Below are 57,671 nucleotides of genomic sequence, written 5' to 3'. Positions count from 1 at the left end.
TTCGGCGACCCAGGTCAGCCAGGTGCAGGACCTGATCACGCAGAACATCGATGCGCTGATCTACATCCCGGCCGGCGCCACCGCCGCCACCGTGCCGACCAAGACGGCCAAGGCGGCCGGCATCCCGGTCATCAATGTCGACCGCAACGCCGATGGTGCGCCCGGCGACACCTTCATCGCCACCAACAGCGTGGCATCGGCCAAGGCGGTGTGCGACTACATCGCCAAGCAGGCCGGCGGCAAAGGCGAGCTGATCATCATCCATGGCCAGAAAGGCACGACCCCCGAGGTCGACCGGTCGAAGGGCTGCGGCGAAGCGCTGAGCGGCTATCCCGACATCAAGGTGGTCGGCGAGCTGTGGAGCGAAGGCTGGCATCAGGACGAAGGCTTCAAGCTGACGCAGGATCTGCTGCAGTCGCATCCCGACGTGTCGATCGTCATCGGCCAGGCCGATGCGCTGGCGCTCGGCGCCGCGCAGGCGGTCAAGGTCGCCAATCCCGGCCATAAGGTCTGGGTTGCCGGCTTCGACGGCGACGTGGCGGCGCTCAAGGCGCTGAAGGGCGGCGTCTTCGACGTAACCGCCACGCAACAGACACAAGGCATGGGCCGGCTTGCCGTCGATGCGGCGATCAAGCTGGTGGCCGGCGAAACCGTTCCCGCAGAACAGCTGCAGGATGCGACGCTGACCACCAAGGACAATGTCGATCAGTTCATCGCCAAGCATCCCTGATCCCAAAGAGTCCGGCAGTTGACGAGCGGAACGATGTCCTTGGATCCCAGCCATACGCAGACCCCGCATCTGGGGCTCTTCGTCAGCGGCCTCTGCAAGAGCTACGGACCGGTGCAGGTCCTGGCCGATGCGAGTTTCGAGGTGCGGCCGGGAGAGGTCGTGGCGCTGCTTGGAGAAAATGGCGCGGGCAAGTCCACCGTTTCGAACATCATCGCCGGGTCGACCAAACCCGATGCCGGCAGCATCACATGGCGGGGGAAACCCTATTCCCCCGCCTCTCCCGCCGCGGCCATCGACGCCGGTGTCGGCATGATCCACCAGGAACTGAAGCTGCTGCCGGATCTTTCGGTCGCCGAGAACGTCTATGTCGGACGCCTGCCGATGCGCGGCGGCCGTATCGACCGCGCGGCTATGAATGCGCGGGCATCGGCCCAACTGAAGCGCCTCGGCCTCGATGTTTCGCCGGATCGCAAGGTGCGCACGCTGCGCGTCGCCGCCCAGCAACAGGTCGAGATCGCCAAGGCACTGACGCTCAATGCCCAGCTTCTGATCTTCGACGAACCGACAGCAGCACTTGGCAGCGAAGAAACGGAACTGCTGTTCCAGCAGATCCGCAAGCTCAAGGCGGAAGGCATGTCCTTCATCTATATCAGCCACCGGCTGGATGAGATCGCTGAGATCGCCGACCGCGTGGTGGTGATGCGCGACGGGCGCATCGTCGCCCGGCACGAGCGCGCCGACATTCCGGTCCGCACCGTGGTCGAGCAGATGGTCGGCCGCAGCGTCGAGCGGATGTTCCCGCCGCTCTCGGAACCGGGCAGCGAGACGTTGCTCGAAGTCGAGAACCTGTCCTCGCCGGAACGCAGTTTTCAGAATGTCAGCTTCTCGGTGCGGACCGGCGAAATCCTTGGCATCGCCGGCCTGATCGGCGCCGGCCGCACCGAGTTGGTGCGGGCGATCGCCGGCGCCGATCCGATTTCATCGGGGTTGGTGCGCGTCGCCGGCAAACCTGTGCATCTCACTGGCCCGGCGGCGGCGATCAAGGCCGGCGTCGTGCTGGTGCCCGAAGACCGCAAGGCGCAAGGCGTGGTGCTCGACCAGACCATCGGCGAGAATCTGGCAATCGGCAATTTCGACCATGTCGCGCCGAATGGCTGGGTGTTTCCGAAGGCGGTGCAGAAATTCGCCGAGGCCGGCATAAGCCGGCTCGGCGTCAAGGGCCGGCCCAACCAGGCGATCAGCAAGCTCTCCGGCGGCAACCAGCAGAAGGTGATTATCGCCAAATGGATTTCACGGCCGCCCAAGGTGTTCATCCTGGACGAGCCGACACGCGGCATCGATGTCGGCGCCCGCGCCGCGATCTACGATGTCATCGCCGACCTCGCCCGCTCCGGAATGGCGGTGGTGGTGGTGAGCTCCGACCTCGAGGAAGTACTCGGCCTATCGCATCGCGTGCTGGTGCTGAGCCGTGGCCGCCAGCGCGGCATTCTCGACCGCAGCGAAGCGAGCAACGTCGCCGTCATGGAGCTCGCCACAAGCTAGGACGTAACCGGCGATCGGGGAATCGGAACAAAGCGCAGCAGGTGGTATTCTCCCAAGCACCGGACCGCGCGGGGTGCCAGCCGAGGCTGGCGCCCCTTCATATCGGAGGGCGGCGGTTGGAGCAGAGGGACCGACGATGAAACTTTTCGATCTTCATGGAGAGGTAGCGTTGGTGACGGGTGCCGGCAGCGGCATCGGCCAAGCGATCGCCATCGGCCTGGCCGAGGCCGGCGCCGACATCGCCTGTTTCGGCCATGCCTCGAAAGGCGGGCTGGACGAGACCGCGCACAGGATTTCGGCTCTCGGCCGCAAGGCACTGGTGCTGACCGGCACGGTGACTTCAGAGACCGATCTCGCGACGGCGATCGAACGCACGGAAAACGAACTCGGCGCGCTGACCATCGCCGTCAACAATGCCGGCGTCGCCGGGGCGGAGCCGGCCGAGACGCTGTCGCTGGAGAAGTGGCAGAAGCTCTACGACGTCAATGTCAGCGGCGTGTTCCTGTGCTGCCAGGCCGAAGCGCGCGCCATGCTGACGCGGCGCAGAGGCTCGATCGTCAACATCGCGTCGATGTCGGGCTCGATCGTCAATCGCGGCCTCACCCAGGCGCATTACAATTCATCCAAAGCCGCCGTCATCCACATGTCGAAGAGCCTCGCCATGGAATGGGCCGATCGAGGCCTGCGCGTCAACGTCGTCAGCCCCGGCTACACGCTGACGCCGATGAACAAGCGGCCGGAGGTCGCCGACCAGGTCAGGATCTTCGAGCGCGATACGCCGATGGGGCGCATGGCGGCGCCGGAAGAGATGGTCGGCCCGACCGTGTTCCTGGCCAGCCGCGCTTCGAGTTTCGTGACCGGCATAGACCTGATCGTCGATGGCGGCTTCGTCTGCTGGTAGGAGAAAAAATGCAGAAGCGATTCCAGGGTAAGACGGCGGTCATCACCGGCGCCAGCGGCGGCATCGGTGCGGCGATGGCCAGGCGCTTTGCGGCGGAAGGTGCTGCGGTCGTCGTCAGCGCCATCGACCCGCGCGTCGACGAGATCGCCGCCGGAATGAAGGCGGAAGGCGCCAGGGTCGCATCGCTGCGCATGGACGTGACCAAGAAGGACGAGGTTGCCGCCCTCTACGATCTGGCCGAGCAGCAGTTCGGCCGTGTCGACATCTCCGTGCAGAATGCCGGCGTCATCACCATCGCCAGGATCGAGGCGATGACCGAGGCCGAATGGGACAAGGTGATGGCGGTCAACACCAAGGGCGTGTTCCTGTGCTGCCAGGAGGCGATCGCGCGCATCCGCAAGCATGGCGACGGTGGCAGGCTGATCAACACCGCATCCGGCCAGGCTCGCCAGGGCTTCATCTACACGCCGCACTACGCCGCCTCGAAATTCGGCGTCGTCGGTATCACCCAGAGCCTCGCCAAGGAAGTGGCGAAGGAGAAGATCACCGTCAACGCGATCTGCCCCGGCATCATCGACACCGACATGTGGGCCTACAACGACGCGGCATGGGGCAGACTGATGGGCGACTACAAGCCCGGCGAGCTGATGGCCGAATGGGTCAGGAATATCCCGATGGGCCGAGCCGGGAGCGGCGAGGATGTTTCCGGGCTGGTCAGCTTTCTGGCCAGCAACGACGCCGCCTACATCACCGGCCAGACCATCAATGTCGATGGCGGCCTGATCATGTCGTGAGGATACTCGGACGACAGCGCCCGTTCGAATTCCACAATTGCTTGAGCATCGGATTATCCGAAAACCGCTTCACACTTTTCGGTCCGATGCTCTGGCCGCATTAGTCGTTGCGCGACATGAACGTTGGTATATATAATTTCATCCCATGAAAATGGCTTCGGTGACTGCCGACAGCCGACACCATGGAACCTTGATGGCTCGCAAGCTTGAGGGCGCCGCAAAACCGGCGATCGATCCGCGGATCACTGCTTCGGCAGCACGGCAGCCATGACGCGACCCCGTCCCGCACGACATCTTCATCGAATTGGGCATCATTGCGTCTGCGCCTACTTAGCGCCGACAGCAATTTGGTGCCAATGGACTTGCGCAACGACCAGCTTTTCCAACACAATCAAAAAAGACGCAAGAAGGGAACGAACGATAACTTCCACCAGAGCTTGACAGGAGAACAGGCATGTCACTGCGGAGTATGATTTCGAGACTATCAATGGGAGCCTTAACACTTGCCGCGGCAAGTGCACTCGCGCCTTCGGCCCAGGCTGCGGCGCCAGAATCCAATGATCCGATCAAGATCGCGCTGTTCGACTGGACCAGCGTCAATCTGAACGCAAAGATCCTCGGCGGCATTCTTGAAAAGCTCGGATATACGGTCGAGTACCCGACCGCCGACTATCTCTCCAGCCTGACCACCGGCCTCACCAATGGCGATCTCGCTGTCGCTCTGGAATTCTGGGACACGACTGCCGGCGAAGCCATGAAGGCCTCGGATGCCACCGGGCAGACCGAACGGCTCGGTAAGCTCGGGCCCAAGGCCAAGGAAGAATGGTGGTATCCCGAATACATGAAGGAGAAATGCCCGGGCCTGCCAAACTGGGAGGCGCTGAAGGACCCGAAATGCGCCGAAGCCTTCTCGACGGCGGAAACGGCGCCGAACGGCCGCTATCTCGGCGGTCCGGTGACATGGGAGGGTTTTGACGACGAGCGTGCCGCGGCGCTGAAGCTGCCCTTCACCGTCATCCATGCCGGCACCGATGCGGCGATGTTCGCCGAACTGGATTCGGCCTACCAGCGCAAGGCGCCGATCATGCTGTGGGTCTATTCGCCACATTGGGCGCCGGCCAAATACAAGGGCGAATGGGTCGAATTCCCCGCCTATACGCCGGAGTGCTACAACGACCCGAAGTGGGGCGTAAACCCTGAAGCGAAATATGACTGCGGCAAGCCGCATGGCGAAATCTGGAAATATTCCTGGGCCGGCATGAAGGACAAATGGCCGGTCGCCTACAAGGTCGCGAAAAACTACACTGTCGACACGGACGAGCTCAACAAGATGAGCGGCGAGATCGATCTCGAAGGCAAGACGCCGGAAGACGTCGCCGCTGCCTGGATCGCCGCCCACGAAGCCGACTGGAAAGCCTGGGCCGAGTGATCGCTCCAACTGGAAACTGCGAGACCCGGTCATTCATGGCCGGGTCTCTATTCCATATTCCAGAAGGACGACTGCATGGCCGATACGACTGAACAGGTGCTACAAGCAGCAGGCACGCCAAACGATGCCCGCCCGATAAAACTTGCCTGCTACAATGTCTGGAAGCTGTTCGGGGCGAACGCGGCCAATTTTATCCGCCAGCGTGACGGCAAGGCCAGCATGGCGGAAGTCGCCGCGGCCGGGCTGGTCGGCGCGGTGCGCGCCGTCGACCTCGAAATCCGCCAGGGCGAGATCTTCATCATCATGGGCCTGTCCGGCTCCGGCAAATCGACGCTGGTGCGCTGCATGTCGCGGCTGGTCGAGCCGACGCATGGCAAGGTCGAATTCGAGGGCAAGAACCTTCTCAAGATTTCCGATGCCGCGCTGATCGAGCTGCGGCGTCACCGCATGGGCATGGTGTTTCAGAATTTTGCCCTGCTGCCGCATCTGAACGTGCTGGAGAACATCGCCTTTCCCCTGGGCATCCAGGGACAGGACCGGCCGACGCGCGAAGCACGTGCACGCGAGGTCATCGAGCTTGTCGGCTTGCGCGGCCGCGAGCATTTCTATCCGCGCGAGCTTTCCGGAGGCCAGCAGCAACGTGTCGGCATCGCCCGCAGCCTCGCCACCAAGCCGGAAATCTGGTTTCTCGACGAGCCGTTCTCAGCGCTCGATCCGCTGATCCGCCGTGAGATGCAGGACGAGCTGGTGCGGCTGCAGACCATGCTGCACAAGACCATCGTCTTCATCACCCATGATTTCGATGAGGCCATCCGGCTGGCCGACCGCATCGCCATAATGAAGGACGGCGAGGTCATCCAGATCGGCACGCCGGAAGAGCTGGTGGTCAATCCGGCGACCGACTATGTCGCCGAATTCACCCGCGACGTCGACCGCGCCAAGGTGATCTCGGCGCGAAGCCTGATGCGCGCCTGCGATGGCACCGAGCATGGCGGCGTGGTCGCGCCGGACGCCAAGATATCCAGTTTTTCGGCAAGCATTGTGTCGGCCGGCAAGCCGTTCGCGGTGGTCAACGGCACCGGCAAGCCGATCGGCGAGGTCACGCCGCAAGCCGTGATCGATCTTCTGGCCGGGATCGAGCGTCGCGGGGCTAGCGCATGACGGTGACGGCAAGCACCCGCGAGGCGAGATCGCGGCCGGTTCAGATCTGGCTGGTGGTCTGGGCCTGCGCCTTTGCCGCCGTGCTTGCCGTGTTCCTGCTACAGGACAGGCTGCCCTGGGCAGTCAACTATCCGGCCGGCGCAGTCCCCGTCGCCGACTGGGTCAGCGCGCTGATGAACCTGATAAAGTCGAACTTCTCCTGGCTGACGCGGTCGATCACCGCGGCACTCGGCGTGCCGCTCGATTTCGCGCTCAATCTGCTTGCCAAGAATTTCAAGATCGGCCGTGGCGCGGATATGGTCGTCCTGCCGCGCCTGTCCTGGGTCGGCGTCTGCATTGCTGCATTCCTGGCCGGCCGCGCCGCCGGCGGCTGGAAGCTCGGCGCGCTGGTCGGCGGCTGTTTCCTCTACATCGCGCTGTTCGGCCAATGGACCAGCGCAATGCTTACGCTCGGGCTGATCGCCATCGCCGTGCCGTTCTGCATCGTCACCGGATTGTTCGTCGGCATCTGGGCGTGGCGCAAGCCATGGGCTGAGAGGCTGTTGATCTCTCCTGCCCTCGATCTGATGCAGACCATCCCAACTTTCGCCTATCTGATCCCGATGCTTCTTTTGTTCGGCAACAGTCCGGTTTCGGCGATGATCGCGACGGCCATTTTCGCGACGCCGCCAATGGTGCGCGCGACGATGCTGGGACTGTCGCGGGTGCCGTCCGAGATCGACGATTTCAGCGAGATGGCCGGCTGCACGGCGCGCCAGAAACTCTGGCGCGTGCTTTTGCCGTCGGCGCGTCCAGCGCTGATGGTCGGCGTCAACCAGGTCATCATGCTGGCGCTCAATATGGTGATTATCGCTTCGATGATCGGCGCCGGCGGCCTCGGCTACGACGTGCTTTTGGCGCTGCGCGCGCTGAAGGTCGGCGAGGCAATGGAAGCCGGCCTTGCCATCGTCGCGCTGGCAATCGCGCTCGACCGGCTGAGCCAGGCGATTGCGCGCAATCACGCGCAAGGCCATGTTTATCAGGAGGTGAGCCCGAGCTTCTGGCGCCGCTACCCCAATCTGACGCTGGCCATCGCCGTCCTTGCCGTCACGACGCTGCTTGGCCTATTTGTGCCGGCCTTCGCGGCGGTGCCGAAAGCGATCACTTTAACCACCGCCCCGATGTGGAAGACAGCGGTGAGCTGGATCACGATCAACTTCTTCGACACGATCGAAGCGTTCCGCGTGGCGCTGATCCTCAATGTGCTGAACCCGGTGCGCGCCTTCTGCGAGGGCTTCCCGTGGCTGGGCGCGGTGTTCCTGCTTGGCCTTGCCGGTTACCAGCTCGGCGGCCTGCGCCTCGCCGTCCTGGTCGCCGCGCTGACCATCTTCTGCGCGGTGACCGGCCTGTGGGAAAAGACCATGGCGACGGTCTACCTGTGCGGCATCTCGGCCTTCATCGCTTGCCTGATCGGCATCCCGATCGGGCTGATGGCTTCGCGCAGCGACCGCGTCGAGAAGGTCGTCACGCCGGTCATCGACACGCTGCAGGTGCTGCCGTCGTTCTGCTTCATCATTCCAGTGGTGATGCTGTTTCGCGTCGGCGACGTGACGGCGATGATCGCCACGGTCGCCTTCGCCGTGGTGCCGGCCATTCGCTACACCAATTACGGCCTCCGGCAGGTGCCGCCGGCACTGATCGAGGCGGCAAAGGTGTCGGGCTGCACCAAGCGCCAGACGTTCCTGCGCGTGCAGCTGCCGCTGGCGCTGCCCGAGATCATGCTTGGCGTCAACCAGACGATCCTGATGGCGCTGGCGATGATCATCATCTGCGCCATGGTCGGCACGCGCGATCTCGGCCAGGAAGTGTTCATTGCGCTGTCCAAGGCCGATTCCGGCCGCGGCATCGTCGCCGGACTGGCCATCGCCTTCATCGGCATCGTCGCCGACCGGCTGTTCAACGCCTGGACGGCGAAGGCACGGGCAAGGCTGGGGTAGCCGGAAAATAGAGGATCTCGCGTCCCACGAAACGGCAGCTTGCACAGAAGCTGTCCTTTGCCAAGCTGATCGCAAAAATGTCTGCATCGGGCCGCAAGCGGACCGGCAGCTTCGGGCTGCGAAACGTCAAGAGCTGACATTCAGGTTGGCGTGGGCATCGTCGCGACCTGACCCTAACCGGTCGTTCCCACCGGGGGAATCGCAGCTCAGAAGCAGACGTACCGCGGAACCGAAAATCATGACCGGCGGCCCCGAGAGGTTCCGCCGTGCGGCCTGGCGGTGCTATGCTACTCGAACCCAAAGCGGAGGGTGTCATGGACATCGCCGGGTGGCTTACGAGCCTTGGGCTGGGCAAATACGCCACAACCTTCGCCAGGAACGAAATCACGCCCGAAGTGCTCCCGCATCTGTCGGATGCGGATCTCAAAGCGCTTGGACTGCCGATGGGACCGAGAAAGCTGGTGTTGGTAGCAATCGCCCAGCTTCGCGAGTCCGAAAACCAGCGCCCTGACCCGTCGGTCGGACCAACGCCCTATCCGCAGGCCGAACGCCGCCAGCTGACGGTGATGTTTGTCGATCTGGCTGGATCGACCGCGTTGTCAGGTCAACTCGACCCCGAAGAGATGGGGGAGGTGATCCGAAAGTACCAGCACGCGGTGGCCGAGGAGATCAGGCGTGTGGATGGCCATGTCGCGAAGTACATGGGCGATGGAGTGCTGGCCTATTTCGGCTGGCCGCGGGCGCACGAAGACGAGGCCGAGCGGGCGGTGCGGGCCGGGCTCGCCATTGCCGCCGCGGTCGCCAACCTGGCGACACCTGCGAAAGAGCCGCTGGGCGCGCGCGTCGGCATTGCCACGGGTCTGGTGGTGGTGGGCGACTTGATCGGCGAAGGTGCAGCGCAGGAGGAGGCGGTGGTCGGCGCGACGCCGAACCTGGCGGCGCGCCTGCAAGCACTTGCCCAGGTTGGCAACGTGGTCGTGGCCGGAACGACCCGGCTGCTGCTTGGCGAGCTCTTCGAGCTGGTTGATCTCGGCACCCACGATCTGAAGGGGTTCGCCCAGCCAGTACAGGCATGGCTGGTCATGGGCGAGAGCCGAACCGAAGGCCGCTTCGAGGCGCTGCACGGGATGCGGCTCTCATCACTCGTCGGCCGCGATCAGGAAATAGCCTTGCTCCTCGACCGCTGGCGGCAGGCCAAGGACGGTAGGGGCCAGGTGGTGCTTCTGTCGGGCGAGCCAGGCATTGGCAAGTCCCGCATCGCGATCGCCCTGCGCGAGCACCTACGCCGCGAGAAATGCTTGTCGCTGCGCTATGACGGTTCGCCGTATCGCGCGAACAGCACGCTGTTCCCGGTGCTGGACCAGCTGCGTCGGGCTGCCGGCTTCGAGCGCGAGGATGCGCCGGAGGTGAAATTGGCCAAGCTGGAGGCATTGCTTGACGCGGCTGAGTCTGATCCGAAATCGGCGATCGCGTTGATCGCTGAGCATTTGGCGATCCCGACAGGCGACCGCTACCCCGTGCCCGAGCTCGCCCCGGAACAGAAAAAAGCGAAGACCATTCAGGCGCTGCTCGCCCAGCTTGAGGGCCTCGCGGCCAAGCAGCCGGTGCTCATGACGGCTGAGGATGCTCATTGGTTCGATCCCACCAGCCTTGAACTGTTCGATCGCATTGTCGATCGGATCGAGCGGCTGCCGGTACTGCTGGTTGTTACCTTCCGGCCCGAGTTCGCGCCACGGTGGACCGGCCGACCGCACGTGACGCCGCTGACGCTCAGTCATCTCCAGATGAACGAAAGCGCAGCACTCATTGACCATCTCACTGGCGGCCGGCCGCTTCCCGCCGAAGTGGAAGTGCATATTCTCGCCAAGACGGGAGGCGTGCCGCTGTTTGTCGAGGAACTGACAAAGACAGTGCTCGAATCCGATCTGCTCCGCGAAGCCGGTGGGCGCTATGAGCTTGCCGGCCCGCTTCCACCCCTCGCCATTCCCTCGACGCTGCAGGACTCGCTCCTGGCTCGCCTCGATCGGTTGTCGCCGGTTAAGGAAGTGGCGCAAATCGGCGCTGTTATCGGCCGCGAGTTCAGTTACGAATTGCTGGAAGCGACGGCACGGATGGACGAGCCGAAGCTCAGGACCGCTCTGGACGAACTTGTCCACGCAGAACTGGCGTTTTGTCGCGGCAACCCTCCGGACGCGATCTACACCTTCAAGCATGCGCTCGTGCGGGATGCCGCCTACGAGTCGCTACTGAAGAGCCGACGCCAGCAACTCCATTGCCGGATCGTCACGCTCCTCCGTGATCGCTTTGCCGAACAAGCAGAGGCGGAACCGGAGGTGCTCGCCCACCATGCTACCGAGGGCGGACTGTTCGATGATGCAGTGTCATCCTGGTACAAGGCGGGCCTCCGCGCCAATCGTCGCTCGGCCCACGATGAAGCCATTGCGCACTTCTCAAAAGGCCTGAAGCTTCTCGCGCAACTCCCGGAGAGCCGGGCCCGCGAGGATCGCGAAATCGACCTGCAGCTCGCTGTCGGAGTTCCCCTGGCCGCCACCAGGGGCTATGGGTCTGCCGCGGCCGCCACCAGCTATATGCGAGCCTACGAGCTATGTGTCAAACTGGGCAGCGAGACCTCCAAATCCTTCCCAGCGCTGCGCGGCTTGTGCACCGGCCACCGGGCCCGGGGAGAGATGCACACTGCCAGCGCCCTCGCTGAGCAACTGATCGGGATCGCCCGGCAATCGGGCGACCCTTCCCTGCTGCTGGAGGCCCACCACGTCAATTGGACGACGCAGCACGCGCTCGGCAAGTGGCGGTCGGTGTACGAGCATACCGATCAAGGTCTCCTCCTCTATCGGCCAGAACACTTCTCGCACGCATTCGTCTATAGCGGCCATGACTCCGGCGTGTGTGCAGCTGCCAAGCAGGGCGTCAGTCTGTGGATGCTTGGCTTTCCGGATCAGGCGTTGGTGCGGGCGCAAGAATCTATTGCCCGGGCCCGCCAGCTGCCTCATCCGCCCAGTATGCAGCACGCTCTCTATTATGCCACCGTGCTGCACTACTACCGCCGCGATGCCACGGCGGCTCGGGAAGTAGCCGCGACAAGGCTTCAATTGGCGCACGAGGGCTTTCCGGCCTGGGTCCCCCATATCAGTCTGCAACTGGCCATGATCCAGGCCCTCGAGAGCGCACAGCAGGTTCCAGCCACCGTCACCGGCGCCCCACCGGCGCTGCCAGACAACATCCTGAATGACGTCGAGGGAAAAGGCTTGGTTCTCTGTCTTTTCGGATCCGTGTGCGAGCTGGCGGGCGAGGTCGACGCCGGCCTGAGCATGCTGCTGCCAGCCATATCCGAGGCGGAGGCTACTGGCGCGCGCCTCTGGGAGTCGGAATTTTGCCGACTCACTGGAAATCTCCTGCTCCTGGCAAAACCCCGTGACTTTCAACAGAGCGAGGCGCATTATCGCCATGCCATCGAGATCGCTCGCGAACAGCAGGCGCGATCACTCGAGCTGCGCGCGTCGACGTCGCTCGCCAGCCTGTGGGCCGACCGCGGCGATCGGCAAGAAGCCTACGACCTGCTCGCGCCGACCTACGCCTGGTTTACGGAAGGCTTCAACACGCGCGACTTGATCGATGCGAAGGCGCTTCTGGACAGCTGTGCATCGTCATGATCGCTGCCGACGTCACAATGGGAGGAAGTCATGACCCTCTACAAGAGTAACGGCGACCGAGTTCCCCATCACATCCGCCAATTGGCGAAGGCCATCAAGGCTGGAAAAATGAGCCGGCGCGAATTCCTCGCCTTGGCCAGCGCCTTTGGGGCCTCGACGGCGATGGCCTACGGCATGATCGGGCTTGCCGCGCCGACCAAAGCGGCCGCTCAGGAGCCCAAGAAGGGCGGCGTCATCAAAGTCGCCATGTCGATCAAGGATCCAAAGGATCCGCGCAGGGCCGACTGGTCCGAAATCACCAACGCGCAGCGTCAGACGCTCGAGCCCCTGGTCAAATACACGCGCGATTTCACCTTTGAGCCCTATCTGCTGGAAAGCTGGGAAGTGAACGACGACGCGACCGAATACACGTTGAAGATCCGTCCGGGCGTGACCTGGAACAATGGCGACACGTTCAACGCCGACGACGTAATCTACAATTTCACTCGCTGGGCCGACAAGTCGGCTGAAGGCAATTCCATGCCCGGCCGCCTCGGCACGCTGGTGGACGACGCTTCAGGCAAGCTGCGCGAGGGGTCGATTACCAAGGTCGACGATATGACGGTGAAGCTGAAGCTAACCAAGCCGGACATTGCGCTTATCCCGAACCTGACCGACTATCCGGGCCTGGTCGTGCACCGCAGCTTTGACGAGACCGGAGCCAATTTCGTCCAGAACCCGATCGGCACCGGTCCGTTCGAGCTTGTCTCCTACGATGTCGGCCAGAAGGTCGTCTACAAGCGCCGCGAGAACGGCGTCTGGTGGGGCGGCGACGTAATGCTCGACGGCGTCGAGCTCATCGACTACGGCACCAACCCTTCAGCCATGGTTTCGGCATTCGAGGCTGGCGAGGTCCACACCAACCACGAGACAACCGCCGACTACGTGTCGATCCTCGATGCGCTCGATCTGGTTAAATCGGAAGTGGTGACAGCTGCTACGATCGTTGCGCGCACCCACGTGGCCAACAAGCCCTATGACGACCAGAAGGTGCGCCAAGCCCTGCAGCTCGCGGTAGACAACGCCGCTGTGCTCCAGCTCGGCTACGGCAATGCCGGCGAAGTCGCCGAAAACCACCATGTCTGCCCGATCCACCCCGAATATGTGGAAATGCCGAAGGTTACCCGCGATATTGAGAAGGCCAAGGCGCTGATGGCGGAAGCCGGCCAGGCCGATTTCGAGCACGACCTGATCACACTCGACGAGGACTGGCTCAGGAACACAGGCGATGCGATCGCCGCCCAGCTGCGCGAGGCCGGCATCAAGGTCAAGCGCACGGTGCTGCCGGGCTCGACCTTCTGGAACGACTGGACAAAATACCCGTACTCGATGACCAACTGGAACATGCGTCCGCTGGGCATCCAGGTCCTCACCATTGCCTACCGCACCGGCGAAGCCTGGAACGAGACGGCCTATTCCAATCCGGACCTCGACGCCAAGATCGGCGAGGCGCTGTCTATTACCGATGCCGAGAAGCGCAAGGTTGTGATGGCCGACATCCAGAAGATCCTGCAGGATTCGGGCATCATCATCCAGCCTTACTGGCGCAAGCTCTACAACCACTCGTCCGCCGCGGTGAAAAACCACGGCATGCACCCGACCTTCGAGCATGACTTCGGCAAGGTTTGGCTGGATGCTTGAGCTGGGGGAACTGGGAGGCTGTCGTCCGGATTCCGCCTTGGCATAGACGCAGCAACTGCTTCTCGTTGCCGGCGATATCGGCTTTCAGGAAGTGGCAAAGCTGACCTCTACGGCCGACATTGGGCGCATAGCAGTCGTTCATCAGATGTGGCGAGAACGACTGGAACGGGTCAGAAACTCCGGTTCGTGGAGCTGCTGATGCTCGAATAGCCGCTGCCTTGCCCCGGACGCCTGCCCTATCCGACTATCTTGTGCGAGGCAGACGTCTTTGCCAGCCCGCGTCACCTTCGTCCTGCCCAAAATGCACCCCAAGCTGGCTTCATGCTGAAGCGCCCCACCGTGATTCTAGCCTTTCTCCTCATGCTTTCCGTCGCTGCTCACGGTGCGGATGGCCTGGAGGAGCGGCTTGAAAAGCTCTTTGATGAGGCCGAGCGCCTGACGCCGCTGCGCACGGTTGCCATCGCGCATGAGGGCGCGGTGGTGGCGGAGCGTGGCTATCGCGGCTACTCTCCGGCACGTCCTGCCAACATAAAATCGGCCTCCAAGTCGATCATCTCCGCGCTCGTCGGCATCGCCATCGACAAGGGCGTGCTCCAAGGCCCTGACCAGAAGATCGCTCCGCTTCTTCAGGGCGACCTGCCCGCCGACGTGGATCCGCGGCTCCAGCAAGTTACGATCGGTCATCTGCTTTCCATGCAGGCAGGGCTGGGTCGGACCTCCGGCCCAAACTACGGGCGCTGGGTGGCAAGCGACAACTGGGTGCGGGCAGCGCTCGCCATGCCCTTCGACGACGAACCGGGCGGTACCATGCTCTATTCCACCGGCTCGACCCATCTCCTTTCGGCGATCCTGACGCGGCGGACCGGCCGCTCAACGCTGGAACTGGCGCGCGAATGGCTAGGGCCGCAGGAGGGCTTTTCCATCGCCGCCTGGGACCGCGACCCACAGGGCATCTATCTCGGCGGCAACCAGATGGCCATGAGCCCGCGCTCGCTGCTCGCCTTTGGCGAGCTCTACCGCAGCGGCGGGATGAGCCGCGGCGGACGGCAGCTCGTTCCGGCCGATTGGATCAAGCTCTCCTGGCATTCACGCACCGCCTCCCGTTTCACCGGTGACGGTTATGGCTATGGTTGGTTCATCCGTCAGATCGCGGGCGAAGCGGTCTTCTACGGGTGGGGGTATGGCGGGCAGATGGTCTACGTTGTGCCCGGGCGCGCGTTGACCGTGGTCATGACATCCGATGAAAACGGCCCTGCCGGCCGCAGCGGCCACCGCGACGATCTCCATGCTCTGCTCGAGCGGATCATTGAGGCGATGAAACACGTGCGCGAGGCTCGTAGCAACTAGTGGGTGACATGCCCGTTGCCCTGATCGCGCCACCCCTGATCGCGCCATGGGTGAGCAATTGACCCGGCGGCCCGCCCAGCTATAGTTCGGCTGACAACATCCGCGCGCAGTGATGCAAAAGCGGAGATCCAAAATCGCGCCGACAAGGCGTTTCGGAGGCGTTTCGGGAGGAAACAATGCCAAATATTCGGAAGTCATTTTTGACAGTGTTTGCCTGCAGCCTTGGCTGGCTACTTCCATTTGCCGTCGGCTCGCCCGCAGCTGCCCAGATCAAGCTGGTCGGCGCCAGTCAATTCAACGAAGATCACGCTTTCACCAAAACCATGCGCAAGTTCGAAGAGCTCGTTCAGGCGTGTTATACCGATGAGCCCGTCGAGTTTGAGATGCATCTCAATTCCGAGCTCGGCCTGGAAAAGGATTACGTCGGCTTCATGAACCAGGGGATATCGGTCGACTACGCCGTGGCGTCACCGGCGCATATGTCGACCTTCTCCCAGATGGCTCCCCTCATGGACATGCCATTCCTGTTTCGCGACGAGGATCACTGGCGCAAAGTGCTGGAGGCCGATGCTCTGAAGCCGGTTGCCGACGACATTCTAGAAAAGGCCGACATCCGTCTTCTCGGCTATGCCGGAGGCGGCACACGGAATATCTTCGCCAACAAGCCGGTCACCAACATGGCGGAACTGGCGGGCCTCCCGATCCGCATGCAGGGAGCGCCGATCTGGACGCGGGTCTTCGATGCGCTCGGTGCCGCGCCGTCGGTAATTGCCTATGACGAGGTCTACAACGCAATCCAGACTGGTGTGATCGCCGCCGGCGAGAACGAGGCCGCAGGCGTGGAGCAGATGAAGTTCTACGAAGTCGGCCCGCACTTGTCTCTGACCAAGCACGCCATCACCATTCGGCCGCTCCTCATCTCAAACAAAACCTACCAGAAGCTGCCGGAGAAACTGCAGAATTGCATCGACGAAGCCGGCGCCGAGGCTGGAAAACACGGCCGGGAGATCGAGAGCAGTCAGGACTCCGCGAAGGTAAAGGCGATGGAAGAGAAGGGATGGCTGCAGACGCACGAATTCACCGAGCGCGACAAGATGCTCGATGTGGCCACGCCCGTGCTGCAGGCCTACGCCGAGGAACTCGGTGCCGGCGACGTCTTGAAGGCGATTCAGGCGATCCAGTAGCGCAGCCCCTTCGCACTCCGCAGGGTCGGCCGCCGCTGGCCCTGCTTTCTCCCGCCGGGAATCCGGCCACACTCCGGAAAGTACGGCGGTGATGTCCATGACCAGGGTTCTCGACGTGATCCATGCTGCGCTCAAGATCGTGCTCGGCGTGTTGGTAGGCGGGTTGTTGGTGCCTGTTTCAATGCAGGTTCTGTCACGCTTTACCGGGCTTATCCCCCGCTACATCTGGACCGAGGAAATCGCGCGCTTCTGCTTTGTCTGGATGATCATGGTGGGCGCGATCATTGCCGTCCGCGACGGCTCGCATTTCGACCTCGACCTGCTGCCGACGAGCGGCAGTTCAAAAACCGAAGCAGCGAAGCGGATCCTCGTCAACCTGCTGATGCTGGTCGTTGCCCTGGTCTTCGTCTGGTACGGATGGAAGCTGATCGCGTTCGGCTGGTTCCAGACTTCCGAGATCGCCGCGCTGCCGATGAACTGGATCTATGGCGCTTGGCCACTCGCAGGGGTGCTCTTCACGGCGTTTATTCTTGAAAAGCTCGTCCGCGATTTGAGCATCTTTATGGCGCGCGCGCAGTGACCCCGCTCGTCGTTTCCTCCATCCTGTTTGGACTGTTCCTTCTATTCATCGTGTTGCGTGTCCCGGTCGCCTTTGCACTGGCGCTGGCGTGTCTACCGATCTTTTTCCTGGAGCCGCGGCTGACGCCGATCCTGCTGCTTCAGGCGATGTTCAAATCCTACAACGCCTTCGTGCTGCTGGCCGTGCCGTTCTTTCTGCTCGCGGCCAACCTGATGAACGCCGCGGGGATCACCGACAGGCTGATCCGCCTGTCGCGTGCCCTCGTCGGGCACCTGCCGGGCGGGCTCGGGCACGTGAACGTAGTGGTCTCCATGCTCTTCGCCGGAATTTCGGGAAGCTCTACGGCCGACGCCGCCGGCATCGGATCCCTGATCATTCCACAGATGAAGAAGGAGGGTTTCACCGCCTCCTTCTCGGTCGCGGTGACGGCCTGCTCCTCTGTCATGGGCGTGATCATCCCGCCGTCGATCCTGATGATCGTCTGGGGCGGCTTGATGTCTGTGTCGATCGGTGGGCTCTTCCTCGCCGGCGTCGTGCCCGGTATCCTGATCGGACTGGCGCAGATGGCAACGGTTTATGTCTATGCGCGGCGGCACGGGATGGGCATGCACGAGCGCGCCACCCTTCGTGAATTCGCTATAGCCGGCGCCAGCGCTTCCCTGGCGCTGCTCACGCCAATCATCATTGTCGGCGGCATTGTCGGCGGCTTTTTTACTCCCACTGAGGCCTCGGTTGTTGCCGCCATCTATGCGCTGGCGCTTGGCCTGCTGGTCTACCGCACGCTGGACCTGAAGGAGGTAGGACGAATCTTCTACGATACTGGCCGCTTCGCGGCGATTGCGCTGTTTTGCATCGGGACGGCCAGTGCCTTCGGATTCATCCTCGCCTATTTCAAGGTGCCCGCCGCGCTCGTCGCCGTTGTCCAGGCGATGGATCTCGGCGTTACTGAGATGGGCTTGGCAGTCGCCATCGCGTTCCTGGTCATCGGCTGCTTCATCGATGCCATTCCCGCAATCGTCATTCTTGGCACTGTGCTCTTCCCGGTCGCCCAGTCTGTCGGAATGCACCCGATCCATTTCGCCATCATCGGCATCGTCAGTCTCGCCTTCGGCCTCGTCACGCCGCCCTACGGCCTCTGCCTCCTCATCGCCTGCGCCATCGGGCAGATCTCGATCCGGCACGCGATGCGCGACGTGGTCATCCTTCTCCTGCCCATGCTCGGGATTCTCACCCTCATCGTTTTCTTTCCATCCATTTCTCTCTGGCTGCCCCGCCTACTGATGCCGCAATTCGTAAACTGATCGGCTCAGTTCGAATTGACGGTGTCGGCAGGCCCCTGCTCTAATTTAGGGATTGCAGCCCGGTGCGGCGAGGAAGCCGCTACTCCGCCGCCACCCCTTTCACTTCCAGATAGGATTCCATCGAATCGTCCATCGCTTGCAGCCAGGGCGTGTGGTGCAGCGGCGCCATCGTGCCGGTCATCAGCGAGCGATAGGCATTGTCGCGGAAGCCCATGATGTTTTCCATCTTGTGGTGCTCCCACTCCATGAAGGTCTGATTGGTCGCCTCGACGTCGAAGCCGGGATAGTCGGTCTGATCCATCAATTCCTTGGTGTAGTCACCCTGGAACCAGATCATCTGCTCGGCGTCTTCCAGCGTTTCCTCGCGCGCGCGCCATTTCCTGCCGTGTTCGGCCATCACTTCTGCCGAAGGCAGCTTGATGCGGCCCATGATGACGTCGCGCGCGAACCAGGCCTGCGCGTCGAACATGTTGAACGTGTAAAACTGGTCCTGCATGCCGATATAGAACAGCCGCGGGTTCTTCTCCCAGACGACGCCCTCGTAGAGCCCGTCCGGCCACATGCGGTTGGCGGTCTTGAGCTTCAGATCCTCGGTCAGGAATGGGAAGGAGTGGAGATAGCCGGTGCATAGGATAATTGCGTCGACATCCCTGGTGCTGCCGTCCTTGAAATGCGCGGTTTTGCCGACGACCTTCTGCAGCAGCGGCACTTCCTTCCAGTTGTCAGGCCATTTGAAGCCCATCGGCTTCGAGCGGTAGCTGGAGGTGATCGATTTAGCGCCGTATTTGTAGCATTGCGAGCCGATATCCTCGGCCGAATAGGAGCGGCCGATGATCAGGATGTCCTTGTCCTTGAATTCCATAGCGTCGCGGAAATCATGGCTGTGCAGGATGCGGCCGTTGAAGGTCGAAAAGCCCTCGAAATAGGGCACGTGGGGCACGGAGAAGTGCCCGGAGGCGACGACGACGTTGTCGAACTCTTCCGAATAGGTGACGTCGTTGGTGCGGTCATGCGCGGTGACGGTGAACTTTTTCGTCGTGTCGGAGAAGGTCACCATGCGCACCGGGCTGTTGAAACGCACCCATTGGCGCACGCCGGATTTTTCGACGCGGCCCTTGATGTAGTCCCACAGAACCGCGCGCGGCGGGTAGGAGCCGATCGGACGGCCAAAGTGCTCCTCGAACGTATAGTCGGCGAATTCGAGGCATTCCTTCGGTCCGTTCGACCAGAGGTAACGGTACATCGAGCCATGCACCGGGTCGCCATGCTCGTCGAGGCCGGTGCGCCAGGTGTAATTCCACAGGCCACCCCAGTCGGACTGCTTTTCGAAGCAGACGATTTCCGGAATATCCGCGCCCTTGTCGGCAGCCGACTTGAAGGCTCGAAGCTGGGCCATGCCGGAAGGTCCGGCTCCGATGACGGCAACACGACTTTTCATTGCAAAGCCTCCCCGGTCTCATTTCCTTAACGAAACAAATTTCACTGACAGGACAGTAAATGCCCCTTCGATGCTGTCAACAGGCCTTCTGCTGAAACCACGTTTCCCAGACCGGATTTTCGACAAAACCGCCGACGGCCGAAATCCGGAGAGCACGCCGTTCGACATAAAGTGGGTTGCAGTCGCAGTTGCGCTCTGTATCCGCACCGAATATGTTCACCGTGAGTGAAATAAATCCACAGAACCCCCGGAGTGGCGACATGGCGAAGAAAGCTTCCAATTTCAGGAATGGGGCAGCCGCCAAGGCCAAGCCAGCGCCGAAGGGGTGGTAACGATCCGGACGCCACTAACCCAGGATCCGCACGCCGTTCGCGACACCCGCGAAAAAGTTCTGGAGGTGGCGATCGGTCGCGAGGTGCGGGCATTCCGCAAGAAGCTCGGCATCACCGTTGCCGACCTTGCGGCTGCCACCGACATTTCGCTCGGCATGCTGTCGAAGATCGAAAACGGCATCACCTCGCCGTCGCTGACCACCTTGCAGGCGCTGTCGCGGGCGCTCGGCGTTCCGGTCACCGCTTTCTTCCGCCGTTTCGAGGAAGAGCGCAGCGCCGTCTTCGTCAAGGCCGGCGAAGGCCTCGACGTCGAGCGGCGCGGCACGCGCGCCGGCCACCAGTACAATCTTCTCGGCCATGTCGGCTCGAATACCAGCGGCGTCGTCGTCGAGCCTTATCTGATCACGCTGACCGAGGATTCCGATGTTTTTCCGACCTTCCAGCATGAAGGCATGGAGTTCCTCTACATGCTTGAAGGCGAGGTTACCTACCGGCACGGCAGCAACCTCTATCCGATGAAGCCCGGCGACAGCCTGTTCTTCGACGCCGATGCGCCGCACGGGCCGGAAGTGCTGACGCAACTGCCGATGCGCTATCTCTCGATCATCTGCTATCCGCAGAGTAGTGCGGGTTGAGCGGGTTCGTCTGCGAAGGACTGCGCCTCATTCCAGCTTGGGTTCCTCGCCCCCACGAAGTGGGGGGAGAGGTGGCTCGGCGTGGCCGAGACGGAGAGGAGGACTGCGCCCTACGAAGCCCCCTCTCCGGCCGCTTCGCGGCCACCTCTCCCCCGCTAACGGGGGCGAGGAACCCAAGGCTTGAGGGGCGGCACAAACAGAGCAGGCGGAAAACTAATCCGGCCCAAACCCCGGGCTCGTCACACTGCCATCATCCAGCTTCGACAGCCATTCGACCAGCGTCCGCCGATAGCGCGTCAGGCCTTTGTAATTGGCGAGTTCCTCGGGAAGGTCGCGGATGACGCGGTGCAGGCGCCGCGCCCATTTCGGCTGCGTCACCAGTTCATCCATCTTGATCAGGTAGCAGCGGATCGGGAAGACGATGCCGTTCGAGCGCGGCAGCCGCCAGAAGCTCTGCAATTCGACACGCAGATGGACCTTGTCGCCAACATTTTCGGGCGTCACCGTCGCCCGGTCCGGGCCCCATTTGTGATAATTTTCCGGACTGGTGTCGAGGCGCGGATTGATCGTCATCGTCCAGTTCAGCCGCCGCGCCGGCTTGCCTTGCTGAATGTTGGTGAGGAATTTCAGCGCCCGGGTGAATATGCCCTTCTCATGCGCCAGCGGCACCGGTGCGTGCCACTCGAAGAAGTTCATGCCGATGTCGAAGTCGAGCGACCAGTCGGCCTGGGTGGTGACCATGCCGGCATCCATCCACAGGTTGCCGTCACGCTGGTCTAGGATGCAGAAATCGCCTTGTGATTGCCGCGTGATGTATTCCATCGGCCCGTAAGGCAGGGTCGACACGTCGCCGAAGGTGAAGCTGTCGTCGATGCCGAGCGGCCGGTTTATCCAGCGCCATTTGTCGCCGTCGCGCGTCAGCGTGAAATGCTCGGGATAACCGAGCGCCTGCTGTTCCATTAGAAGCTCTAGCAGGTCCCAGCCGGCCAGCGTCATGTGCGGCAGCGACTGGCAGCGCAGCGGGTCTTCCGCCAGCACCAGCGCGCGGTCCTGCATCTCGGCGACATAGTGCTCGTCGACGTCGATCAGGTTTTCGAGCACGCTGCCTTTCGGCCCCAGAACATGCGGCTCGATATTGACCGCATACATGTAGCTGTCTTCGTGGAACGGGAACGGAAACCGCCTGATGTGCTCCGGGCTGTTTTTGAACGTGAAGTCGTCGCGGAACGTTTCCTTGCGAAAGGTGATTCCCAAGCTCGCCTCCTATCTTTCCAGCACCAGCGACCTGCCCTCGAAGCGCGAGACGCAGGGCATGATCTTCTTGCCGCAACGGTGCTCTTCCTCGCTCAGCCAATGGTCGTTGTGGATGAATTTGCCGTCATGCGCGATGACGTTGGTTTCGCACTGGCCGCAGACGCCGCCGCGGCAGAGATAGGGCGGATCGACGCCGGCGGCCTCGATCGCCTCGAGCAGGCTCTGCTGCTCGCCGACGCGGATTGTCTTGCCGCTGACCGCCAACGTCACGTCGAAGGGCGCGCCGGGCTGCGGGGCGGCAAAATGCTCGAAATGCACGGTTTCCGTGGGCCAGCCCAGCGCAGCGGCGCGGTCGCGCACCCAGCCGATCATGCCGGACGGGCCGCAGACGTAGAGATGCGTGCCGAGCGGCTGTGACGATAGCAGCCGGTCGAGCTCGATGCGCTCGTCGCGGTCGTCGTGATAGAGCCTGACGCGGCGGTCATAGCGCTCTCTGAGTACATCGGCATAGGTGCCAAGCGAGGCGGTGCGGCAGGTGTAGTGCAGCTCGAAATTGCCGCCTTCCGCTGCCAGCTGCGCGGTCTGCGCCATAAACGGCGTGATGCCGATGCCTCCCGCCAGCATCAGATGCTTCCTGGCGCGCAGATCGAGCGAAAAAAGATTGACCGGGTAGCTGATCACCATCTCCATGCCGGGCCTGACATGCCTGTGCATGAACAGCGAGCCGCCGCGGCCGACGTCGTCGCGGCGCACCGAGATCGTGTATTCGCGTGTGTCGAGCGGCGAGCCCATCAACGAATAGGGGTTGAGCCTCGTCCGCTCGCCGTCGCGCATCTCCACCACAACATGGGCGCCGCCGGAAAATGTCGGCAAAAGCTGCCCGTCGCGCCGGCGGAAATGGAAGCGCGTGACCGATTCGTTGACCGGGACGACATCGCTCACCACGACGTCAAGCTTGGTGGTGCCGGTGCTCATCGAAAGATCTCCTCCGTCGGAGGAATTTCGCTGCGGTCTTCCGCATTGATGCAGACGCCCTGGAATGCCGCGAGGCGCCTGGAATAGTGATCGCGTACCAGAAGAAGCAGGCCACAATGCGAACAGATTGCCGGCTGCGTGGTCACGTTCTCGGTGATGCCCTTGCAATGGACGCATTGGATGCGGCGCGCCAGCGAGCCGCGGTGCTCGGTCTGGATGGAGGTGTGGTCGATGCCGGCTTCGAGCGCCGCCTGCATGGCCTGGCCAATCAGCCCCTCGGTGCCGGCGAGATAGAGACGCAGGCCCATATGGGCGTTGGCCAGCGTCTGCTTCAGCCGCGGGAGGGCGCTGGCGAAGGAAGGCCCCTGGTAGAATTGCGCCGGCTTCAGCGCTTCCAGCGCGGCGACATGCTTGCTGTCATTGCCGGGGATGAAGATGATATGGGCATCGGCAAAGAAACTATCGGGCGCCTTGGCGGCCAGGTCTGTTATAGCCAGCGCTCCTTCTGCATCCGCCACGAAAAGATGGTGCTTGCCGGGCTGCGGGGACAGGGTTCCGTAGACCGGTCGGCTGATGATGCTTTTCGCTGCCATTCTCTCAGTATGCCTCAGCCTTTCGCCGTGCGCTTGGTCTTCTTCGGATCATCGAAGGGAAGCGGCTCAGCCGTCGCGCTGATGGCGCCGCTCTTGTTGCGGATCTCGAGCCTGGTGCTCTGGACGGCGCAGTCGACATCGAGCCGGGCGATGCCCATCGATTTCTTGACCAGCGGCGAATACATGGCGCAGGTCACCACGCCGACCTTTTTGCCGTCGCGATAGACCGGCGCGCCCTCGTCGGCCGGCTCCTTGCCTTCGAGCAGCACGCCGAAGATCTTGAACCGCTCCTTGCCCTTGAGGCGGTAGTGCTCCTCGGCACCGCGAAACCCTGTCTTGCCGGGGCTGACGGTGAAGTCGAGGCCGAGTTCCCACAGCGTATCGCCGGGGCCTTCGTTCTCGAACGGATATTTCTGCGAATTGTCGTAGGGGTAGAACAAGAGGTAGCTCTCGACACGCAGCATGTCGAGCGTGGTGAACCGGCACGCGATGATGCCGGCGCTCTTACCTTCGTCGAGGATGGTGTCCCAGATCGTGCCGGCATCCTGGCCACGACAGAAGATCTCGTAGCCGCGTTCGCCGGTGTAGCCGGTGCGCGAGATCATCACCGGAAAACCGAACAGCCGGGTCTGCATGTGGTGGAAATAGTTGAGGTCGCGAATGCCCGGCACATGCTTTGCCAGATAATCGACGGCTATCGGCCCCTGCAGCGAGAGGTCGTGCAGATTGTCATCGAAACGCAGCGAGACATCGCGGCCCACGGCCGCCCGCTGCAACTCCTCGTGGCCGGTGCCCGAACCATGCACGACCATCCAGGCATTCGGGCCGGTGCGGTAGAGGATGCAGTCGTCGGTGAACTTGCCGGCCTCGTTCAGCATGCAGGCATAGGCCGACTTGCCGGGATAGATCTTTTCCACGTCGCGCGTCGTGGCGAGGTCGATCAGGTGCGAGGCATGCGGCCCGGTGATGTGGACCTTCTTCAGGCCCGACACGTCCATCAGCCCGGCCTTGGTGCGGATGGCGACATACTCCTCGTCAGCGTCCTTGTCGTAGGTCCAGGCGGTGCCCATCCCGCTCCAGTCTTCGAGCTTCGAACCGAGCGCACGATGGCGATCCGCCAAGGTCGAAAATCTCCAGGATGCGGTCATGGACTTGCTTCTCCTCACACGATTGCCGGCGTTTCGCCGCTCAAGGGCACTGAGGCCCGGCGACGGTATGCGCCATATTGACTCAAAACTCCAAAAGCGCGCAATACTAAGATGCAAAAAGTTTTACTCAGAGGCAAGGAACGCAACTGAACGGAGGGGACATGAAATGGAAGGGAATCTCAACGCTCTAACGACCATTTTCACGGAATTCTATTACTGGGTGACCATCGTCATGATGTTCCTGATCCATGTCGGGTTCTGCATGTACGAGGTCGGCGTGTCGCGCCGGCGAAATCATCTGAAAACGCTTATGAAGAACGCGATGGCGATCCCGCTCGTCACGATCACGTTCTACTTTTTCGGCTGGTGGATCTATTTCGGGTTCCCCAATGGGCCGGGCATCGCCGGCGGACTTGTCACCGCACCATTTGCCGAACCATGGAATCCCCTGATGGGCACCCACCTCTCCGGTGTCAATCCAGGCGAGACGGGGGTCACCCCTACCGATGCGGCGCTGTGGCATCGCCTCAACGGCGTGTTCTGGGGCGCCTTCCTGCTGTTCTCCATCACGACGGCGTCGATCGTCTCGGGTTCGATCATAGAACGCGCGCGCTCGGGTGCGTTCTGGATCGTCGCGGTGCTGGTCGGCTCGGTCCTGTGGATCCTCGACGCGTCCTGGGGCTGGCATCCGCAAGGCTGGATGGTGAAGCTCTGGGGCTATCATGATGCCTATGCATCGGGTGTCGTGCACGCGATCGCCGGCGGAGCGGCGCTCGCCTTCCTCATCGTGCTCGGTCCGCGCATCGGCAAATTCAAGCCCGACGGCACGGCGCGCGACATCCCGCCCCACAATGTGTGGCTGGTCACCATCGGCCTGTTCCTGATCTTCACCGGCTTCTGGGGCTTCTACGCCGCCTGCAACATTCCGCTGATCAGCCCGGCCACGATTGCCGGCCAGATCACCGGCGAGACCTGGACGGCGACCAACATCTATCTCGCGCCGACCACGCTCTCGGCGATCACCTTCAACTTCCTGATGTCGCTGTCGGGCGGTATGCTGGCCGGCTACATCGTCTCTAAAGGCGACCCCTTCTGGACATTCTCGATGGGGCTTTGCGGCATTATCTCAGCCTCGGCCGGCAATGACCTTTATCACCCGATCCAGGCACTGCTGATCGGCGCGATCGTCCCGACCATCTGCTACAAGCTGCACTATTTCGTCGAACGCCGCTTCAAGATCGACGATGCGGTCGGCGCCGTCGCCGTGCACGGTTATGGCGGCTTCCTCGGGGTCGTGGTGGCGGGCTTCATGCTGTGGGGACAGCCGTCCTCGCCCTATGAGGGCTTCGCGCACATCAACCCGCTCGGCAATTTCGCTGGTGCGGTGCTGATGTTCGTGCTCGGTTTCGTCCCCACCTTCGTGGTCTGCAAGATCCTCAACAGCATGAACCTCCTGCGCGTACCGGCGAAGGTGGAACTCGAGGGCGTCGACTTCGCCCTCAATCATGCTTTCGAGGCGTCGGTCCGCGAAGTGGGAACCGCCGAAAAGGCCATGATCAAATAGTCAACGGGCAAGGAGAACCGCAATGTCTACCAATGGAATGGAAAGCTGGGCCGTGGACCTCAAGGACGTCGGCGCGATCTACCCGTTTCAGGGTTCCGAAGTCGTGATGGTGATCATCGGCCTCGTCTTCTGGATCGGATGGCACGTCCTCCAGACGCGCCATGAGAACGCTGAGATCGAGGCCGATATGGCTGCGGATCGCACTGGAGATGAGACGAGAAAGGCGATCGACCGCCATTAAGCCGCCGGGTCGTCTGGCGCGCCATTTGCGCCAGACGACTTGTCCAAGATGAAAAAAACTTTCATACGAGTTGAATTCGACTTATGAAGCTGTTAGCACCTAAATCATACCTCATCTCGGGAGCCTGACATGTGCGGAATCGTCGGACTGTTTTTGAAGGACAAGTCGCTCGAGCCCCGGCTCGGCTCGATGCTTTCGGAGATGCTGATCTCGCTCAGCGATCGCGGTCCCGACAGCGCCGGCATCGCCATCTATGGAGCGCCATCCGGCAATGAGGCCAAGATCACCATCCAGTCGGCAAAGCCGGAGCACGATTTCCGCAACCTCGACGCCGAACTCGCCAGGGCGATCGGAACGCCGGTGAACATCGCGGTGAAATCGACGCATGCGGTGGTCAGGACCGCGCCCGACAAGATCGATGAAGCGCGCGAAACCATCCAGGCGCTGCGCCCCGATATCCGCATCATGGGCGCCGGCGACGTCGTCGAAATCTACAAGGAGGTCGGCTTGCCCGAAGCGGTTGTCGATCGTTTCGACGTGCGCAGCATGACCGGCACGCACGGCATCGGCCATACCCGCATGGCGACCGAATCGGCAGTGACGACGATGGGCGCGCATCCGTTCTCGACCGGCGCCGACCAGTGCCTGGTGCATAATGGCTCGCTGTCCAATCACAACAATGTCCGCCGCGAGCTGATCCGCGAAGGCATGAAATTCGAGACCGAGAACGACACCGAAGTCGCGGCCGCCTATCTGTCCTCGCAGATGGCGCACGGCAAGAATCTCGGCGAAGCGCTGGAAGGCACGCTGAGCGACCTCGACGGCTTCTTCACCTTCGTCGTCGGCACCAAGAACGGCTTCGGCGTGGTGCGCGATCCGATCGCCTGCAAGCCTGCCGTCATGGCCGAAACCGACCAGTATGTCGCCTTCGGCTCCGAATATCGCGCGCTCACCAAACTGCCCGGCATCGACAGTGCGAGGGTCTGGGAGCCCGAGCCCGCAACCGTCTATTTCTGGGAGCATTGAGCTATGCCGGCAACCAACGTCTCCAAGGCACTCGACCAGAGCCATGAATCAGGGATGTTCGACCTGGCCGAGATGCCGCTGCGCGAGCTCAACCAGGCGCTACACAATCTGACCCCTGGTTCGAACGAGACCGCCTGGGAAGTGCTCAACCCGAAAGGCAGCCATTCGGTCGCCGTCGGCGTCGACCAGCCGATCACGATCGATGTCCGCGGCAGCGTCGGCTATTATTGCGGCGGCATGAACGACGGCAGCGCCATCACCGTGCATGGCTCGGCGGGACCCGGCGTCGGCGAAAACATGATGTCGGGCTCGATAACGGTCAAAGGCGATGCCAGCCAGTATGCCGGCGCCACCGGCAGGGGCGGGCTGCTGGTCATCGAAGGCAATGCGTCGTCGCGCTGCGGCATCTCGATGAAGGGCATCGACATCGTCGTCCATGGCAATATCGGCCACATGTCGGCCTTCATGGCGCAGTCCGGCAATCTGGTGGTGCTGGGCGACGCCGGCGACGCGCTCGGCGATTCCATCTACGAGGCGCGGCTGTTCGTGCGCGGCAAGGTCGGCAGCCTCGGCGCCGACTGCATCGCCAAGGAGATGCGGCCAGAGCATCTGGAATTCCTGCAGGGCCTGCTCGACCGTGCCGGCGTGACCGGCGTCAAGGCGGCGGAATTCACGCGTTACGGTTCGGCGCGAACGCTCTACAATTTCAACATCGACAACGCCGACGCGTATTGAGGCCCAATGACCTATCGCAACCCGCCGACGACGCCGCGCAAATCCGCGACCTTCGACGACTACACGCTTTCCGAGATCCGCCGCGCCGCGGCGACCGGCATCTATGACATCCGCGGCGCCGGCGCCAAGCGCAAGCTTCCGCATTTCGACGACCTGCTGGTGCTCGGCGCCTCGATCTCGCGCTATCCGCTGGAAGGCTATCGCGAGCGCTGCGACACCAGCGTGGTGCTGGGTTCGCGCCATGCGAAAAAGCCAATCGAGCTGAAAATCCCCATCACCATCGCCGGCATGAGTTTTGGCTCGCTGTCCGGCCCGGCGAAGGAAGCGCTCGGCCGCGGCGCGACGCTGTCGGGCACCTCGACGACCACCGGCGACGGCGGCATGACCGAGGAAGAGCGCGGCCATTCCAAGACGCTCGTCTACCAGTATCTGCCATCGCGCTACGGCATGAACCCGCGCGACCTGCGCCGGGCGGATGCGATCGAGATCGTCATCGGCCAGGGCGCCAAGCCCGGCGGCGGCGGCATGCTGCTCGGCCAGAAGATCTCCGACCGGGTCGCCGAAATGCGCACGCTGCCGAAGGGTATCGACCAGCGCTCGGCCTCGCGCCATCCCGACTGGACCGGGCCCGACGATCTCGAGATCAAGATCCTGGAGCTGCGCGAAATCACCGACTGGGAAAAGCCGATCTACGTCAAGGTCGGCGGCGCGCGGCCCTATTACGATACAGCCCTTGCGGTGAAGGCGGGCGCCGACGTGGTCGTGATCGACGGCATGCAGGGCGGCACCGCCGCAACCCAGGAGGTGTTCATCGAGAATGTCGGCCAGCCGACGCTTGCCTGCATCAGGCCGGCAGTGCAGGCCCTGCAGGATCTCGGCATGCACCGCAAGGTGCAGCTGATCATCTCAGGCGGCATCCGCAACGGCGCCGATGTCGCCAAGGCGCTGGCGCTCGGCGTCGACGCGGTGTCGATCGGCACCGCCGCACTTGTCGCGCTCGGCGACAACGACCCGCGCTGGGAGGCGGAATACAACGAGCTCGGCACCACCGCCGGCGCTTATGATGATTGGCACGAGGGACGCGATCCGGCTGGCATCACCACGCAAGACCCCGAGCTAATGAAACGGCTCGATCCGATAGCGGCCGGGCGACGGCTGGCCAACTACCTGAAGGTGATGACGCTGGAGGCGCAGACGATCGCGCGCGCCTGCGGCAAGAACAGCCTGCACAATCTCGAGCCCGAGGATCTCGTCGCGCTGACGATCGAAGCCGCCGCCATGGCCGGCGTACCGCTGGCCGGCACCAACTGGATACCGGGGAAGAACGGCTTCTAAGATATAAGATATCAAACCACCAAGAATACCATAAGCGAGGAACTACAATGGGGAACGATCTCGCCGCCTTTGCCAAAGAGAACGGCGTCAAATATTTCATGATTTCCTACACCGACCTGTTCGGCGGGCAGCGCGCCAAGCTGGTGCCGGCGCAAGCCATTGCCGACATGCAGAAGGACGGTGCCGGCTTTGCCGGCTTTGCCACCTGGCTCGACCTGACGCCGGCGCATCCAGACATGCTGGCGGTGCCGGATCCGGATTCGGTCATCCAGCTGCCGTGGAAGCCGGAAGTCGCCTGGATTGCTGCCAATTGCATTATGGACGAAAAATCGGTCGAGCAAGCGCCGCGCAACACGCTGAGGCGGCTGATTGACGAGGCGGCCGGCGACGGTATGCATGTCAAGACCGGCGTCGAGGCCGAGTTCTTCCTGATCTCGCCGGACGGCAAGACGATTTCCGACGAATACGACACGGCGTCAAAGCCCTGCTACGACCAGCAGGCGGTGATGCGCCGCTACGATGTCATCGCCGAGATCTGCGACCACATGCTGGCACTCGGCTGGGGCCCGTACCAGAACGACCATGAGGACGCCAACGGCCAGTTCGAGATGAACTGGGCCTTCGACGACGCGCTGGCGACCGCCGACAAGCATTCCTTCTTCAAGTTCATGGTGAAATCCGTTGCCGAAAAGCACGGCCTGCGCGCGACCTTCATGCCAAAACCGTTCCCCGGCCTGACCGGCAATGGCTGCCATGCCCATATCTCGGTGTGGGACAAGGACGGCAAGACCAATGTCTTTGCCGACAACGCCATGGAGCTCGGCCTGTCGGCGAAGGGCAAGAATTTTCTCGGCGGCATCATGAAACATGCCTCCGCACTTGCTGCGATCACCAACCCGACGGTCAATTCCTACAAGCGCATCAATGCGCCGCGCACCATTTCGGGCGCCACCTGGGCGCCGAACTCGGTGACCTGGACCGGCAACAACCGCACCCACATGGTGCGCGTGCCCGGCCCCGGCCGTTTCGAGCTGCGCCTGCCCGACGGCGCGGCAAACCCTTATCTGCTGCAGGCCGTCATCATCGCCGCCGGCCTCGACGGCATCCGCTCGAAGGCCGATCCGGGCAAGCGCTACGACATCGACATGTACCAGTTTGGCCATACGGTGGAGGGCGCGCCGAAGCTGCCGCTCAACCTGCTCGATGCTTTGCGCGAGTTTGACAATGACAAATCGCTCAAGGCGGCGCTGGGTGAGGAATTCTCGTCGGCTTATCTAAAGCTCAAGCACCAGGAATGGAATTCCTATGCTTCCCACTTCACCCAGTGGGAGCGTGACCACACGCTGGATATCTAGAGCATCGGACCGAAAAGTGTGAAGCGGTTTTCGGATGATTCCGATGCGTCAAGAAAGGTCCTGCGTGGCGCGAGCGATCTCGGAATAGATTTATGAAATACTCGATCTTCTCGCTCGCCCGCGCCGCGTTTTCCGGCCACAAAACCTGGCAGCGCACCTGGCGCGACGCCAGCCCGAAAGGTCACTACGACGTGGTGATCATCGGCGGCGGCGGCCACGGCCTGGCGACGGCGTGGTTCCTGGCCGGCGAGTACGGCATCAGGAATGTCGCCGTGCTCGAAAAGGGCTGGATCGGCTCCGGCAATGCCGGCCGCAACACCACCATCATCCGCTCCAATTATGGGCTGCCCGGCAATACCGGCTTCTACGAGCTGTCGATGAAGCTGTGGGAGCGCATGGAGCAGGATCTCAACTACAACACGATGGTCAGCCAGCGCGGCGTCATCAACCTCTACCACTCCGATGCGCAGCGCGACGCCTATGCGCGGCGCGGCAACACGATGCGCATCAACGGCATCGACGCCGAGCTGCTCGACCTGGCGGCGGTCAAGAAGATGATGCCGTTCCTGAACTTCGACAATGCCCGCTTTCCCGTGCAAGGCGGCCTGCTGCAGCGGCGCGGCGGCACGGCGCGCCACGACGCGGTGGTCTGGGGCTACGCCCATGCGGCGAGCGCGCTCGGCGTCGACATCATCCAGAATTGCGAGGTGACAGGTTTTTCGCGCGACGCCAACGGCAAGGTGACTGGCGTCGAGACTTCTCGCGGCAAAATCGGCGCCGGCAAGGTCGCCATGGCCGTCGCCGGCAGTTCGTCGCGCGTCGCGGCGATGGCTGGACTGCGCCTGCCGATCGAAAGCCATGTGCTGCAGGCCTTCGTCTCCGAGGCGATCAAGCCGCTGATCCCCAACGTCATGACCTTCGGCGCCGGCCATTTCTACGTCAGCCAGTCCGACAAGGGCGGGCTGGTCTTCGGCGGCGACATAGACGGCTACAATTCCTATGCCCAGCGCGGCAACATGCCGGTCATGGAAGACGTCTGCGAGGGCGGCATGGCGCTGATGCCGATGATCGGCCGCGTGCGCCTCTTGCGCCAGTGGGGCGGCATCATGGACATGTCGATGGACGGTTCGCCGATCATCGACAAGACGCCGGTGGACGGGCTCTACCTCAATGCCGGCTGGTGCTATGGCGGCTTCAAGGCGACGCCCGGCTCCGGCCTCGTCTTTGCCCATCTTCTGGCCCGCGACGAACTGCACACAGAAGCGACGCGCTTCCGCCTCGACCGGTTCCGGCGGGGTGCTGTGATCGATGAAAAGGGCGTCGGCGCCCAACCGAACCTGCACTGAGGACGGTCCAAAAAGCATGCGTATTGTCTGTCCCTTCTGCGGCGAACGCGAACTCGGCGAGTTCAGTTATCTCGGCGACGCCAAGCCGGTGCGTCCGGCAGCCGGCGCCCCGGAGGACGACGTCGTCGACTATGTCTATCTGCGCGACAACATTGCCGGTGCGATGAGCGAACATTGGTACCATGCTGGCGGCTGCCGGGCCTGGCTGAAGATCACCCGCAACACGCTGACCCACGAGATTTCCTCGGTCGAGCCGGCGGCGGGCGCAGGCGCTGCAAAGGTTGGCGCCTGATGGTTAGTCACGCGCAGACGCACCGGCTGGAGAGCGGAGGTCTCATCGATCGCTCGGCGCCGCTGAATTTTCGCTTCGACGGCAAAACCTTTGCCGGCTTCCAGGGCGACACGCTTGCCTCGGCGCTGATCGCCAATGGCGTCAAGCTGGTCGGCCGCTCGTTCAAATACCACCGTCCGCGCGGCATCCTGACATCAGGCTCGGAAGAACCCAACGCGCTGGTTGAACTGCGCACGGGCGCTCGCCGGGAACCGAACACCAAAGCGACCACGACCGAGCTCTATGACGGTCTCGAAGCCGCCAGCCAAAACCGCTGGCCGTCGCTGCGCCACGACCTGATGGCGGTGAACCAGCTGTTCTCACCGATCTTCGTTGCTGGCTTCTACTACAAGACCTTCATGTGGCCGGCAAAATTCTGGGAAGCGATCTACGAGCCGGCGATCCGCCGCGCCGCCGGCCTTGGCCGCGCGGCGGGTGTCGCTGATCCCGACCATTACGACAAGGCGTGGGCGCATTGCGACGTGCTGATCGCCGGCTCCGGCCCGGCCGGGCTGGCGGCAGCACTCGCCGCGGGGCGCTGCGGCGCCCGCGTCATCCTGTGCGAGGAGGATTTTGCGCTCGGCGGCCGCCTGCTTGCCGACGGCGGCACGATCGACGGCATGCCGGCGGCCGAATGGATCTCCCGCACCCTGGCCGAACTCGCCACCCTGCCCGACGTCCGCATCATGACCCGCACGACGCTGTTCGGCGTCTATGATGGCGGGACTTACGGGGCAATCGAACGGGTCAACGATCATCTGCCCTCGCCGCCCGAACACCAGGTGCGCCAGCGGCTGTGGCGGATCGTGGCCAAGCGCTGTGTCGTTGCCGCCGGCGCCATCGAACGGCCAATCGTCTTTGCCGGCAATGACACGCCCGGCGTGATGATGGCTTCGGCGATGCGGACCTATGTCGCGCGCTATGCGGCGACCCCTGCGAAGAGGATCGCCCTGTTCACCAACAATGAGGATGGCTGGCGCACGGTCGAGACCGCGCTCAGTGCCGGATTGCAGATCGCGGCCGTCGTCGATGCTCGCCCAGACGTGTCCGCCGCGCATCGCGCGCTTGCCGCCAAAGCCGGCTTTCCCGTGCTGAACGGTTCGGTCGCCGGTGTCGAAGGCGGCAAAGACGGTGTCAGGAAAATCTCGATATCGCTGACCGGCGGCGCACGCGCCGAAGTCGAAGCCGACGGACTTGCCGTTTCCGGCGGCTGGAACCCGGCGGTCGGGCTGACCTCATACCATCGCGGCCGGCCGAAATGGCAGGACGATATATCGGCATTCGTGCCGGACGGCGCCCCTCCGGGCATGGTGGCCGCCGGTGCTGCCAACGGCGCCTTCGGCCTCGGCGCATGCCTGAGCCAAGGGTTTGCCGCCGGCTCGGCAGCGGCACAGAGTGCGGGACACAACGGTAATGCCGGCACGCCGCCAGTCGCCGACGACGAGGCTTTTTCGCTGACTCCGCTCTGGCATGTCGCAGGCAAAGGCAAAGCCTTTGTCGACTACCAGCATGATGTCACCGCTTCGGACGTCGAACTGGCGCAGCGCGAAGGCTTTGAATCGGTCGAGCATCTCAAGCGCTATACGACGCTCGGCATGGCCACCGACCAGGGCAAGACCTCGAACGTCGCCGGCCTCGCCATCCTGGCGGCGGTATCAGGCAAGTCCATTCCCGAGACCGGCACGACGATCTACCGTCCGCCCTATGTGCCGGTCACCATCGGCGCCTTCGCCGGCCATCATCGCGATGAGAACTTCCATGCGACAAGGCTGACGCCATCGCATCACTGGGCAGCAGAACAGGGCGCGGTGTTCGTCGACACCGGCCTGTGGAAGCGCGCGCAATGGTATCCGCGCGCCGGCGAGAAGGACTGGCTGGAATCGGTCACCCGCGAGGTCAAGGCGGTGCGCTCTGGCGTCGGCTTCTGCGACGTCTCGACGCTTGGCAAGATCGACGTGCACGGACCGGATGCCGGCGCCTTCCTCGACCGCGTCTACATCAACACCTTCTCCAATCTTGCTGTGGGAAAAGCGCGCTACGGGCTGATGCTGCGCGAGGACGGCATGGTCTATGACGACGGCACCACGTCGCGGCTGGCCGAGGACCATTATTTTCTGACCACCACCACCGCCAAAGCCGGGCCGGTGATGCAGCATCTCGAATTCTGCCGGCAGGTGCTGTTTCCCCAACTCGACGTGCAACTGACCTCCGTTTCCGACCAGTGGGCGCAATTCTCGATTGCCGGGCCGAAGACCCGGGACCTGCTTCGAGAAATGATCGATCCAGCCGAGGATTTGTCGAACGAGGCGTTTCCGTTCATGGGCGCCCGGGAGGTATCCCTTCGCGGCGGCATCAGGGCGCGCCTGTTCCGTATCTCGTTCTCCGGCGAGATGGCGTTCGAGATTTCCGTTCCCGCCCGCTACGGCGACGCGCTGGTGCGCAATTTGATGCTGGCCGGAAAACAATTCGGCGTGACCCCCTACGGTACCGAGGCGCTCGGCGTCATGCGCATCGAAAAGGGCCATGTCGCCGGACCGGAGCTGAATGGCACGACGACGGCCGCCGACCTCGGGCTCGGCAAGATGATGTCGACCAAGAAGGATTTTATCGGCCGCGTCATGGCCGGGCGCGAGGCGCTGGCGGCAGCGGATCGGCAGGTCGTGGTTGGCATCAAGCCGACCGACAAGAAGCGCCGCCTGCGCTCCGGCGCACATGTCATTCCGAAGGGCGAGTTACCGGGTTCCGCCAACGATCAGGGCTATGTCACGTCGGTCTGCTTCTCGCCGACGCTCGACCAGTGGATTGGGCTGGCGCTTGTCGAGCGCGGGCGCGAGCGGATCGGCGAGATCGTCCATGCGCATGACCCGCTCCGCGGCGAGGATTACGATGTCGAGCTGTGCAATCCCGTCTTTTACGATCCGGATGGAGGGCGCCAGCGTGGCTGAATTTTCGTGGCTTCGCCGCAGTCCGCTGGAGCACGCGCTTGTTGCGGGCGCTTATGGCGAGCGCGAGGTCGCGCCGGGCATTTTCCTCACTGAAGTTCGCAATTTCGACTTGATCCAGTTAATGGCGCGGCGCGGCAAAGGGGCGGAACTGGCAAGCGCCACCACAGCCCGTTTCGGCATGGCGGCTCCGGATGTGCCGAAGGCGGTCAGCGCTTCGGACCTGATGCTCATCTGGTCGGGACCGGATCAGTTCCTTGTCTTATCGAAGGGCGGTAAGTACACAATAAACACATTGAGCCAGGCGTTTTCGCAATCCGCCTCGCTGTCGGACCAGTCGCATGCGCGCGCCTGGATCAGCGTCTCGGGAGCCAAGGCGCGCACCATGCTGGCGAAATTGTCGTCGATCGATCTGCATCCGGCAGCATTTCCGATCGGCGCCGCTGCCGCGACGTCGATCGACCATACCAGCGTCAATCTCTGGCGCGGCGATGACCGGCCGGATGGGCAGGCGCTGTTCAATCTTCTGGTGTTTGCAACCTTCGCCGAAAGCCTGTGGCACACGATGCTCGACGCGGCCGCCGAATACGGCGTCGACATCCGTTACTTAGAGGAGTTGGCGTAGCCCGCCTTCCCTTCTCCCCTTGTGGGAGAAGGTGGATTGGCGCGTAGCGCCAAGACGGTTGAGGGGTGTTGGAAGAAATTCGGTGTCAAAGAATCAAATGATTTCTGGGCGCTTACATCCTGACCGTTGCGATCCGCCAGCACCCCTCATCCGACCGACCTGCGCTCGGCCACCTTCTCCCACAGGGGGAGAAGGGAGAGCCGACCTAGTCGGCCCGCCTTGCCAAAACTGCAAGCACTGCTATTCTTGCCGCTAAAATAATTTCACGTACAGGCAAACTTGTTTCTCGAAACTGGGGTTGAGATGAACCAGTCGCCCTACCCCGCCGTCGCAGCCGGACCGCCCCGGCCGAGCCTGATCCTGCGGCCCGGCCAGATGGCGCTGCCGGCTGGCATGGAGCGCTACCATGTGGGAGGCAATGGCGCGGTGCTCATCGACGTCGAGGCCGGCGACACGATCAGCGTACGCAATGTCGAAGGCGGGCAAGCCTGCGAGCTGCTGGCATGGGACAAGACCGGCGCGACCGACGCCGGCATTTTCGGCGAGAAATCGAACAGCAATGCCGCCGGCATCAAGGCGCTGCTGGCCGGTGGCGACGATAGCCTCGCCGCACTGCGCCTTGGGCTGCAGCGACGCCAGGTGCAGCTGGATCAGGCAAAGACGGTTCGCGTCTTCGGTGGCGCCACCCCTGCCGGCACCGAACAGAGTTTTACCGTAGCCCGAAATGGCTCGATGCTCATCGCCGCCCCAGGTGGGCCGATGCCGGTCGACGGCCATGACACGGCGACGCCGCTCAGCATCATCGTGCGGCGCGCGACGATCCGTCCGACGAAGAAGTCTAGGCTTGGCGATCCCCTGGCCGATCCAGTGCTCGACTTGCGCGTCCATTCGGCGACGGCCGAATCCTACTTCGTCAAAGCTGGCGACTATTTGCAGATCATCGATGTCGACGGGCGCCAATGCACGGACTTCCAGTGCTTTTCGGCGCGCAAGCTCGACAAGGGACGCGACCATCCGCTCGACGTGACGACGACCCGTACGCTGATGGGTTCGAGCTATCCGATGCCTGGCCTGCACTCGAAATATTACGACCAGGACATGGAGCCGCTGGTCGAGGTGGTGCAGGACACATGCGGCCGGCATGATGCCTTCGCGCTCGCCTGCGCCGCCAAATATTACGACGACATCGGCTATCCCGGTCATCCCAACTGCTCGGAGAATTTCAACCGTGCGCTGTCGGACAAGGGGGTGAGACCCCGCGCCGGCTGGATGGCGATCAACTTCTTCTTCAACACCGCGATCGACGCGCATGGCGTCATGGTTTCCGACGAGCCGTGGTCGCGGCCGGGCGACTATGTGCTGCTGCGCGCCTTGACCGACATCGTCTGTGTCTCGTCGGCCTGCCCGGACGACACGACACCGGCCAATGGCTGGAACCTCACCGACATCCATGTGAGGACCTATTCCGGCCAGCACAAATTCTCGCGAGCGATCGCCAGACGCATGACGCCCGATTCGGAACCGAAAATGACCCGCGAGACCGCTTTTCATTCGAGCTTTGCCAAGCACACCCGCAACTTCGTCGAGTACAGGGGCTATTGGCTGGCCAATTCCTTTGCCAAGGAGGGCCCGATCGATGAATACTGGGCTTGCCGGCAGGATGCCGTGATCATGGACCTGTCGCCGCTGCGCAAATTCGAGGTCACCGGCCCGGATTCCGAAGCGCTGCTGCAATACATGCTGACCCGCGACATCAAGAAACTCGGCGTCGGCCAGGTGGTCTATTCCGCCATGTGCTATGAGCATGGCGGCATGATTGATGACGGCACGCTGCTGAGGCTCGGCAAGGATAATTTCCGCTGGGTCGGCGGCGACGACCTTTCCGGCGAGTGGCTGCGCGAGACGGCGACAAAACTCGGCCTCAACGTGCTGGTGCGCTCGTCGACGGATCAGATGCACAATGTCGCCGTGCAAGGACCGAAGAGCCGCGACATCCTGAAGGAGATCATCTGGACTTCGCCGCTGCAGCCGTCGATCGAGGAGCTCGAATGGTTCCGTTTCGCCGTCGCCCGCATCGGCGGCGGCAACGGCATTCCGGTCGTCGTCTCGCGCACCGGCTACACCGGCGAACTCGGTTACGAGATCTGGTGCCATCCTCGTGACGCCGAGAAGGCGTTCGACGCTATCTGGGATGCCGGCCAGCCGCACAGCTTGAAGCCGATGGGGCTGCAGGCGCTCGACATGGTGCGCATCGAGGCCGGGCTGATCTTCGCCGGCTACGAATTTTCCGACCAGACCGATCCGTTCGAGGCCGGCATCGGCTTCACCGTGCCGCTGAAGACCAAGACCGACGATTTCATCGGCCGCGAGGCGCTGATCCGGCGCAAGGAAAACCCGCAGACAAAACTGGTCGGCCTCGACATCGATTCCAATGTCGCGGTCGGCCATGGCGACTGCGTCCATGTCGGCCGCGCCCAGATCGGCGTCGTCACATCGGGCATGCGCTCGCCGGTGCTGAACAAGAACATCGCGCTGGCAAGACTTGACGTAACTCATACCGCGATCGGCACCGAGGTCGAGATCGGCAAGCTCGACGGTCATAGCAAGCGGCTGCCGGCGCGCGTCGTGCCCTTCGCCCACTACGATCCGCAAAAGAGCAGACCGCGCTCCTGACGCCGGTTCAAGGATCGCGAATGGCGCAAGTCATCCCTGTGCAAAGTCGATTCCTCCTCTGAAATCAGCTGGCGGCCCGTGCCGCCGGCGCGTGTTCCGCATCTGCGATGTGCACAGCTTCACAAAATGCTTGACGTGAAAGCGTGACGCGTCAATCTTCACTGCCAAGAAAAAAATACTACTGAGCGGAAAACGCCTGAGGTCGTTCAACGCGTGCGTCGGTGACGCACCGCGAGGTGTCGGCCGTCGCCGATGGGAACATCAAAATGGGGAATCCACACATATGAGCACGATAGTCTCTGCCCTGGTGCCGCCCGCCGAAGGGCAGCTGCACCGCAATATCGATTGGCGCGGCGCCTTCTGGGTGGCAAGCGGCGTTCCCGCCCTTGTCCTGTTTTCGATCGGCGGCATTGCCGGCACGACCGGCAAGCTGGCCTTCCTGATCTGGACTGTGTCCATGATCATGGGCTTCCTGCAATCCTTCACCTATGCGGAAATCGCCGGCCTGTTTCCGAACAAGTCCGGCGGCGCCTCGATCTATGGCGCCACCGCCTGGCTGCGTTATTCCAAGTTCATCGCGCCACTGTCGGTGTGGTGCAACTGGTTCGCCTGGTCGCCGGTGCTGTCGCTCGGCTGCTCGATCGCCGCCGCCTACATCCTCAACGCGCTGGCGCCGGTGCCGCTGTTTACCGACACCTCGCCCGAAGTCGCCGCCTATATCGCGGCTAATGCCGGGGCGAGTGTCGCCGACGCCATCGCGGCGGTGAGCGCGGCCGCCACACCGGCGATCCGCACCTGGACGCTCTACGGGCACACGCTGGGTCCCGTCTCCTTCACCTTCAACGCGACCTTCTTCATCGGCGCCGCGCTGATGCTGATCATCTTCTCCATCCAGCATCGCGGCATCCTGGGCACGGCCAACGTGCAGAAATATATCGGCCTGTTCGTGATCATTCCGATGCTGATCGTCGGCGTCGTGCCGATCGTCACCGGCCAGATCGACTGGGCGAACTTTTCGCCGCTGGTGCCGCTGGCGGCCGCCTATGCGCCCGAGTCCGGTGCCTGGAACATCGCCGGCTGGACGCTCGTTCTCGGCGGCATGTTCATCGCCGCCTGGTCGACCTACGGCTTCGAGACCGCCGTCTGCTACACGTCCGAGTTCAAGAACCCCGGCACCGACACCTTCAAGGCGATCTTCTATTCCGGCCTGCTGTGCATGCTGCTGTTCATCCTGGTGCCGTTCACCTTCCAGGGCGTGCTCGGCTTGAACGGCATGCTGGCGACCCCGATCGTCGACGGCTCCGGCGTTGCCGATGCCCTGGCCGGGATGGTCGGTGGCGGACAGCTGATCCATAGCCTTCTGGTGATGCTGATGATCCTGGCACTGGTGCTGTGCATCATGACAGCGATGGCGGGGTCCTCGCGGACGCTCTATCAGGGCTCAGTCGACGGCTGGCTGCCGCGCTATCTCAGCCATGTCAACGAGCACGGCGCCCCGACGCGGGCGATGTGGACCGACCTGATCTTCAATCTGGCCGTGCTGGCCATCGCTTCGGCCGACGCGACCAGCTTCTTCTTCATCCTCGCCGTGTCGAATTGCGGCTACATCATCTTCAACTTCCTCAACCTCAATGCCGGCTGGATCCATCGCATCGACAACGGCCATATCGCGCGGCCGTGGAAGGCACCGAGCTGGCTGCTCGGCCTCGGCGCCATCCTTGCCTATGTCAACATGATCTTCATGGGCGCCGGTGCAAAGATCTGGAACCCGATGGCGCTGTGGGCAGGACTGATCACGGCTGCCCTCATCATCCCGGTGTTCTGCTTCCGGCATTACATCCAGGACAAGGGCAAATTCCCCGACCACATGCTGGCTGATCTCGGCATGACCTCATCCGATCTCGCCGTCAGAAAGGCGGGCATCCTGCCCTACCTGACGCTGATCGCCGGCGTCGTGGTGATGCTGCTCGCCAATTGGCTGTTCGTCATCTGACCTCCGCCTCAAAGGTTGAGCGCGCGATGCGCGCTCGATCCCCTTGTACATTTGTTCTTGCTTTGTGCCGGCAGTAATGCTAGTGATTTAGCTGTAGTGCCGATTGGCACCGATGACCCGCCGCCGAGGCGGTTTTTTTCGTTTCATGCCATATCCCGCGTGAGACTCAATCGATCTTGATGAACACGCCCTTGGTGTTGAGATAGTCGTCGAGGTGCTCGGCACCGCCCTCGCGGCCGTAGCCGCTCATCTTGTAGCCGCCGAAAGGCATGGCCGGATCGATGGCGTGATAGGTGTTCACCCAGACCGAGCCGGCGCGGATTTTCCTGGAAAGCTGGTGGGCGGTGGCGAGATTTTGGGTGAAGACCCCTGCGGCAAGACCGTAGGGCGTATTGTTGGCTCGCTCGACCGCCTCGTCGAGCGTATCGAACGGCAATGCCGAGATGACCGGCCCGAAGATTTCTTCGCGCGCGATCCTCATGTCGTCCGAGACATCGGCAAAAACCGTCGGCGCGAGGAAATTGCCGGCGGCCAGCGCACCCTCCATAAGGCGTTCACCGCCGGTGACGAGGGTCGCGCCCTCCGCCGTGCCGGCCTCGAGATACGAGGCGACCCGTTGCAGCTGCTTTTCGGAGACGAGCGGGCCGATCTCGGTCGCCGGGTCGATGCCGTCGCCGATCCTGAGGCCCTTGGCATAGACCGCCAGGCGCTCGACGAACTCGTCATGGATGGAGCGTTCGACGAACAGGCGCGAGCCGGCGATGCAGATCTGGCCGGAATTGGCGAACACCGACATCGCCGCGACCGGCACCGCCCTGTCGAGATCGGCGTCGGCGCAGACGATGACCGGCGACTTTCCGCCAAGCTCCAGCGAGACGCGCTTGAGGTTGCCGGCCGAGGCGCGGACGATCGACTGACCGGTTGCCGTCGAGCCGGTGAAGACGATCTTGTCGACACCCACATGCTCGGCAAGTGCGGCACCTGCCTCGGCACCGGTGCCGGTCACGATGTTGACGACGCCTGGCGGAACGCCGGCCTCGTTCATGATGTCGGCGACCAGAAGCGGCGTCAGCGGCGCCTCTTCGGAAGGTTTCAGCACCACCGTGCAGCCCGCGGCAAGCGCCGGCCCGATCTTCCAGATCGAAGCGGCCGTCGGTGCGTTCCAGGGGATAATGGCGCCGACGACGCCGACCGGCTCCTTGCGGGTGAAGGAGACGATTTCGCCCGGCAGCGAGTTCTCGATCGTCTCGCCATGCAGGGAGGTCGCCATGCCGGCGTAGTAGCGCAGCATACCGATGACGCGGTTGCGGTTGGCCAGGGTGCGCACGATCGGCATGCCCATGTCGGTCGTGTCCGAGCGGCTGATCTCCTCCCAGTGCTTTTCGAAGAGGTCGGCGATCCTGAGGAGCAGCACCTGTCGCTCGTAGGGCTTATACCGGCTCCACGGCCCGTCGAAGGCCCTGCGCGCCGCGGCCACCGCCAGCTCGATATCATCGCGGTCGCCGCGCGGCACCGTGGCGATGACCGCGCCGGTTGCCGGATTGCGGGTCTCCATGATGCGGCCCGAACGGGCGTCGAGCCAGGCGCCATCGACGAACATCCGACGGTGGCGTCCGTCGATCGGCTGGCGCAGCGCCACCGGTGCCTGAGCTATGGTCATGACGTCCTCCTCCAGCGCTCTGCCGATGGGCGGATTTAACCCTTGGACGTCACATCTGCCAACAGCTCTATTCGGCGGCCAGAGCCAGTCGCGGTCTGTCGTCGTTTTCTGCCAGCCCCGGCTCGGCCGCCTGCTCCGCATCCTCGGCCTTCTTGCGCTCCTTGCCGAAGAACAAGGCATAGCCTGCCGGAAGGACGAGGATGGTGAGCACGGTGGCAACGAGGATGCCGCCCATCATGGCATAGGCGAGCGGACCCCAGAAGACGCCGCGCGAGATCGGGATCAGCGCCAGCACCGCCGTCAGCGCGGTCAGCATGATCGGCCGGAAACGGCGGACCGCCGAGCCGATGATGGCCTCCGAGCGTTCCATGCCGGCCGCTATATCCTGGTCGATCTGGTCGACCAGAATGATCGAGTTGCGCATGATGATGCCGAGCAGCGCGATCACGCCGAGGATGGCGACGAAGCCGAAGGGCGCGCCACTGATCAAAAGTGCCGCCGCAGCGCCGATGATGCCGAGCGGACCGGTCGCCAGCACCAGCATCGCCTTGCCGAAATGCTGCAATTGGATCATCAGCAGCACGACGATGACGGCCAGCATGATTGGAGCTTTCGCAGCAATGGAGGCCTGGCTTTCGGCCGAATCCTCGGCGCCGCCCTGGATCTCGATGTTGTAGCCGGGCGCCAGACCGTCGCGCAGGCCTTGCATCTCGCTGTACATCTTCATGACGACATCGTTCGACTGCACGCCGTCCGGCAACGTGGCGCGCACACTGATGGTCGGCAGGCGGTCGCGCCGCCATTCGACGCCTTGCTCCAGCACCGGGACGACCTTGGCGACCTGCGACAAAGGCACGAAGCCACCGAAATCCGTCGGGACAGAGACCGAGTCGACCGCCGACAGCAGGTGACGGCTTGCTTCCGGTTCGCGGGCGACGATCGAAACGGTCTCCTCGCCGTCGCGGAAATCATCGAGCGGCGCGCCCGACATGGTTGCCTGCAGCATCTGGCGGATACGCTGCGAGGTGACGCCAAGCGCACGGGCGCGATCCTGGTCGATCACCAGCTTCATCTCCGGCACCGGCTCCAGCCAGTCGTCGTGGACGGCGCCGAGCAGCGGATTTGCCTGGAACTTCGCCTTCACCTCGTCGGCGATGCGGCGCACCTCCTGGCGATCCGGACCCATGACGCGCATCTGCACCGGCCAGCCCGTGGGCGGCCCGAGGAACAGGCGGTCAACCTTGGCGCGGACCGACGGGAAATCCTCGGCCAGAATGGTGCGCAGCTTGACGATCAGCCGCTCGCGGGCCGGTTCGTCATTGGCCATCACCAGAAGCTGGGCGAAGTTCGGATTGCGAAGCTGCTGATCGAGCGGCAGGAAAAAGCGCGGCGCGCCCTCACCGATATAGGTGGCTATGAAGCGCTTGTCCTTGTCGTCCATCATCCTGGTCTCGAGCGCCTTGGCCTGCGTCTCGACTTCCTTGATGCTGGTGCCCTCCGGCAGCCAGAGGTCGACAAGGATTTCCGGACGCGATGACTGCGGGAAGAAATTCTGCGGGATGAACTGGAACGCCCACAGGCTGGTGGCGAAGGTCACCAGCGTCATGGCCAGCACGATGATGCGGTGGCGCACGGACCAGCCGACGGTGGCGCGAAGCCGGCGGTAGAAGCGCGTGTCGAAGACATCGTGATGGTTGCCGGCGTGTTTTCGCTGCTTGAGGATCATGTGACCGAGCCACGGCGTGAAGTAGACCGCCACGAACCAGGACACGACCAGCGCGATGCCGACGACGTAGAACAGCGTGCGTACGTATTCACCGGCCGTCGAGGCCGCGAAGCCGACCGGGATGAAGCCGGCGGTGGTGATCAGCGTGCCGCTAAGCATCGGGAAGGCCGTCGAGGTATAGGCGAAGCTCGCCGCCTCGATTTTGACCAGTCCTTCCTCGAGCTTGCGCTCCATCATTTCGACGACGATCATCGCGTCGTCGACGAGCAGACCGAGCGCGATGATCAGCGCGCCGAGCGAAATGCGCTGCAGATCGATGCCGATCTCGTACATAATGGCGAAGGTGGCGGCCAGAACGAGCGGAATGGTGATCGCGATCACCAGGCCCGAACGCCAGCCGATCGTCAGGAACGAGACAACAAGCACGATCAGCAGCGCCTCGCCAAGCGCCTTCATGAACTCGCTCACCGCTTCCCGCACGACTTCCGGCTGGTCGGCGATCTGATCGACCGAAACGCCGTAAGGCAACGCTTCTTCGAAGCGGTGATAGGTCGCCTCGACCTCCTTGCCGACATCGGTGACGTTGAAGCCCTTGGCCATGACGACGCCGACCTGGACACTGTCGTGGCCGTTGAAGCGGTATTTGCGCTGATAGGGGTCTTCGAGGCCTGTGGTCACGGTTGCGATGTCGCCGAGGCGCGTCACCTGGTTGCCGGCGCGCAGGCGAAGTTCGCGGATGTCGGCGGCCTCCGTCACGCTGCCTTCGACCGAGATGCGCACCGAACGCTGGCCGGTATCGACCGAGCCTGCCGGATCGACATTGTTCTGGCCCTTGATCGCGTTCTGCAGATCGGTGAGCGTCAGACCACGCTCGGCAAGCACCTTGGACGAAACGTCGATGTAGAGTTTTTCCGGCTGGTCGCCGATGATCACGGCCTTCTCGACGCCGGGCGTCGTCAGCAGCATGTCACGCGCCTGGATGGCTAGTTTCTTCAGCTCGGGATAGCTGTAGCCGTCGCCGCTGATCGAATGCAGGGTGATGAAAGTGTCGCCGAACTCATCGTTGAAGTAGGGCCCAAGCAGCCCCTGAGGCAGCTCATTGGCGATATCGCCGACCTTTTTGCGTACCTGGTAAAAGGCATCCGCGACCTGCGTGGGATTGGTGTCGCCTTCCACCTGCAAGGTGATGATGGCGCTGCCGGCGCGCGTGTAGGAACGGACGAAATCGAGATGCGGCGTTTCCTGCAGCTTGCGCTCGATCTTGTTGACGACCTGGTCCTCCATCTCCTGGATCGAGGCCCCCGGCCAGACAGCCTGGACGACCATGACGCGGAAGGTGAAGTCCGGGTCTTCCTTCTGGCCCATGCGCATCAGGCCGAGCGCACCGGCAACGATGATCAGGCCGAACAGGAACCGCGCAATGCTCGGGTGCCCAATTGCCCAGCGCGAAAGATTGAAGGGCCGCTTCTCATTGGTGTCGGTGGTCATAGCGCCAGTCCATTTGTCTGATCGTCAGCGCACGCACATGGCATGCCCACGGAGCTTCTAATGCTGGCTTCCGGGCGGCGAGGCTTTCCGAGCGGAGAGACACTCATCGCGGTGGGACGCGGGGATCGATGTGGGGGGTTACATCGACCTGACGTCTCGACAATCGGGCACCTGCCGCCCGGAAACCATGAACCGCTTGACCTCACGGCTTGCGCCGATGCGAGGAAAAGCCGTTTTTATTCTTGGCCGTCAGCGCACGCGCTTGGCGGCGTCGCCATCGTCGTCCGCCGATGCGGACTGCTGCACCGCATCGCCGGTCAGCTTGACCTTCAGATTCTCGGTCATGAATTGCGTGCCCGCCGCAACGACGACGTCGCCGGGGTTCAATCCTTCGGCAACATGCACGCCGTCGGCGGTGAATTCGGCTACCTTGATCGGACGCGCATGGACGGTCTCGCCGTTGCGGTCCACGGTCCAGACGATCTGCTGGCCTTCCTTTTGCGCCAGCGCGCTCAACGGGATCGATACGCTCTGCGGACTGTTGTTGGCCGCCGAAGCCTCGATGTTCGCGGTCATGCCGAGAAGCACGCGCGGATCGCTGGGCAGGCTGACGCGAACGGCAAAGGTACGCGACTGCTGATCGGCGCTGCCGGCGACTTCACGGACCTTGCCGTCGAGCGTCAGCGCATCGTCGGACCAGAAGCTTGCCTTGACGTTCTTGCCCGGCTTGAACTGGGCGATATCCATTTCCGGAACGGCGATCAGCACTTCCTTTTCGCCATCGACGGCAACGGTCACAACCGGCGTGCCGGAGCCGACCACCTGACCGACATCGGCGGTGACTGATGTGACGATGCCGTTCCTGTCCGCCTTGAGGTCGGTGTAGAGGACCTGGTTCTTCGCCTGATCAAGCGATGAGCGCGCGGAATTACGGGTGGCGACCGCCTGATCGTAGCTGAGCGTCGCCTGTTCGAGCTGCGATTTCGACGCGAAGGTCTTGGCAAACAGCTGTTCGGCACGACGGCGGGCAAGACCCGTTGTCTCGACCTGCCGCTCGGCGGCCTCGAGGCTGGCCTCGGCACTCTTGACCGAAAGGTCGTAGTCGGCCGGATCGATGCGGGCCAGAACGTCGCCCGGCTTCACGCGCTGACCGATGTCGACCAGGCGCTCGGTGATCTTGCCGTTGATACGGAACCCGAGATTCATCTCGGTGCGTGCGCGCACCGATCCGGAGTAGGAGAGCTCACGGGTATCGTTCGCCTTGGCGATCTCGACGACCTTGACGGGCCGGACGATGTCCTTGACTTCCACTTTTTCTTGCGAGCAACCGGCGAGCCCAAGCGCCGCGACGACGACCAGAGCCGGTCCAATAGCCGGCAGCCTGTTCATGATGGATTTGGACAAAGGCACTTGCGGTACTCCCGAACTGGAGATGGATTGTGGACGCCCTGCGGACGTCGCCGGTCAATTCTTCAAAGCCCTGATGGCAAACTCGATAAGCTCGTCCGGCATCGCCCGATTCTTCTTGGCAAGGCACTGGGCGACCATTTGCGGGTGACAGAGGGTGATGATAGCGGCGGCGAAACACCGCGAAGCGACTTCCGGATCCTGGTCGGTAAACTCGCCTGCTGCGATTCCCTCGCTGATCACCTCCGCCACCAAGCCGCGGATCCTGTCGATATGCCTCTCGATGACGTGCCAATCGCGTTCGATGGCAACGACCACCATTTCGTGCACCTTCTCCTGGTCGAGCATGGTGTCACGGGTCCACTGATAATGCGTTTGCACGTAGCGGCGAAGCCTTTCGCTGGCCGTTCCGGGACTATGGCAGGCGTCGTAGGTCAACTGGTAGCAGGTAGCGAGCATACGGCCGCAAACGGCCTGGTGGATCTCAACCTTGGAGGCGAAGAAACGGTAGATGTTGGCCGTCGACATGCCGAGTTCACGCGCTATGTCGGCGACATTGGTCTTGCCGTAGCCGTAATGCCGGAACAGTCGCTCCGCGCAATCGAGGATGCGCGCAACATTCTCCTGCCGGACCAGGTCGGCCGTATCGAGGGTATTATGCATCATGTCTCATTAACTCATTACGAGTGACGAATTTTGAATTTCGTCACTCGTAATTGGAAATCACCTGCGTGTCAACAGGTGATGTTACCTTTCTTGGGCGAACGGTGACATGTGTTGTCACCACTTGGGCGTCATCAGCGTTAATGAAGCCTGTTGCGGACAGTGCACAGGCACCCCGCTATCCACGCTGACCCCGCGCGGCTATGTATTGTCATCCAATGCCGCGGAAGGAGAGTATCGGATGACCGTCCTGCGCATCGTCTCGAATGTGGCAACTGCAAGCATTCCGGATGTTCGGAAGTTCTATACCGACTTGTTCGGGCTCGATGCCGTCATGGACCACGGCTGGCTCGTAACGCTGGCATCGAGGGAAACAACCATCCCCCAGATCAGCATCGCCAGCGAGGGCGGCTCAGGCACCCCCGTACCCGATCTGTCGATCGAGGTTGACAACGTCGACGAGGTGTATCTTCGCGCAAACGAGATCGGTTGCAGAGTGGTCTATGATTTGACCGACGAACCGTGGGGCGTAAGACGTTTCTTCATTGCCGACCCGACCGGCAAGTTGCTCAACGTGCTCTCGCATCTTCGCTAAAGCGCGTCGCATTTGACCGGCCTCACGCGACGCGCTTTAGGTTGTTGTTTTGTGCATGTCGATATCGCAAAACCGCTGCACACTTTTGCGCGACATGCATTAGAGATTGTTCTGCAATGCGGGACATTGGCGACCTTCCAAACATTTAGCCGAGCAAACGGCCGCGGTCCACCGGAGGAAACCATGAGCAGAACAATTCCATTTCATTTCGTCGATGTCTTCGCGGTGGCGCCGCTGACGGGCAATTCGCTTGCGGTTGTGGACGGCGGTGGCGAGTTGGCGCTCGAGCTCATGCAGAACATTGCACGTGAGTTCAACCAGTCCGAGACCACCTTTGTCCTGCCGGCGACCCGGGCGGACGCCGATTGGAAATTGCGCTCTTTCACGCCGAAAGGCGTAGAGGTTTTCGGTGCAGGCGGACACAACACGCTAGGGGCTTGGTGGTGGCTCGCTGCAGCGGGGCGACTCGAGCTGGGCGATGGCCCAACAATGTTTCATCAACAGATCGGCGACTTGGTGTATCCATTGGCCATCTGGCAAAGCCAGGGGAAACTCGAAAAGATCATTATGCGGCAAGAAGCCCCAGTGGCCGGCCGGCAGCTCTCAAACCTTGGCGCTCTTGCCACGGCACTCGGCCTTAATGCTGAAGAAATAGCGGCGGACGTTGTGCCTTGCCAGGTGGTCTCGACTGGTGCTGCCCATCTCCTGGTGCCAATCCGCGATCGCGAAGCCGTCGACCGGATTTCGCCTGATGCCAAACAGCTTTTCGACCTGCTCAACGAGGTCGCCGGGGAAGGCTGCTACGTCTTCTCACTCGATCCGCTGCAGCCCGGAACCACAGCGTATGCACGCTTTTTCAACCCGACTGTCGGCATTTCCGAGGATCCGGCAACCGGAACGGCGGCTGGTCCGCTCGCCGCACATCTCGTTGCACACGGTCTTGCACAGCCCGGCGTAATCAAGGTCGAGCAAGGCACTACTCTCGGACGTACCAGCATCATTGAGGTCGGTGTAGATGCCGGCTCAGTGAGCGTTTCCGGACGCGGCATCGTGGTGGCGGGCGGAGCGTTTTCGATCTAGTCGAATGTGTAGTCCGGTGGCCGCGGCGAACCTGTGCCCGTCCCACAAATTCGCACTAGCCCGCCATTTGCGCGGATGACGTGATTCTGCCACTCGCCTTCGACTTGGATCCGCTTAGGTAGCCGATCTGTTTAGTCTGTTCAGGCTTTCGCCCAGTATGACAAGCGCGATGCCGAGCAGCGCAATGTCCTTGATCAGGAACTGACCGGCGGGACCGAGCGCGGGAAAGCCGAGCGCAGGCTCCCAGATCGGCAGGGCAACCATGATCGAACAGGTGGCCAGGAAAATCAGCGCGGCCAATGCCCCACCGGCCACACCGGCGCGCGTCGACCAGGGAGAGGCAATCAGCAGAAGCGCGGTCGCGATCTCGACGACGCCAAGCACATAAGAGGCACCAGCTTCACCGAATACCGGATACATCCAGGCGAGCCAAGGCGTGCCGCCGATCAGCGGCCTCAACGCCTCGATCTCAACAGCCGTGAACTTCATCCCGCCGATCATGAGAAGCGGCAGTATGACCCCGATCAGGGCAAGGATCCGCCCCGCTTTGCTGACCGCGGTGTTCTCCATCGGAATGCACCTCCTGCTAGATCTTCTTCCGTCGGCTTGGTTCTGTATCGAGGACGATCGGGAGGCACTCGATCCGACACTGAGGGATCTTTTTTGCTCCGTTCATGTTGGCTTAGCTGGGCCAACAATGATCTGACACGGATTATGGGTCCTGACCTGCCTACCCCTTCGCCATCTCCCTCAGCCTGAACTTCTGGATCTTGCCGGTCGAGGTCTTCGGGATTTCGGCGAAGATCACCGCTTTCGGCACCTTGAATCGGGCGAGCAGCGCGCGGCAGTGATCGATGATCTCGGCTTCGGTCGCCGCCCTGCCCGGCTTTAGCTCGACATAGGCGACCGGCACCTCGCCCCATTTGTCATCGGGCCTGGCGACGACGCCGCAGGAGGCGACGGCGGGATGCTTGTATACCGCCTCCTCGACCTCGATCGACGAGATGTTCTCGCCGCCGGAAATGATGATGTCCTTGGAGCGGTCCTTGAGCTGGATGTAGCCGTCGGGATGCCTGACGCCGAGGTCGCCCGAGTGGAACCAGCCGCCGGCGAAGGCCTCGTCGCTCGCCTTGCGGTTCTTCAGATAGCCCTTCATGACGATGTTGCCGCGGAACATGACCTCGCCGATCGTCTCGCCGTCAGCCGGCGTCTCCTCCATCGTCTCGGGGTCCATCACCGTCAGATCCTCGAGCGCAGCATAGCGCACGCCTTGCCTGGCCTTCGTCGCCGCCCTGAGACCCTTCTCCAGCCCATCCCATTCACCATGCCAATCGTTGACGACGGCCGGGCCATAGGTCTCGGTCAGGCCATAGAGGTGGATGACCGCAAAGCCCGCATCGGCCATGCCCGACAGCACCGCTTCCGGCGGCGGTGCTGCGGCCGTGCTGAAGGTGACCGTCTGCGGAAATTGCCGCTTGTCCTCGTCCCTGGCATTGATCAGCACCGACATGACGACCGGCGCGCCGCACAGATGAGTGACGCCGTGATCGGCGATGGCGTCGTAGATCGGCTTCGGCCGCACCCAGCGCAGGCAGACATGGGTGCCGGCCTGTACGGCCAGCGTCCACGGAAAGCACCAGCCATTGCAGTGGAACATCGGCAGCGTCCACAGGTAGACCGCGTGCTTGCCCATGCCGGCATGGATGGTGTTGGCGTAGGCCATCAGTGCCGCACCGCGATGGTGATAGACGACGCCCTTCGGATTGCCTGTGGTGCCGGACGTGTAGTTGAGCGAGATCGCGTCCCATTCGTCGTCGGGCATCGACCAGGCGAAATCCTCGTAGCCGCCCGCGACGAAGTTCTCGTAGTCGAGCGTGCCGATCCGCTCGCCCTTGGGGTAAGGGGCGTCGGCGGCGTATTCGGGATCGTCGTAGTCGATGACCAGCGGTTTTACCTTAGCCAGCGCCAGCGCCTCGCTGACGACATTTGCGAATTCGCGATCGACGACAAGCACCTTGGTTTCGGCGTGGTCGAGCTGGAAGGCGATGACCGCGGCGTCAAGGCGGGTGTTGAGCGAATGCAGTACCGCCTTGGTCATCGGCACGCCGAAATGCGCTTCCAACATCGGCGGCGTGTTGGACAGCATCACGGTGACGGTGTCGCCCTTGCCGACGCCGCGCCTCTGCAGCGCCGAGGCAAGCTTCAGCGACCGCCGCCAGAAATCACGATAGGTCGTGCGCTGGCGACCATGGATGACTGCGACATGGTCGGGAAAGGTCTTTGCCGCCCGCTCCAGATAACTGAGCGGCGTCAGCGGCTGGTGGTTGGCTGGATTCCTGTCGAGATCCTGTTCGTAGGGATTGCCCATCCCGTCCTCCCCAATATCTTTCTCGAACCTTCTAACCACAGGCCTCCGACGCGTCACCATCAACGATGCCACGATAGAGCGCATTTGGCACAATGATGTTCTAGATTCAGCGAGCGAAAGGGCATCGTTTACCCTTGCTTGGTTTGACTTTTGTCGAGAGCCATGAATAATGTCAACGAGGAGATGGCATGGCGATCCGACCGGCAGAACAGCTTATCCACAAGGCCGCCTGGCTCTACTATGCCCATGGCCTGCGTCAGGACCAGGTGGCCAGCCAGCTCAAGATTTCCCGAGCCTCGGTCGCCATGTATCTGCGCAAGGCGCGCGAGACCGGCATCGTCAACATCTCGACCTCGACCCAGCTTTTCACCGACGATGTCATGGCGCGCAAGCTCGAAGACGCATTGAAGCTCGATGCCGTCTGGATCGCGCCGGAAAACGGCCATGTCGCCGATCCGTCGACCGACATCGCGGTGCTGGCCGCCAGCGTCTTTCTCGAGCTGATCAAGAAGGGCGACCGCATCGGCGTCGCGTGGGGAAGGACCATCTATACGATCGCCGACATCATGTCCTATGCCGATCTGCAGGATGTCACGGTGGTGCAGCTCTGCGGCAATCTGGGAGCCCCCTATTCCTACCGGCCCGACCAATGCACCATGGAAATCGCACGCCGGCTCAACGCCAAGGGGCTCAATTTCTACGCACCGCTGGTGCTGACGACAGAGGAACTGGCACGCGGCCTGCGCGCCGAGCCGGTGATCCGCGAGCAGTTGTCGGGCATCAGTGCGTGCAACCTGGCGCTTTACTCGGTCGGCACCGTCGACGCCGACAGCCATGTTGTCAAATGCGGCGCGCTGACTGCGAGCGAAATGGAGGTGCTGCGCCGTGCCGGGGCTGCCGGCGTCATCGCCGGGCAGATCATCGACGCGCAAGGCAAAGCGCTCGACTGCAGCTACAACCGGCGGATCATTTCGGCGGAGCTGTCATCGCTGCAAAAAATTGAAAAGCGCCTCGTGGTGGTGCAGGAGGACAGCAAATTCGAACCGCTGGTGGCGGCGATCGCAGGTGGGCTGTGCACGCATCTGGTGGTCGGCGCCCGGATGGCGCGACGGCTGCTCGATCATGCCGGACCGGCGGCGGAAAAGGTCGCCTAGAGAACACAATTCCAGCCGCGGACTAATTGTCATCAAGGCGTCGCGGCATTCCTGTTTCACAACGAGAGCAAATCGGACGAAGCGAACATGAAGAACCTGTGGAATGACGGCGACGCGGAGAAGCTGGTTGCCGACTATGCAACAAAGGGTGTTGCCCGCGACCTGGCGCTGCGCGTCTATACGACAAGGCTTCTGGGCGGCGAACCGCGGCTTGTCCTGCATGGCGGCGGCAACACATCCTGCAAGACAAGGGCCACCGACCTCGTCGGCGACGAATGGGACGTGCTCTGCGTCAAGGGCAGCGGCTGGGACATGGGCGTCATCGAGCCGCAGGGCCTGCCGGCGGTCAAGATCGGTCCCCTGCTCAAGGCGCGGTCGCTCAAGAAACTCTCCGACGAGGATATGGTCGCCCTGCAGCGAGTGAACCTCATCGATCCGTCTTCGCCGAACCCCTCGGTCGAGACGCTGCTACACGCCTTCCTGCCGCATAAATTCGTCGACCATACGCACTCGACCGCCGTTCTGGCCATCGTCGACCAGGATGATAGCGAGGCCCTGAGCAAGAAAGTCTTCGGCAGCAAGATGGGGTTCGTGCCTTACATCATGCCGGGCTTCGACCTGGCGAAGGCGGCGGCCGATGTCTTTGAAGCCGACCCGACGGTCGAGGGCCTGATCCTCGACAAACATGGCATTTTCACGTTCGGCGACGATGCCAAACAGGCCTACGACCGGATGATCCAGTATGTGAACGCCGCCGAGGAGTTCATCGCCAGCCACGGCAAGCCGCTTGCCGAAAAAGCCGCCTTGCCGGCCAAGCTGGCCAAGCCTGCGGACATTGCGCCGATGCTGCGCGGCTCAGTGGCGGTAGCGCGCGGCGAAGGCCGCTTCGACCGCATGATCAGCGATTTCCGCACCTCGGAGGCGATAGTCGATTTCATCAATTCGGCCAGGATTGCCGATTATGCCGGGCGCGGCGTATCGACGCCCGACCTTTCGATCCGCATCAAGACCGGGCCGATGGCGCTGCCGGCGCCCGACGCAGACAAGATCGGCGACTACAAATCCGTCATCCGCCAACATGTGGAGAAATTCGCCAGGGACTATCGCGCCTACTTCGAAACCAACGACGCGCTCGATGATGTGAAGCGCACGATGCTCGACCAGATGCCGCGGCTGACGCTGGTGCCGGGCCTCGGCATGTTCGGCCATGGCCGCACGCTTAAGGATGCGAAGATTGCCTCCGACGTCGGTGAAATGTGGATCGAGGCGGTGCGCGGGGCCGAAGCGGTCGGAGATTTCCGCCCGCTGTCCAAAGCCGACCTGTTCCCGCTCGAATACTGGTCGCTGGAACAGGCCAAGCTCGCCTCCAACAAGCCGAAGCCGCTGACCGGCCAGGTTGTGCTGGTCACCGGCGGCGCCGGCGCAATTGGCGCCGCCACGGCAAAGCTGTTCGCCGACAACGGCGCCCATGCCGTCGTCGTCGATCTCGATGCGTCAAGGGCGGCGGAAGCGGCGAAGAAAGCCGGCAACAGTTCGATCGGCATCGGCGCCGACATCACCGATCCGACGCAGATGCGCGCGGCATTCGACAAGGCGGTGGCCGTCTTCGGCGGCCTCGACATTCTCGTCTCGAATGCGGGGGCTGCCTGGGAAGGCCGTATCGGCGAACTCGACGACGCCACTTTGCGCAAGAGCTTCGAGCTAAATTTCTTCGCCCACCAGTCGGCGGCGCAGAACGCGGTGCGGATCATGCTCGAACAGGGCACCGGCGGCGTGCTCCTTTTCAACACCTCCAAGCAGGCGATCAATCCGGGTCCGAAGTTCGGCGCCTATGGCATCCCGAAGGCGGCGACGCTGTTCCTGTCCAGGCAGTATGCCCTCGACTATGGCGCCCATGGCATCCGCTCGAATGCCGTCAACGCCGATCGCATCCGTTCCGGATTGCTTACCGACGCCATGATCGCCAGCCGTTCGGGCGCGCGCGGCGTGTCGGAAAAGGAATATATGGCGGGCAATCTGCTTGGTCAGGAAGTGACGGCCGAAGACGTGGCCCAGGCTTTCCTGCATCAGGCGCTGGCCGAGCGGACCACCGCCAGTGTGACGACAGTCGACGGCGGCAACATCGCCGCGGCGCTGCGGTAGGCTCAAGAACAGTCCAGACGCAAAAGAGCGGCCCGCAGGCCGCTCTTTCCTTTTTTGCCTACGATAAAAAGCTACTTGGCGTTCGGGTTCGGCATCCAGGCCGGCATCGCGACATCGGCATGGGCGAACTGCGGCAGCTTGGCCGAAAGGTCTTCCATGTTCTTGATGTCCTTGTCGATCAGATCCTTCTGGGTGATCAGCGTCGGCGGCACAATGACGTTGTGGCCGGGGTCTTCGCCGGCCAAAAGCTGCGCCAGCGCGCGCACCGAAACCTGGCCGACGACGGCCGGATTGGTGGCGGCGGTTGCCGCCCAGGCGCTGTCGGGCTCGCGCATCGCGGCGATGTCGGAGGTCGAGATATCGGCCGAATAGATCTTGATGTCCTTGTTGAACCCCGCCTCGTCGACGGCGATCTTCACGCCCTTGGCGAATTCATCATAGGGCGCGAACATCACCTTGATGTCGGGGTTGGCCGACAACACCGAGCGGGCCTGGTTGGCGACGGAATTGGCGATCGGATTGTCGAGCGTGCCGAACATCGCCGCCTCGTTGATCCCCGCATATTTCTTCTTGAAGTCAACCCAGGTCTCGTTGCGGCGGTCGAGCGGCGCGATGCCGGCGACATAGACATAGCCGGCCTTCCAGCTCTCGCCATTGTCCTTGATCGCCTGTTCGAGCGCGAGGCGTGCGAGGTCGCGGTCGGACTGTTCGATCTGCGGGATCTTGGGGTTTTCGACGTTGACGTCGAACGCTACGACCTTGATGCCGGCGTCGACCGCGCGCTGGGCGGCTTCCTTCATCGATTCCGTCAAGCCGTGCTGGATGATGATACCCTGTACGCCAAGCGCGATGGCCTGGTCGACCATATCCGCCTGAAGGGCGGCGTCCTGGCGGCTGTCGAGGACGCGTAGATCGACGCCGAGCGCCTTGGCCTGTGCTTCGACACCGGACAGATAGGCCTGGAAGAAGTCACCGGTCGAGAGATAGCGGACCAGCGCGATCTTGACGGCGCCGGGCTTGTCGAACGGCGCCGGCCGGTCCTGCGCCATCGCCGGGACCTGCATCAGCAGCGCGGCGCCGGCAAGCCCGAGTGCTGCCTTCCCCAAAAGTCTTCTCGTGATCTTCATGTTGTCTCCTCCACTTGTTGAACTCAAATTTCAGCCGGTCGAAATCCTATCTGCCGAACCCTACCTCTTGCCCCTGCCGGAAAGGGCGAAGGTGAAGACTAGGGCAACCACAAGAACCACGCCCTTGATGAAATCCTGCGTGTAGTAGGGCGCGTTCATCATCGTCAGGCCCTGCAGCAGCACGCCGACAAACACCGCACCGATGGCCGTGCCGAAGGCGTTCGGCTTGGCGGCCCCGAGGACCGCATAGCCGATGAGCGCCGCGGCGACAGCGTCGAGCAGGAGATTATTACCTGAGGCGATGTCGCCGCGTCCAAGCCGGGCAGCGAGCAAAATGCCGCCGATCGAGGCAAAAACCCCTGAAATAACGTAGGCCCAGATTTTGTATGCCTTGACAGGCGCGCCGGCCAGTTCGGCAGCCCGTTCGTTGCTGCCGACCGCATACATCATGCGTCCGAAACGGGTGTATTCGAGAAAAAACCAGATCAGCACTGCAAGCACGAGCAAGACGACTACCGAAACCGGGATGAGGTTGGGGATGAAGAAATCGAAGCGGTGGCGGCCAAGCGCCAGGAAGCCAGCGCCGAACGTGCCGTTGGCGACCGCGCCATCGGGCATCGTCATGCCGGTGGCGATCGAGCGGCCCTCGGTCGGAATGCGCTGCAGGCCGACGAGCAGGAACATCATGCCGAGCGTCGCCAGAAGGTCCGGTACGCGCATATAGACGATCAGCCAGCCATTGATGAGGCCGACAACGGCACCGATCAAGAGACAGGCGACAACCGCGACGACGGCGTTCTGCTCCAGCACCACCATGACATAAGCAGCTGCCATCATGGCGCTGGTGGCGACGGAGCCGATCGACAGGTCGAAGCCACCGACGACCAGGGTGGCGGTGACGCCGAGCGCCAGCACGCCGGTGATGGCGACCGACTGGAAGATGAAGACGGCGCTCTGCGGCGAGACGAAGCCATCGGCGGCGATGGCGAAATATGCAATCAACCCGAACAGCAGAACGATGAAGCCATAGCGGATGGCATGGTCGCGCGCTGCCATCCTTACCAAACCCGAACTCATGCCCTCTCCATTCCACGTCCCATTATCTGCCCGCCCTCACGCTGCGCTGTGCAACGGCCTGCCCGCCACTTCGGCCAACAAGCGCTCGAGGTCGATGTCGGCGTTGCGGTGTTCGCCAACGATTGTCTGCTCCGACATCACCAGGATGCGGTCGGCGGTCTCCAGCGCCTCGTCGAGTTCAGTGACGAACAGCAGCGTCGCACGGCCGTTCGCGCTCGCCCGCAGCTTGGCCGCGATGTCGCGCCTGGCCGAAATGTCGACGCCCTGAAACGGCTCGTCCAGAATGAACAGCTTTGCCGCCTGCGAGATCCAGCGGGCGACCATCACCTTCTGCTGGTTGCCGCCGG

At 62.7% G+C, this 57,671-nt stretch carries 44 protein-coding genes (2 of these 44 only partly in view); 30 read left to right on the top strand and 14 right to left on the bottom strand.

Features of this window, described 5'->3' with window-relative positions; genetic code table 11:
* The 13 genes from EN807_RS25530 to EN807_RS25470 form a co-directional block, all read left to right on the top strand.
* On the top strand, nt 1–730 hold the 3' portion of the coding sequence (locus EN807_RS25530; protein WP_135937150.1) for a sugar ABC transporter substrate-binding protein. Its footprint begins 209 nt before the window's first position; 730 of the gene's 939 nt are visible here — the last part of the coding sequence; its start codon lies off the left edge, out of view; the stop codon is at nt 728–730.
* A gap of 33 nt (nt 731–763) precedes the next feature.
* The gene (locus EN807_RS25525) at nt 764–2,272 is read left to right on the top strand and encodes a sugar ABC transporter ATP-binding protein (RefSeq protein ID WP_135937149.1); all 1,509 of its coding nucleotides are present in this window, start codon (nt 764–766) and stop codon (nt 2,270–2,272) included.
* Between the two features lie 136 nt (nt 2,273–2,408).
* Nucleotides 2,409–3,173, top strand: coding sequence for an SDR family oxidoreductase (locus EN807_RS25520; protein ID WP_135937148.1), 765 nt, complete (start codon nt 2,409–2,411; stop codon nt 3,171–3,173).
* An 8-nt stretch (nt 3,174–3,181) separates the two neighbouring features.
* Nucleotides 3,182–3,967: an SDR family oxidoreductase gene (locus EN807_RS25515; protein WP_135937147.1), complete on the top strand. Its 786-nt coding sequence runs from the start codon at nt 3,182–3,184 to the stop codon at nt 3,965–3,967.
* 454 nt (nt 3,968–4,421) lie between these two features.
* Nucleotides 4,422–5,396 (top strand): ABC transporter substrate-binding protein, encoded by a 975-nt coding sequence (locus EN807_RS25510; RefSeq protein ID WP_127314302.1) that lies wholly within the window; start codon nt 4,422–4,424, stop codon nt 5,394–5,396.
* A 75-nt stretch (nt 5,397–5,471) separates the two neighbouring features.
* On the top strand, nt 5,472–6,557 hold the full coding sequence (locus EN807_RS25505; RefSeq protein WP_135937146.1) for a glycine betaine/L-proline ABC transporter ATP-binding protein: 1,086 nt from the start codon (nt 5,472–5,474) through the stop codon (nt 6,555–6,557).
* The gene (locus tag EN807_RS25500; protein ID WP_135937145.1) at nt 6,554–8,533 is read left to right on the top strand and encodes an ABC transporter permease subunit; all 1,980 of its coding nucleotides are present in this window, start codon (nt 6,554–6,556) and stop codon (nt 8,531–8,533) included. Before EN807_RS25505 ends, EN807_RS25500 begins: the two co-directional genes overlap by 4 nt.
* A gap of 314 nt (nt 8,534–8,847) precedes the next feature.
* Nucleotides 8,848–12,204 (top strand): AAA family ATPase, encoded by a 3,357-nt coding sequence (locus EN807_RS25495; protein ID WP_246684340.1) that lies wholly within the window; start codon nt 8,848–8,850, stop codon nt 12,202–12,204.
* Nucleotides 12,205–12,234: 30 nt separating this feature from the next.
* A complete protein-coding gene (locus EN807_RS25490) occupies nt 12,235–13,884 on the top strand; it encodes an ABC transporter substrate-binding protein (protein WP_135937143.1) in 1,650 nt (549 codons plus the stop codon).
* A gap of 321 nt (nt 13,885–14,205) precedes the next feature.
* On the top strand, nt 14,206–15,231 hold the full coding sequence (locus EN807_RS25485) for a serine hydrolase (RefSeq protein WP_135937142.1): 1,026 nt from the start codon (nt 14,206–14,208) through the stop codon (nt 15,229–15,231).
* 206 nt (nt 15,232–15,437) lie between these two features.
* Nucleotides 15,438–16,415, top strand: a complete 978-nt coding sequence (locus EN807_RS25480) for a TRAP transporter substrate-binding protein (RefSeq protein WP_065007977.1) — start codon at nt 15,438–15,440, stop codon at nt 16,413–16,415.
* 97 nt (nt 16,416–16,512) lie between these two features.
* The gene (locus EN807_RS25475; protein WP_065007979.1) at nt 16,513–16,995 is read left to right on the top strand and encodes a TRAP transporter small permease; all 483 of its coding nucleotides are present in this window, start codon (nt 16,513–16,515) and stop codon (nt 16,993–16,995) included.
* The gene (locus EN807_RS25470) at nt 16,992–18,296 is read left to right on the top strand and encodes a TRAP transporter large permease (protein ID WP_065007978.1); all 1,305 of its coding nucleotides are present in this window, start codon (nt 16,992–16,994) and stop codon (nt 18,294–18,296) included. Before EN807_RS25475 ends, EN807_RS25470 begins: the two co-directional genes overlap by 4 nt.
* A gap of 79 nt (nt 18,297–18,375) precedes the next feature.
* Here EN807_RS25470 and EN807_RS25465 read toward each other — a convergent pair whose 3' ends face one another.
* A complete protein-coding gene (locus EN807_RS25465; protein ID WP_135937140.1) occupies nt 18,376–19,734 on the bottom strand; it encodes an NAD(P)/FAD-dependent oxidoreductase in 1,359 nt (452 codons plus the stop codon).
* Between the two features lie 325 nt (nt 19,735–20,059).
* On the opposite strand from EN807_RS25465, the gene EN807_RS25460 reads away from it, so the two are divergent.
* Entirely contained in the window at nt 20,060–20,701 is a 642-nt protein-coding gene (locus tag EN807_RS25460; protein WP_348640264.1) for an XRE family transcriptional regulator, read from the top strand.
* A gap of 213 nt (nt 20,702–20,914) precedes the next feature.
* Here EN807_RS25460 and EN807_RS25455 read toward each other — a convergent pair whose 3' ends face one another.
* The 4 genes from EN807_RS25455 to EN807_RS25440 are packed head-to-tail and all read right to left on the bottom strand — an operon-like array spanning nt 20,915 to nt 24,671.
* On the bottom strand, nt 20,915–21,955 hold the full coding sequence (locus EN807_RS25455) for a DUF3445 domain-containing protein (RefSeq protein WP_135937139.1): 1,041 nt from the start codon (nt 21,953–21,955) through the stop codon (nt 20,915–20,917).
* 9 nt (nt 21,956–21,964) lie between these two features.
* Nucleotides 21,965–22,930 carry a PDR/VanB family oxidoreductase gene (locus tag EN807_RS25450; RefSeq protein WP_135937138.1) on the bottom strand — a complete coding sequence of 322 codons (966 nt, stop codon included), beginning with the start codon at nt 22,928–22,930 and terminating at the stop codon, nt 21,965–21,967.
* Nucleotides 22,927–23,523 (bottom strand): dimethylamine monooxygenase subunit DmmA family protein, encoded by a 597-nt coding sequence (locus EN807_RS25445; protein WP_135937137.1) that lies wholly within the window; start codon nt 23,521–23,523, stop codon nt 22,927–22,929. The genes EN807_RS25450 and EN807_RS25445 overlap by 4 nt, the downstream gene beginning before the upstream one ends.
* Before the next feature lie 14 nt (nt 23,524–23,537).
* The gene (locus EN807_RS25440; RefSeq protein WP_135937136.1) at nt 23,538–24,671 is read right to left on the bottom strand and encodes an aminomethyltransferase family protein; all 1,134 of its coding nucleotides are present in this window, start codon (nt 24,669–24,671) and stop codon (nt 23,538–23,540) included.
* A 166-nt stretch (nt 24,672–24,837) separates the two neighbouring features.
* Between EN807_RS25440 and EN807_RS25435 the strand changes: the two genes are divergently transcribed.
* The 12 genes from EN807_RS25435 (at nt 24,838) to EN807_RS25380 (ending at nt 40,837) form a co-directional block, all read left to right on the top strand.
* Nucleotides 24,838–26,235, top strand: coding sequence for an ammonium transporter (locus tag EN807_RS25435; RefSeq protein WP_135937135.1), 1,398 nt, complete (start codon nt 24,838–24,840; stop codon nt 26,233–26,235).
* 22 nt (nt 26,236–26,257) lie between these two features.
* Nucleotides 26,258–26,476, top strand: a complete 219-nt coding sequence (locus EN807_RS25430) for a hypothetical protein (RefSeq protein WP_127316094.1) — start codon at nt 26,258–26,260, stop codon at nt 26,474–26,476.
* Between the two features lie 129 nt (nt 26,477–26,605).
* Nucleotides 26,606–27,502 carry a glutamine amidotransferase family protein gene (locus tag EN807_RS25425; RefSeq protein WP_135937134.1) on the top strand — a complete coding sequence of 299 codons (897 nt, stop codon included), beginning with the start codon at nt 26,606–26,608 and terminating at the stop codon, nt 27,500–27,502.
* A 3-nt stretch (nt 27,503–27,505) separates the two neighbouring features.
* Complete coding sequence (locus EN807_RS25420; protein ID WP_135937133.1) at nt 27,506–28,237, top strand: GXGXG domain-containing protein; 732 nt, start codon at nt 27,506–27,508, stop codon at nt 28,235–28,237.
* 6 nt (nt 28,238–28,243) lie between these two features.
* Complete coding sequence (locus tag EN807_RS25415) at nt 28,244–29,572, top strand: FMN-binding glutamate synthase family protein (RefSeq protein WP_127316091.1); 1,329 nt, start codon at nt 28,244–28,246, stop codon at nt 29,570–29,572.
* 47 nt (nt 29,573–29,619) lie between these two features.
* Nucleotides 29,620–30,927, top strand: a complete 1,308-nt coding sequence (glnT, locus tag EN807_RS25410) for a type III glutamate--ammonia ligase (protein ID WP_095518195.1) — start codon at nt 29,620–29,622, stop codon at nt 30,925–30,927.
* 92 nt (nt 30,928–31,019) lie between these two features.
* Nucleotides 31,020–32,273, top strand: a complete 1,254-nt coding sequence (locus EN807_RS25405) for a sarcosine oxidase subunit beta family protein (protein ID WP_135937132.1) — start codon at nt 31,020–31,022, stop codon at nt 32,271–32,273.
* 16 nt (nt 32,274–32,289) lie between these two features.
* Nucleotides 32,290–32,565, top strand: coding sequence for a sarcosine oxidase subunit delta (locus EN807_RS25400; RefSeq protein ID WP_127316088.1), 276 nt, complete (start codon nt 32,290–32,292; stop codon nt 32,563–32,565).
* Nucleotides 32,565–35,549, top strand: a complete 2,985-nt coding sequence (locus EN807_RS25395; RefSeq protein WP_135937131.1) for a sarcosine oxidase subunit alpha — start codon at nt 32,565–32,567, stop codon at nt 35,547–35,549. The genes EN807_RS25400 and EN807_RS25395 overlap by 1 nt, the downstream gene beginning before the upstream one ends.
* A complete protein-coding gene (locus EN807_RS25390) occupies nt 35,542–36,171 on the top strand; it encodes a sarcosine oxidase subunit gamma family protein (RefSeq protein WP_135937130.1) in 630 nt (209 codons plus the stop codon). Before EN807_RS25395 ends, EN807_RS25390 begins: the two co-directional genes overlap by 8 nt.
* A gap of 303 nt (nt 36,172–36,474) precedes the next feature.
* Nucleotides 36,475–38,844, top strand: coding sequence for an aminomethyltransferase family protein (locus EN807_RS25385; protein WP_135937129.1), 2,370 nt, complete (start codon nt 36,475–36,477; stop codon nt 38,842–38,844).
* Nucleotides 38,845–39,127: 283 nt separating this feature from the next.
* A complete protein-coding gene (locus EN807_RS25380) occupies nt 39,128–40,837 on the top strand; it encodes an APC family permease (protein ID WP_135937128.1) in 1,710 nt (569 codons plus the stop codon).
* A gap of 166 nt (nt 40,838–41,003) precedes the next feature.
* On the opposite strand, the gene EN807_RS25375 is transcribed toward EN807_RS25380, so the two are convergent.
* From EN807_RS25375 to EN807_RS25360, 4 genes are all read right to left on the bottom strand, one after another.
* Complete coding sequence (locus EN807_RS25375) at nt 41,004–42,497, bottom strand: aldehyde dehydrogenase family protein (protein WP_135937127.1); 1,494 nt, start codon at nt 42,495–42,497, stop codon at nt 41,004–41,006.
* Nucleotides 42,498–42,564: 67 nt separating this feature from the next.
* Nucleotides 42,565–45,711 carry an efflux RND transporter permease subunit gene (locus tag EN807_RS25370; protein ID WP_135937126.1) on the bottom strand — a complete coding sequence of 1,049 codons (3,147 nt, stop codon included), beginning with the start codon at nt 45,709–45,711 and terminating at the stop codon, nt 42,565–42,567.
* Between the two features lie 249 nt (nt 45,712–45,960).
* On the bottom strand, nt 45,961–47,121 hold the full coding sequence (locus tag EN807_RS25365) for an efflux RND transporter periplasmic adaptor subunit (protein WP_189522574.1): 1,161 nt from the start codon (nt 47,119–47,121) through the stop codon (nt 45,961–45,963).
* Nucleotides 47,122–47,175: 54 nt separating this feature from the next.
* Entirely contained in the window at nt 47,176–47,784 is a 609-nt protein-coding gene (locus EN807_RS25360) for a TetR family transcriptional regulator (RefSeq protein WP_135937125.1), read from the bottom strand.
* Between the two features lie 238 nt (nt 47,785–48,022).
* On the opposite strand from EN807_RS25360, the gene EN807_RS25355 reads away from it, so the two are divergent.
* Together EN807_RS25355 and EN807_RS25350 are read left to right on the top strand one after the other, a co-directional pair.
* Nucleotides 48,023–48,376, top strand: coding sequence for a VOC family protein (locus EN807_RS25355; protein WP_135937124.1), 354 nt, complete (start codon nt 48,023–48,025; stop codon nt 48,374–48,376).
* 12 nt (nt 48,377–48,388) lie between these two features.
* Entirely contained in the window at nt 48,389–49,456 is a 1,068-nt protein-coding gene (locus EN807_RS25350) for a PhzF family phenazine biosynthesis protein (RefSeq protein ID WP_246684339.1), read from the top strand.
* 114 nt (nt 49,457–49,570) lie between these two features.
* On the opposite strand, the gene EN807_RS25345 is transcribed toward EN807_RS25350, so the two are convergent.
* Nucleotides 49,571–50,026 carry a DUF417 family protein gene (locus EN807_RS25345; protein ID WP_135937123.1) on the bottom strand — a complete coding sequence of 152 codons (456 nt, stop codon included), beginning with the start codon at nt 50,024–50,026 and terminating at the stop codon, nt 49,571–49,573.
* A 160-nt stretch (nt 50,027–50,186) separates the two neighbouring features.
* Nucleotides 50,187–51,824: an acyl-CoA synthetase gene (locus EN807_RS25340; RefSeq protein ID WP_135937122.1), complete on the bottom strand. Its 1,638-nt coding sequence runs from the start codon at nt 51,822–51,824 to the stop codon at nt 50,187–50,189.
* A 188-nt stretch (nt 51,825–52,012) separates the two neighbouring features.
* Between EN807_RS25340 and EN807_RS25335 the strand changes: the two genes are divergently transcribed.
* Nucleotides 52,013–52,978, top strand: a complete 966-nt coding sequence (locus EN807_RS25335) for a sugar-binding transcriptional regulator (RefSeq protein WP_135937121.1) — start codon at nt 52,013–52,015, stop codon at nt 52,976–52,978.
* Nucleotides 52,979–53,065: 87 nt separating this feature from the next.
* Nucleotides 53,066–55,120 (top strand): bifunctional aldolase/short-chain dehydrogenase, encoded by a 2,055-nt coding sequence (locus tag EN807_RS25330; protein ID WP_135937120.1) that lies wholly within the window; start codon nt 53,066–53,068, stop codon nt 55,118–55,120.
* A 71-nt stretch (nt 55,121–55,191) separates the two neighbouring features.
* Here EN807_RS25330 and EN807_RS25325 read toward each other — a convergent pair whose 3' ends face one another.
* The 3 genes in view from EN807_RS25325 to EN807_RS25315 are tightly spaced (at most 60 nt apart) and all read right to left on the bottom strand, a layout consistent with a single transcriptional unit that may run on beyond the window.
* Nucleotides 55,192–56,247, bottom strand: coding sequence for a substrate-binding domain-containing protein (locus tag EN807_RS25325; RefSeq protein ID WP_065008346.1), 1,056 nt, complete (start codon nt 56,245–56,247; stop codon nt 55,192–55,194).
* A gap of 60 nt (nt 56,248–56,307) precedes the next feature.
* On the bottom strand, nt 56,308–57,303 hold the full coding sequence (locus EN807_RS25320; RefSeq protein ID WP_135937172.1) for an ABC transporter permease: 996 nt from the start codon (nt 57,301–57,303) through the stop codon (nt 56,308–56,310).
* Between the two features lie 57 nt (nt 57,304–57,360).
* On the bottom strand, nt 57,361–57,671 hold the 3' portion of the coding sequence (locus tag EN807_RS25315) for a sugar ABC transporter ATP-binding protein (RefSeq protein WP_135937119.1). It continues 1,216 nt past the right edge of the window; the window shows 311 of its 1,527 coding nt (coding positions 1,217–1,527); the start codon falls outside the window, past its right edge — the gene reads right to left on this strand; its stop codon occupies nt 57,361–57,363.

This window comes from Mesorhizobium sp. M5C.F.Ca.ET.164.01.1.1, from assembly GCF_004792125.1.
Taxonomy (GTDB): domain Bacteria; phylum Pseudomonadota; class Alphaproteobacteria; order Rhizobiales; family Rhizobiaceae; genus Mesorhizobium; species Mesorhizobium wenxiniae.
This window is presented reverse-complemented; position numbering and strand designations above follow the sequence as displayed.

Excerpts from the sequence above, each read along its gene's own strand:
- EN807_RS25325 (WP_065008346.1), bottom strand. The coding sequence starts at position 56,247 with ATGAAGATCACGAGAAGACTTTTGGGGAAGGCAGCACTCGGGCTTGCC.
- EN807_RS25405 (WP_135937132.1), top strand. The coding sequence starts at position 31,020 with ATGAAATACTCGATCTTCTCGCTCGCCCGCGCCGCGTTTTCCGGCCAC.
- EN807_RS25450 (WP_135937138.1), bottom strand. The coding sequence starts at position 22,930 with ATGAGCACCGGCACCACCAAGCTTGACGTCGTGGTGAGCGATGTCGTC.
- EN807_RS25430 (WP_127316094.1), top strand. The coding sequence starts at position 26,258 with ATGTCTACCAATGGAATGGAAAGCTGGGCCGTGGACCTCAAGGACGTC.
- EN807_RS25495 (WP_246684340.1), top strand. The coding sequence starts at position 8,848 with ATGGACATCGCCGGGTGGCTTACGAGCCTTGGGCTGGGCAAATACGCC.
- EN807_RS25395 (WP_135937131.1), top strand. The coding sequence starts at position 32,565 with ATGGTTAGTCACGCGCAGACGCACCGGCTGGAGAGCGGAGGTCTCATC.
- EN807_RS25380 (WP_135937128.1), top strand. The coding sequence starts at position 39,128 with ATGAGCACGATAGTCTCTGCCCTGGTGCCGCCCGCCGAAGGGCAGCTG.
- EN807_RS25525 (WP_135937149.1), top strand. The coding sequence starts at position 764 with ATGTCCTTGGATCCCAGCCATACGCAGACCCCGCATCTGGGGCTCTTC.
- EN807_RS25335 (WP_135937121.1), top strand. The coding sequence starts at position 52,013 with ATGGCGATCCGACCGGCAGAACAGCTTATCCACAAGGCCGCCTGGCTC.
- EN807_RS25360 (WP_135937125.1), bottom strand. The coding sequence starts at position 47,784 with ATGATGCATAATACCCTCGATACGGCCGACCTGGTCCGGCAGGAGAAT.
- EN807_RS25320 (WP_135937172.1), bottom strand. The coding sequence starts at position 57,303 with ATGGCAGCGCGCGACCATGCCATCCGCTATGGCTTCATCGTTCTGCTG.
- EN807_RS25475 (WP_065007979.1), top strand. The coding sequence starts at position 16,513 with ATGACCAGGGTTCTCGACGTGATCCATGCTGCGCTCAAGATCGTGCTC.
- EN807_RS25465 (WP_135937140.1), bottom strand. The coding sequence starts at position 19,734 with ATGAAAAGTCGTGTTGCCGTCATCGGAGCCGGACCTTCCGGCATGGCC.
- EN807_RS25425 (WP_135937134.1), top strand. The coding sequence starts at position 26,606 with ATGTGCGGAATCGTCGGACTGTTTTTGAAGGACAAGTCGCTCGAGCCC.
- EN807_RS25385 (WP_135937129.1), top strand. The coding sequence starts at position 36,475 with ATGAACCAGTCGCCCTACCCCGCCGTCGCAGCCGGACCGCCCCGGCCG.
- EN807_RS25415 (WP_127316091.1), top strand. The coding sequence starts at position 28,244 with ATGACCTATCGCAACCCGCCGACGACGCCGCGCAAATCCGCGACCTTC.
- EN807_RS25330 (WP_135937120.1), top strand. The coding sequence starts at position 53,066 with ATGAAGAACCTGTGGAATGACGGCGACGCGGAGAAGCTGGTTGCCGAC.
- EN807_RS25490 (WP_135937143.1), top strand. The coding sequence starts at position 12,235 with ATGACCCTCTACAAGAGTAACGGCGACCGAGTTCCCCATCACATCCGC.
- EN807_RS25355 (WP_135937124.1), top strand. The coding sequence starts at position 48,023 with ATGACCGTCCTGCGCATCGTCTCGAATGTGGCAACTGCAAGCATTCCG.
- EN807_RS25375 (WP_135937127.1), bottom strand. The coding sequence starts at position 42,497 with ATGACCATAGCTCAGGCACCGGTGGCGCTGCGCCAGCCGATCGACGGA.
- EN807_RS25485 (WP_135937142.1), top strand. The coding sequence starts at position 14,206 with ATGCTGAAGCGCCCCACCGTGATTCTAGCCTTTCTCCTCATGCTTTCC.
- EN807_RS25440 (WP_135937136.1), bottom strand. The coding sequence starts at position 24,671 with ATGACCGCATCCTGGAGATTTTCGACCTTGGCGGATCGCCATCGTGCG.
- glnT (WP_095518195.1), top strand. The coding sequence starts at position 29,620 with ATGGGGAACGATCTCGCCGCCTTTGCCAAAGAGAACGGCGTCAAATAT.
- EN807_RS25435 (WP_135937135.1), top strand. The coding sequence starts at position 24,838 with ATGGAAGGGAATCTCAACGCTCTAACGACCATTTTCACGGAATTCTAT.
- EN807_RS25510 (WP_127314302.1), top strand. The coding sequence starts at position 4,422 with ATGTCACTGCGGAGTATGATTTCGAGACTATCAATGGGAGCCTTAACA.
- EN807_RS25400 (WP_127316088.1), top strand. The coding sequence starts at position 32,290 with ATGCGTATTGTCTGTCCCTTCTGCGGCGAACGCGAACTCGGCGAGTTC.
- EN807_RS25515 (WP_135937147.1), top strand. The coding sequence starts at position 3,182 with ATGCAGAAGCGATTCCAGGGTAAGACGGCGGTCATCACCGGCGCCAGC.
- EN807_RS25445 (WP_135937137.1), bottom strand. The coding sequence starts at position 23,523 with ATGGCAGCGAAAAGCATCATCAGCCGACCGGTCTACGGAACCCTGTCC.
- EN807_RS25505 (WP_135937146.1), top strand. The coding sequence starts at position 5,472 with ATGGCCGATACGACTGAACAGGTGCTACAAGCAGCAGGCACGCCAAAC.
- EN807_RS25520 (WP_135937148.1), top strand. The coding sequence starts at position 2,409 with ATGAAACTTTTCGATCTTCATGGAGAGGTAGCGTTGGTGACGGGTGCC.
- EN807_RS25370 (WP_135937126.1), bottom strand. The coding sequence starts at position 45,711 with ATGACCACCGACACCAATGAGAAGCGGCCCTTCAATCTTTCGCGCTGG.
- EN807_RS25500 (WP_135937145.1), top strand. The coding sequence starts at position 6,554 with ATGACGGTGACGGCAAGCACCCGCGAGGCGAGATCGCGGCCGGTTCAG.
- EN807_RS25420 (WP_135937133.1), top strand. The coding sequence starts at position 27,506 with ATGCCGGCAACCAACGTCTCCAAGGCACTCGACCAGAGCCATGAATCA.
- EN807_RS25345 (WP_135937123.1), bottom strand. The coding sequence starts at position 50,026 with ATGGAGAACACCGCGGTCAGCAAAGCGGGGCGGATCCTTGCCCTGATC.
- EN807_RS25340 (WP_135937122.1), bottom strand. The coding sequence starts at position 51,824 with ATGGGCAATCCCTACGAACAGGATCTCGACAGGAATCCAGCCAACCAC.